The 56,807-nt window shown below is 54.6% G+C and carries 56 protein-coding genes (2 of these 56 running past the window's edge); 34 read left to right on the forward strand and 22 right to left on the reverse strand.

Features of this window, described 5'->3' with window-relative positions; translation table 11 throughout:
• The 3 genes in view from QWJ10_RS18765 to QWJ10_RS18775 are tightly spaced (at most 59 nt apart) and all read left to right on the forward strand, a layout consistent with a single transcriptional unit that may run on beyond the window.
• Positions 1-306: the 3' end of a PLP-dependent aminotransferase family protein gene (locus QWJ10_RS18765; RefSeq protein WP_010797750.1), read on the forward strand. The gene continues 1,134 nt to the left of window position 1, outside the view; the window shows 306 of its 1,440 coding nt (coding positions 1,135-1,440); its start codon lies beyond the left edge, outside the window; its stop codon occupies positions 304-306.
• A gap of 59 nt (positions 307-365) precedes the next feature.
• The gene (locus QWJ10_RS18770) at positions 366-722 is read left to right on the forward strand and encodes a hypothetical protein (protein WP_289928926.1); all 357 of its coding nucleotides are present in this window, start codon (positions 366-368) and stop codon (positions 720-722) included.
• Positions 723-731: 9 nt separating this feature from the next.
• The gene (locus QWJ10_RS18775) at positions 732-1,301 is read left to right on the forward strand and encodes a hypothetical protein (protein WP_289928929.1); all 570 of its coding nucleotides are present in this window, start codon (positions 732-734) and stop codon (positions 1,299-1,301) included.
• A 17-nt stretch (positions 1,302-1,318) separates the two neighbouring features.
• On the opposite strand, the gene QWJ10_RS18780 is transcribed toward QWJ10_RS18775, so the two are convergent.
• Genes QWJ10_RS18780 through eat form a run of 4 tightly spaced genes read right to left on the reverse strand, consistent with a single transcriptional unit; the run spans position 1,319 to position 5,135 of the window.
• Positions 1,319-1,486 carry a DUF2897 family protein gene (locus tag QWJ10_RS18780; protein ID WP_010797753.1) on the reverse strand — a complete coding sequence of 56 codons (168 nt, stop codon included), beginning with the start codon at positions 1,484-1,486 and terminating at the stop codon, positions 1,319-1,321.
• Positions 1,487-1,534: 48 nt separating this feature from the next.
• Positions 1,535-2,311, reverse strand: a complete 777-nt coding sequence (gene eutC / locus QWJ10_RS18785) for an ethanolamine ammonia-lyase subunit EutC (protein WP_010797754.1) — start codon at positions 2,309-2,311, stop codon at positions 1,535-1,537.
• Positions 2,311-3,705, reverse strand: coding sequence for an ethanolamine ammonia-lyase subunit EutB (locus tag QWJ10_RS18790; RefSeq protein WP_289928931.1), 1,395 nt, complete (start codon positions 3,703-3,705; stop codon positions 2,311-2,313). The genes eutC and QWJ10_RS18790 overlap by 1 nt, the downstream gene beginning before the upstream one ends.
• A 59-nt stretch (positions 3,706-3,764) precedes the next feature.
• Complete coding sequence (gene eat, locus QWJ10_RS18795; RefSeq protein ID WP_125888936.1) at positions 3,765-5,135, reverse strand: ethanolamine permease; 1,371 nt, start codon at positions 5,133-5,135, stop codon at positions 3,765-3,767.
• Between the two features lie 226 nt (positions 5,136-5,361).
• On the opposite strand from eat, the gene pyrF reads away from it, so the two are divergent.
• The 4 genes from pyrF (at position 5,362) to QWJ10_RS18815 (ending at position 10,066) form a co-directional block, all read left to right on the forward strand.
• The gene (gene pyrF / locus QWJ10_RS18800) at positions 5,362-6,060 is read left to right on the forward strand and encodes an orotidine-5'-phosphate decarboxylase (protein WP_197873097.1); all 699 of its coding nucleotides are present in this window, start codon (positions 5,362-5,364) and stop codon (positions 6,058-6,060) included.
• A gap of 126 nt (positions 6,061-6,186) precedes the next feature.
• Positions 6,187-7,104, forward strand: coding sequence for a MoxR family ATPase (locus tag QWJ10_RS18805; RefSeq protein ID WP_010797758.1), 918 nt, complete (start codon positions 6,187-6,189; stop codon positions 7,102-7,104).
• 5 nt (positions 7,105-7,109) lie between these two features.
• Complete coding sequence (locus QWJ10_RS18810) at positions 7,110-8,066, forward strand: DUF58 domain-containing protein (RefSeq protein ID WP_289928935.1); 957 nt, start codon at positions 7,110-7,112, stop codon at positions 8,064-8,066.
• Positions 8,063-10,066 (forward strand): DUF3488 and transglutaminase-like domain-containing protein, encoded by a 2,004-nt coding sequence (locus QWJ10_RS18815; protein WP_289928937.1) that lies wholly within the window; start codon positions 8,063-8,065, stop codon positions 10,064-10,066. The genes QWJ10_RS18810 and QWJ10_RS18815 overlap by 4 nt, the downstream gene beginning before the upstream one ends.
• A 13-nt stretch (positions 10,067-10,079) precedes the next feature.
• On the opposite strand, the gene QWJ10_RS18820 is transcribed toward QWJ10_RS18815, so the two are convergent.
• From QWJ10_RS18820 to QWJ10_RS18830, 3 genes are all read right to left on the reverse strand, one after another.
• Positions 10,080-10,289: a hypothetical protein gene (locus tag QWJ10_RS18820; RefSeq protein WP_125888931.1), complete on the reverse strand. Its 210-nt coding sequence runs from the start codon at positions 10,287-10,289 to the stop codon at positions 10,080-10,082.
• Positions 10,290-10,384: 95 nt separating this feature from the next.
• The gene (locus tag QWJ10_RS18825) at positions 10,385-11,848 is read right to left on the reverse strand and encodes a methyl-accepting chemotaxis protein (RefSeq protein ID WP_219653019.1); all 1,464 of its coding nucleotides are present in this window, start codon (positions 11,846-11,848) and stop codon (positions 10,385-10,387) included.
• A 118-nt stretch (positions 11,849-11,966) separates the two neighbouring features.
• Positions 11,967-12,791, reverse strand: a complete 825-nt coding sequence (locus tag QWJ10_RS18830) for a TatD family hydrolase (RefSeq protein WP_289928944.1) — start codon at positions 12,789-12,791, stop codon at positions 11,967-11,969.
• A 174-nt stretch (positions 12,792-12,965) separates the two neighbouring features.
• On the opposite strand from QWJ10_RS18830, the gene QWJ10_RS18835 reads away from it, so the two are divergent.
• Positions 12,966-14,387, forward strand: a complete 1,422-nt coding sequence (locus tag QWJ10_RS18835) for a transglycosylase SLT domain-containing protein (RefSeq protein ID WP_289928945.1) — start codon at positions 12,966-12,968, stop codon at positions 14,385-14,387.
• A gap of 182 nt (positions 14,388-14,569) precedes the next feature.
• Entirely contained in the window at positions 14,570-14,884 is a 315-nt protein-coding gene (locus tag QWJ10_RS18840; protein WP_122044815.1) for a hypothetical protein, read from the forward strand.
• Here the strand turns inward: QWJ10_RS18840 and greB are convergent.
• Genes greB through QWJ10_RS18855 form a run of 3 tightly spaced genes read right to left on the reverse strand, consistent with a single transcriptional unit; the run spans position 14,875 to position 18,586 of the window.
• The gene (gene greB / locus QWJ10_RS18845) at positions 14,875-15,372 is read right to left on the reverse strand and encodes a transcription elongation factor GreB (RefSeq protein ID WP_289928947.1); all 498 of its coding nucleotides are present in this window, start codon (positions 15,370-15,372) and stop codon (positions 14,875-14,877) included. The two genes, QWJ10_RS18840 and greB, sit on opposite strands and share 10 nt — an antisense overlap.
• A 25-nt stretch (positions 15,373-15,397) precedes the next feature.
• The gene (locus QWJ10_RS18850) at positions 15,398-17,905 is read right to left on the reverse strand and encodes an ABC transporter permease (RefSeq protein WP_289928950.1); all 2,508 of its coding nucleotides are present in this window, start codon (positions 17,903-17,905) and stop codon (positions 15,398-15,400) included.
• A complete protein-coding gene (locus tag QWJ10_RS18855; RefSeq protein WP_010797768.1) occupies positions 17,906-18,586 on the reverse strand; it encodes an ABC transporter ATP-binding protein in 681 nt (226 codons plus the stop codon). It abuts the gene before it with no gap.
• Between the two features lie 11 nt (positions 18,587-18,597).
• Between QWJ10_RS18855 and QWJ10_RS18860 the strand changes: the two genes are divergently transcribed.
• The 3 genes from QWJ10_RS18860 (at position 18,598) to QWJ10_RS18870 (ending at position 20,662) form a co-directional block, all read left to right on the forward strand.
• Positions 18,598-19,227, forward strand: a complete 630-nt coding sequence (locus QWJ10_RS18860) for an arylesterase (RefSeq protein ID WP_289928952.1) — start codon at positions 18,598-18,600, stop codon at positions 19,225-19,227.
• A gap of 102 nt (positions 19,228-19,329) precedes the next feature.
• Positions 19,330-19,611, forward strand: a complete 282-nt coding sequence (locus tag QWJ10_RS18865; protein ID WP_010797770.1) for a hypothetical protein — start codon at positions 19,330-19,332, stop codon at positions 19,609-19,611.
• Positions 19,612-19,681: 70 nt separating this feature from the next.
• Positions 19,682-20,662, forward strand: coding sequence for a L,D-transpeptidase family protein (locus tag QWJ10_RS18870; RefSeq protein ID WP_150347707.1), 981 nt, complete (start codon positions 19,682-19,684; stop codon positions 20,660-20,662).
• 93 nt (positions 20,663-20,755) lie between these two features.
• Here QWJ10_RS18870 and QWJ10_RS18875 read toward each other — a convergent pair whose 3' ends face one another.
• Positions 20,756-21,007, reverse strand: coding sequence for an Lpp/OprI family alanine-zipper lipoprotein (locus QWJ10_RS18875; RefSeq protein WP_026003970.1), 252 nt, complete (start codon positions 21,005-21,007; stop codon positions 20,756-20,758).
• A 458-nt stretch (positions 21,008-21,465) separates the two neighbouring features.
• On the opposite strand from QWJ10_RS18875, the gene QWJ10_RS18880 reads away from it, so the two are divergent.
• A complete protein-coding gene (locus QWJ10_RS18880) occupies positions 21,466-21,750 on the forward strand; it encodes a GNAT family N-acetyltransferase (RefSeq protein ID WP_010797773.1) in 285 nt (94 codons plus the stop codon).
• 53 nt (positions 21,751-21,803) lie between these two features.
• Here the strand turns inward: QWJ10_RS18880 and QWJ10_RS18885 are convergent, their stop codons facing one another.
• Positions 21,804-22,880 carry a 3-deoxy-7-phosphoheptulonate synthase gene (locus QWJ10_RS18885; RefSeq protein WP_122044814.1) on the reverse strand — a complete coding sequence of 359 codons (1,077 nt, stop codon included), beginning with the start codon at positions 22,878-22,880 and terminating at the stop codon, positions 21,804-21,806.
• A gap of 184 nt (positions 22,881-23,064) precedes the next feature.
• On the opposite strand from QWJ10_RS18885, the gene QWJ10_RS18890 reads away from it, so the two are divergent.
• From QWJ10_RS18890 to QWJ10_RS18905, 4 genes are all read left to right on the forward strand, one after another.
• Positions 23,065-23,391, forward strand: a complete 327-nt coding sequence (locus QWJ10_RS18890; RefSeq protein WP_197873103.1) for a thioredoxin family protein — start codon at positions 23,065-23,067, stop codon at positions 23,389-23,391.
• Positions 23,392-23,548: 157 nt separating this feature from the next.
• Positions 23,549-24,040, forward strand: a complete 492-nt coding sequence (locus QWJ10_RS18895) for a universal stress protein (protein ID WP_289928959.1) — start codon at positions 23,549-23,551, stop codon at positions 24,038-24,040.
• An 84-nt stretch (positions 24,041-24,124) separates the two neighbouring features.
• On the forward strand, positions 24,125-25,099 hold the full coding sequence (cysB, locus tag QWJ10_RS18900; protein ID WP_019365964.1) for an HTH-type transcriptional regulator CysB: 975 nt from the start codon (positions 24,125-24,127) through the stop codon (positions 25,097-25,099).
• Between the two features lie 125 nt (positions 25,100-25,224).
• Entirely contained in the window at positions 25,225-26,382 is a 1,158-nt protein-coding gene (locus QWJ10_RS18905) for an aldose epimerase family protein (RefSeq protein ID WP_026003972.1), read from the forward strand.
• On the opposite strand, the gene QWJ10_RS18910 is transcribed toward QWJ10_RS18905, so the two are convergent.
• The gene (locus tag QWJ10_RS18910; RefSeq protein WP_010797779.1) at positions 26,372-27,334 is read right to left on the reverse strand and encodes a LysR family transcriptional regulator; all 963 of its coding nucleotides are present in this window, start codon (positions 27,332-27,334) and stop codon (positions 26,372-26,374) included. The genes QWJ10_RS18905 and QWJ10_RS18910 overlap by 11 nt on opposite strands.
• A gap of 110 nt (positions 27,335-27,444) precedes the next feature.
• Between QWJ10_RS18910 and araD1 the strand changes: the two genes are divergently transcribed.
• Together araD1 and QWJ10_RS18920 are read left to right on the forward strand one after the other, a co-directional pair.
• Entirely contained in the window at positions 27,445-28,440 is a 996-nt protein-coding gene (araD1, locus tag QWJ10_RS18915; RefSeq protein WP_289928963.1) for an AraD1 family protein, read from the forward strand.
• Between the two features lie 212 nt (positions 28,441-28,652).
• Positions 28,653-30,239, forward strand: a complete 1,587-nt coding sequence (locus QWJ10_RS18920) for an aldehyde dehydrogenase (NADP(+)) (protein ID WP_074827404.1) — start codon at positions 28,653-28,655, stop codon at positions 30,237-30,239.
• Between the two features lie 46 nt (positions 30,240-30,285).
• On the opposite strand, the gene QWJ10_RS18925 is transcribed toward QWJ10_RS18920, so the two are convergent.
• Entirely contained in the window at positions 30,286-30,999 is a 714-nt protein-coding gene (locus tag QWJ10_RS18925) for a FadR/GntR family transcriptional regulator (protein ID WP_010797782.1), read from the reverse strand.
• A gap of 86 nt (positions 31,000-31,085) precedes the next feature.
• On the reverse strand, positions 31,086-32,825 hold the full coding sequence (locus tag QWJ10_RS18930) for an IlvD/Edd family dehydratase (RefSeq protein WP_289928968.1): 1,740 nt from the start codon (positions 32,823-32,825) through the stop codon (positions 31,086-31,088).
• A gap of 169 nt (positions 32,826-32,994) precedes the next feature.
• On the opposite strand from QWJ10_RS18930, the gene QWJ10_RS18935 reads away from it, so the two are divergent.
• Positions 32,995-34,290 carry an MFS transporter gene (locus QWJ10_RS18935; protein WP_010797784.1) on the forward strand — a complete coding sequence of 432 codons (1,296 nt, stop codon included), beginning with the start codon at positions 32,995-32,997 and terminating at the stop codon, positions 34,288-34,290.
• A 51-nt stretch (positions 34,291-34,341) separates the two neighbouring features.
• Here QWJ10_RS18935 and QWJ10_RS18940 read toward each other — a convergent pair whose 3' ends face one another.
• The 6 genes from QWJ10_RS18940 to QWJ10_RS18965 all read right to left on the reverse strand — a co-directional run bounded on the left by QWJ10_RS18940 (position 34,342) and on the right by QWJ10_RS18965 (position 40,399).
• Positions 34,342-34,962, reverse strand: coding sequence for a phosphoadenosine phosphosulfate reductase family protein (locus QWJ10_RS18940; RefSeq protein ID WP_010797785.1), 621 nt, complete (start codon positions 34,960-34,962; stop codon positions 34,342-34,344).
• Between the two features lie 23 nt (positions 34,963-34,985).
• Positions 34,986-36,389: an aminodeoxychorismate synthase component I gene (gene pabB, locus QWJ10_RS18945; RefSeq protein WP_289928972.1), complete on the reverse strand. Its 1,404-nt coding sequence runs from the start codon at positions 36,387-36,389 to the stop codon at positions 34,986-34,988.
• A gap of 4 nt (positions 36,390-36,393) precedes the next feature.
• Entirely contained in the window at positions 36,394-37,386 is a 993-nt protein-coding gene (locus QWJ10_RS18950; RefSeq protein ID WP_239380403.1) for an alpha-L-glutamate ligase-like protein, read from the reverse strand.
• A gap of 1 nt (position 37,387) precedes the next feature.
• The gene (locus QWJ10_RS18955; RefSeq protein ID WP_074827389.1) at positions 37,388-38,923 is read right to left on the reverse strand and encodes an inactive transglutaminase family protein; all 1,536 of its coding nucleotides are present in this window, start codon (positions 38,921-38,923) and stop codon (positions 37,388-37,390) included.
• Positions 38,924-38,939: 16 nt separating this feature from the next.
• Positions 38,940-39,461 carry an ATP-dependent zinc protease gene (locus QWJ10_RS18960; protein ID WP_289928980.1) on the reverse strand — a complete coding sequence of 174 codons (522 nt, stop codon included), beginning with the start codon at positions 39,459-39,461 and terminating at the stop codon, positions 38,940-38,942.
• A gap of 119 nt (positions 39,462-39,580) precedes the next feature.
• Positions 39,581-40,399, reverse strand: coding sequence for a pyruvate, water dikinase regulatory protein (locus tag QWJ10_RS18965; protein ID WP_010797790.1), 819 nt, complete (start codon positions 40,397-40,399; stop codon positions 39,581-39,583).
• A gap of 206 nt (positions 40,400-40,605) precedes the next feature.
• On the opposite strand from QWJ10_RS18965, the gene ppsA reads away from it, so the two are divergent.
• The 9 genes from ppsA (at position 40,606) to QWJ10_RS19010 (ending at position 48,847) form a co-directional block, all read left to right on the forward strand.
• Complete coding sequence (ppsA, locus tag QWJ10_RS18970; RefSeq protein ID WP_289928982.1) at positions 40,606-42,975, forward strand: phosphoenolpyruvate synthase; 2,370 nt, start codon at positions 40,606-40,608, stop codon at positions 42,973-42,975.
• Positions 42,976-43,103: 128 nt separating this feature from the next.
• Positions 43,104-44,000: an alpha/beta fold hydrolase gene (locus tag QWJ10_RS18975; RefSeq protein WP_289928984.1), complete on the forward strand. Its 897-nt coding sequence runs from the start codon at positions 43,104-43,106 to the stop codon at positions 43,998-44,000.
• Between the two features lie 58 nt (positions 44,001-44,058).
• The gene (locus tag QWJ10_RS18980) at positions 44,059-44,358 is read left to right on the forward strand and encodes a Rieske (2Fe-2S) protein (RefSeq protein WP_150347696.1); all 300 of its coding nucleotides are present in this window, start codon (positions 44,059-44,061) and stop codon (positions 44,356-44,358) included.
• A gap of 20 nt (positions 44,359-44,378) precedes the next feature.
• Positions 44,379-44,870: a ribonuclease E activity regulator RraA gene (gene rraA / locus QWJ10_RS18985; RefSeq protein WP_289928990.1), complete on the forward strand. Its 492-nt coding sequence runs from the start codon at positions 44,379-44,381 to the stop codon at positions 44,868-44,870.
• Positions 44,871-44,890: 20 nt separating this feature from the next.
• A complete protein-coding gene (locus QWJ10_RS18990; RefSeq protein ID WP_125887833.1) occupies positions 44,891-45,892 on the forward strand; it encodes a zinc transporter ZntB in 1,002 nt (333 codons plus the stop codon).
• Positions 45,893-45,947: 55 nt separating this feature from the next.
• Positions 45,948-46,196 (forward strand): hypothetical protein, encoded by a 249-nt coding sequence (locus QWJ10_RS18995; protein ID WP_010797796.1) that lies wholly within the window; start codon positions 45,948-45,950, stop codon positions 46,194-46,196.
• A gap of 2 nt (positions 46,197-46,198) precedes the next feature.
• A complete protein-coding gene (locus tag QWJ10_RS19000) occupies positions 46,199-47,023 on the forward strand; it encodes a mechanosensitive ion channel domain-containing protein (protein WP_286788200.1) in 825 nt (274 codons plus the stop codon).
• A 79-nt stretch (positions 47,024-47,102) separates the two neighbouring features.
• Positions 47,103-47,687: an RNA polymerase sigma factor SigX gene (gene sigX, locus QWJ10_RS19005; protein WP_019365377.1), complete on the forward strand. Its 585-nt coding sequence runs from the start codon at positions 47,103-47,105 to the stop codon at positions 47,685-47,687.
• A gap of 104 nt (positions 47,688-47,791) precedes the next feature.
• Positions 47,792-48,847 carry an OmpA family protein gene (locus QWJ10_RS19010; protein ID WP_019365378.1) on the forward strand — a complete coding sequence of 352 codons (1,056 nt, stop codon included), beginning with the start codon at positions 47,792-47,794 and terminating at the stop codon, positions 48,845-48,847.
• A gap of 97 nt (positions 48,848-48,944) precedes the next feature.
• Here the strand turns inward: QWJ10_RS19010 and gltA are convergent, their stop codons facing one another.
• Positions 48,945-50,228: a citrate synthase gene (gene gltA, locus QWJ10_RS19015; RefSeq protein WP_019365379.1), complete on the reverse strand. Its 1,284-nt coding sequence runs from the start codon at positions 50,226-50,228 to the stop codon at positions 48,945-48,947.
• A 340-nt stretch (positions 50,229-50,568) separates the two neighbouring features.
• Here gltA and sdhC point away from each other — a divergent pair, with 340 nt between their 5' ends.
• The 5 genes from sdhC to QWJ10_RS19040 all read left to right on the forward strand — a co-directional run.
• Positions 50,569-50,955: a succinate dehydrogenase, cytochrome b556 subunit gene (gene sdhC, locus QWJ10_RS19020; RefSeq protein WP_010797801.1), complete on the forward strand. Its 387-nt coding sequence runs from the start codon at positions 50,569-50,571 to the stop codon at positions 50,953-50,955.
• Positions 50,949-51,317, forward strand: coding sequence for a succinate dehydrogenase, hydrophobic membrane anchor protein (gene sdhD / locus QWJ10_RS19025; RefSeq protein ID WP_010797802.1), 369 nt, complete (start codon positions 50,949-50,951; stop codon positions 51,315-51,317). Before sdhC ends, sdhD begins: the two co-directional genes overlap by 7 nt.
• A gap of 3 nt (positions 51,318-51,320) precedes the next feature.
• On the forward strand, positions 51,321-53,093 hold the full coding sequence (gene sdhA, locus QWJ10_RS19030; RefSeq protein ID WP_074827374.1) for a succinate dehydrogenase flavoprotein subunit: 1,773 nt from the start codon (positions 51,321-51,323) through the stop codon (positions 53,091-53,093).
• Positions 53,094-53,104: 11 nt separating this feature from the next.
• Positions 53,105-53,809 carry a succinate dehydrogenase iron-sulfur subunit gene (locus tag QWJ10_RS19035; protein WP_010797804.1) on the forward strand — a complete coding sequence of 235 codons (705 nt, stop codon included), beginning with the start codon at positions 53,105-53,107 and terminating at the stop codon, positions 53,807-53,809.
• 196 nt (positions 53,810-54,005) lie between these two features.
• On the forward strand, positions 54,006-56,807 hold the 5' portion of the coding sequence (locus tag QWJ10_RS19040) for a 2-oxoglutarate dehydrogenase E1 component (RefSeq protein ID WP_026003888.1). Its footprint extends 30 nt past the window's final position; 2,802 of the gene's 2,832 nt are visible here — the first part of the coding sequence; the start codon lies at positions 54,006-54,008; its stop codon lies off the right edge, out of view.

The raw sequence follows: 56,807 nt of genomic DNA on the forward strand, positions 1-56,807 counted from the left end.
ATGACGGCGTGGCAGCTAGCCGTTCAACAGTACTTCCCTGAGGGAACCCAAATGAGCCGACCTATCGGCGGCTTCATTCTATGGGTGAGCCTTCCAGCCAGGGTCAATACGAAGGATCTCCACCTCCGAGCGTTGCAGGAGGGCATCAGCATTGCGCCAGGCATTATTTTCAGCAATACGGATCAATTCAACAATTGTATTCGGCTCAATTGCGGGATGGCGTGGAATCGACAAACCGAGCGCGCTTTGATGACGATTGGAATACTGGCCAATCAGCTCTGCCAAGAGGCTCAGGTAGCTGCTTAACGGTGTGAACTCGTTCGCCATTTTGTGAGTCTGTTTACATTAGGCGTGAAGAGGTAAAGGTGTCGATGGGCTCGACCGAGGCCGCAAGCTGGCTGCCGATGATTGGAGTGCTAGGCAATGTACCGCTGGTGCTTGTTTGGCTGACAGGGCTGCTGGTGGCTTGCCTGAAATGGCGAACGCACCGCAAGGCGAGCCTGTTATGCCTGTTGAGTATGGTCATCCTGCTTGTCTGGCTTGCAGCCTATAGCGTGCTTACGCTGGCATTGCCCGTTTTACTGCCGCTCTGGCAGATCCCATTGGCGCCAGGGTGGGCGTATGCGTTACTCAACGCCGTCGGCAACCTAGTCACCGCAGTGTGCTATGCGCTATTGCTGTGGGCCATCTTCACAGGAAGGAGTTCACGACGTTCTGCCTGAGGCTTTCTTATGGGGACTCTACGTTGGATGGTGAGTGGTCATAAGCTGTGCTGGCTGGCGCTGGTGTTGATACTCGGTGGGTGTGATAAGCCGGAAAAGGAACCGCCCAAAAAGCCAGCCGAACCGCAGGCGGCCTCTGTAGAGCAGACCGCGCCAAAGCCAGTATCGCCAGCAGCTTCCCATGCCAAGCCAGTACCGGACACTTCGGCCCGGCAGGAACCCATCCTCACCTCCCGTGTCCCTGAAAGCTTTGATGAGGAGCCTGTGCCGGCTCCTCAGCCGGACAAAAAGCCTGAGCTGGTTATTGAAAAACCAAAGCCCAAACCGGTGCCCAAGACTGTAAAACAGAAGCTTCCCGAACCGGAGGAGCCACTCAAGGTTGACCTGAGTATTCCCAAAGAACTTATCGAGAGCGCAGTGCCTGTTACAGCAGAGCAAAAGGAGCCGACGGGCATGCTTCCTCCGCTGTTCGACAAGCATGAGGAGGATGATCGATTCAACCTGAGCGGTCGAATACTAAATCGCGAACGCTCAGATGATTTCGAAGGTGCTGAGTTGCAGTTTGAGTTCAGGCGCTAAGTCACAACTTAGGATACCTAGCGATTCCGGGCATCCTTGGCGTCCATCTCCGCGTTTCGCTGACGGATCCGCTGACGCTGCTCATCGGTGAGCTCTACCTTGTTGGCCGAGCTGCGAAGCATCAACAGGCTACCTACAATCGAGCCCACCGCAATAATCAAGAAAAGCCAAGCATACCACGGCATGGTGCAGTCCTCCGTGCAAATGAAACAGTCTATGCTGCTTAGACCCGTCTAGGCAGTAGGAGTGCTTTTAAGCAAGGGTAAAACGCTATCGTCTTTCAAGTTGACCCCGGTCAGTTTTAGCTTTAAGGCCTGCTTGATCAGGTAGTCGAGTTTATGAACCGCCAAGCGGTACGGTAGCCCCTCGGGCCGTACATTGGAAATACAGTTACGCTCGCTATCCATACGTCCGCGGCGGGGCTGGTAGGTAACGTATAATCCGAGGCTGTCAGGCGATGTAAGACCAGGTCGCTCTCCGATCATCACGATTACCAGCTGGGCATTGAGCCGCTCTCCAATCTCGTCACCCAAGGCCACGCGGGCTTGCTCGGCAATGACCACGGGTATTTGGGACCAGTCGGTATCGAAACGCTCCTTTAGTAGCTCAAGTATGGGAACTGCATGGCTACTGGCCGCAAAGGACGACAGCCCGTCGGCAATGACGATAGCGATGTCTGGGGCAGGCGCTTCAGCCATTAACTGCTCACGGCTGGCGATATCCAGCATTCGGCCATGATCCGGGCGTAATAGATACTGCTGCCGATCCGCAGCCTGGCTGTGTACATGAATCGTGCGAAAACCTTTTGACTGGAGTTGCTCGCTCAGCATATGGACATCCAGCGGATGGTGTACGGCATCTCTTGCTTGCGCATGAGCCAGGCCGAATCGAAGTACTTCCGCCGTGGGGAGGCTTGAGCCAACTCGGCCCAATGCTATACGTGCCGACGTATGGGTGCGCAGTTCGTCCCAGGGGTTTGTCTGGACCAGCGTAGGTTTGGCGGTCGTCATCATGCGGCTCCCGGCAGGTGGGGCAGGGCACGTAGCAGCTGGTGCTCGCGGTTGATGTCTCGTAGCTGTCCGGAGGGCTCTGTAATTGACATGCGGGTCAGCCAGGCTTCAAATTCGGGAGCACGCCTTAAATCCAGTACGCTCCGCAGATAAAGTCCGTCATGAAAGGAAGTGCTCTGGTAGTTGAGCATAATGTCGTCAGCGCCTGGAATGCCCATGATGTAGGTCAACCCGGCGACACCCAAAAGCGTCATGAGTGTGTCCATGTCATCCTGATCCGCTTCGGCATGGTTGGTGTAGCACACGTCGCAGCCCATCGGGACGCCCAGCAGCTTGGCGCAGAAATGGTCTTCAAGGCCGGCCCGGATGATCTGCTTTCCATCGTAGAGGTACTCGGGACCGATAAAGCCAACCACCGTATTGGTCAGCAGCGGTTTGAACGTCCGCGCGACCGCGTAAGCACGTGCTTCGCAGGTCTGCTGGTCAACACCATGGTGTGCGCTGGCAGAGAGGGCACTGCCTTGACCTGTCTCGAAATACATGACGTTATCGCCCAGCGTGCCCCGCTTGAGTGAACGGGCCGCATCATGCGCTTCCTGTAACAGGCTCAGCGTTACACCAAAGCTATCGTTGGTCTTTTGCGTGCCGGCAATGGATTGAAAGACCAGATCAACCGGGGCGCCTTTTTCGATCGCTTTGATTTGGGTGGTGATGTGGGTCAGTACACACGTCTGCATGGGAATATCAAAGTGCTGACGCAGCTCATCCATCATCTCCCACAGCGGCGTCAACGTTGAAAGCGAGTCACTGGCCGGATTGATACCGACAACGGCATCGCCTGCACCGTAGAGCAAGCCATCCAGCATGCTGGCCGCAATGCCTTGCAAATCGTCAGTAGGGTGATTGGGCTGCAGGCGCACCGAAAGATGGCCAGGTAAGCCTATCGTATTGCGGAAGCGGGTTATGACCTGGCATTTTTTGGCTACCAGGATCAGATCCTGATTGCGCATCAGTTTGCTGACAGCGGCGGCCATTTCAGGCGTGATGCCTGGCGAGACCGCTGTCAGGGTTTTGCTGTCCGTACTGTCGAGTAGGAGCCAGTCACGAAAATCGCCTACGGTGAGATGACTGATAGGGGCAAATGCAAACGCGTCGTGACTGTCGATGATCAGGCGTGTTACGTCGTCTTGCTCGTAGGGAATCAAGGCCTCCTCAAGAAAGCGTTTGAGCGGGACATCCGCCAACGCGATCCTGGCAGCCATACGCTCCTCTGCCGAGCCGGCCGCAAGCCCGGCCAGTTCGTCACCCGAGCGCGCCGGACTGGCCTTGGCCAGAAGTGTCTTGAGGTCTTCGAAGCGATAGGCCTGATGGCCGATGATGGTCTGGTAGATCATACACACTCCGGTTCTGTGACTGTCTCAGAGGGCCATCCCGAGGACACGTGCTATCAGGCTCATATGGCGTTGACCTTCAGCAGGCTATCCGCGGGCGCCTGGGCACGCTGGCGTGCGGTAAAAAGAAAGTAGACGAAGCCGACGCCCATGAAGGTTAGAAAGACGAGGCCTATGACTGGGTTGAACCATGCCATGGCGACCAGGCAGACCAGTGCAATTGCCAATGCCAACGCGGGTACGAAAGGGTAGCCGGGCGCACGGTAACTGCGCGGCAGGTTAGGTTCGGTGCGGCGCAGCCTGAACAGGCTCAGCATACTCATGATGTACATGACGATGGCACCAAATACCGACATGGTAATCATGGCGGCAGTTAACGACATGCCTTGGAGATTGATGAGCCCGTCGCTATAGATAGCCGCAACGCCCACGACCCCACCTGCAATGATGGCACGATGGGGCGTCTGGAAGCGTGACAGTTTGGCGAGCCCGACGGGCAGGTAGCCTGCTCGCGCCAAGGCAAAGAACTGGCGGGAGTATCCCAGAATGATTCCGTGGAAGCTGGCTACCAGACCAAACAGGCCGATCCATACGAGCATGTGTAGCCAACCGGAATTTTCGCCTACCACCATCTTCATGGCCTGCGGTAAGGGATCATTGATGTTGGAAAGCGTACGCCAGTCTCCAACGCCGCCTGCGAAAAGCATGACGCCAATGGCCAGTACCACCAGTGTCAGAATGCCCGTCGTGTAGGCTTTGGGAATGGTGCGCTTGGGATCCTTGGCTTCTTCGGCCGCCATTGCAGCGCCTTCGATGGCAAGAAAGAACCAGATTGCGAAAGGGATGGCAGCAAAAATGCCAGTAATGGCGGGCATACCGAAGGTATCCGAGCCTGCCCAGCCATTAAGGGCAAAATTGCTGAAGCTGAAACCGGGTGCTACTACGCCCATGAAGACCAGCAGCTCCAGAACGGCCAGTACGGTCACGACCAGCTCAAAGGTGGCTGCCAGCTTTACGCCCAGAATATTGAGTGTCATGAACGTGATGTAGGCGCCTACGGCTGCAAGTTTGGGATCAAGCGCAGGGTACTGAACATTCAGGTAGGCACCGATGGCCATGGCGATGGCAGGCGGTGCAAAGACAAACTCGATCAGCGTGGCAAGGCCGGCAATCAGACCGCCTTTCTCGCCAAAGGCACGGCTGCTGTAGGCAAAAGGGCCTCCTGCATGGGGAATGGCTGTGGTGAGTTCGGTAAAGCTGAAAATAAATGCGGTATACATGGCGGCGATAATAAGCGCCGTTACCAGAAAGCCGAGCGTTCCGGCTACGCCCCAGCCGTAACTCCAGCCGAAATACTCCCCCGAAATGACCAGGCCTACAGCGATACCCCAGAGATGCAAGGTGCCCAAGGCGGGTTTTAATTGTGTAGTCATCTTGTCTTCTCACCGAGTGGGTTCACGGGTAACCATTGCAGCGAGCATGCCAGCCTGTTATTGGCTTTTTGGCGGCTTTCTAACACCATAGCTGCCCAAACGTAGGGCGCCAGCCAAAAAGTGACTCTTTGTTTTGGTGCATGGGTGTAGCAGACAAGCAATCCTTTTGCCGGGAAATGGCTTTCTGCGACAATAGGGCTTCCCTGGATTCATATGTGAGAGTGCCATGCCTGCTTGCCAGACACCGATTATTGTCGCCCTGGATTTTCCTACTGCCGAGGGCGCCCTGGCGTTGGCGGATCAGCTCGATCCGGCGCAGTGCCGCGTCAAAGTGGGCAAAGAGCTGTTTACTTCCCACGGTAGACCTGTCATCGAAGCGCTGCATGCCAAGGGCTTCGAGGTCTTTCTGGATCTCAAATTTCATGACATTCCCAATACCACAGCCATGGCCGTCAAGGCTGCTGCCGAGCAGGGCGTCTGGATGGTGAACGTCCATTGCTCGGGCGGTTTGCGTATGATGACAGCCTGCCGGGAGACGCTCGACACCCTTTCCGGTCCCAAGCCACTGCTTATTGGCGTGACGGTGCTGACCAGCATGGAGCGCGAAGACCTGGCAGGTATCGGTCTGGACATCGACCCCAAGGAGCAGGTCCTGCGTCTGGCCGGATTGGCTGAGCGCGCTGGCATGGACGGGCTGGTATGTTCGGCTCAGGAAGCCTCTTCGCTCAAGGCTGCTCACCCCAGCCTGCAGCTGGTCACTCCGGGTATTCGCCCGGCAGGCAGTGCGTTGGATGATCAGCGTCGTATTCTTACGCCTCGTGAGGCGCTGGAGGCCGGATCCGATTATCTGGTGATCGGCCGCCCCATCAGTCGCGCCAGTGATCCTGCTGCGGCATTGACGGCAATCCTGGCTGATCTACGCTGAAATCAGGAGATGCTCGCATGGCTCGCTCTAGCATGAGCGTTGCCTGCGAGCGTCACAAAAGATTTCAAGCCCTGTTCTTCGCTTGTACGGTTCAAGTAGCATCGGGCTGTTCAAAAGGAGAACGTAATGCACGCGCAACTGGAAACCTGTCTCCAAGCAGTCGACAGGGTCCTGCTCGGCAAGGACAAGCAAGTCCGCCTGGCCATGACCTGCCTGCTCGCCAAAGGTCACTTACTGATTGAAGACTTGCCCGGTATGGGCAAGACCACGCTGAGCCATGCCCTGGCCAAGGTGCTTGGCCTTTCGTTTCAACGTATTCAGTTCACCTCCGATCTGTTGCCTGGCGACATTCTGGGTACCTCTGTCTTTGACAAGGACACCGGGCAGTTCGTCTTTCACCAGGGCCCGGTTTTTACCGAGTTGCTATTGGCTGACGAAATAAACCGGGCAACGCCAAAGAGCCAGAGTGCACTACTGGAGGCGATGGAGGAGGGGCAGGTCACTATTGAGGGTGCGACTCGCCCACTACCGGAGCCGTTCTTTGTCATCGCGACCCAGAATCCTGTTTCCCAGGGGGGAACGTTTGCACTGCCCGAGTCCCAGCTGGATCGATTTTTGATGCGGCTTTCGCTGGGCTATCCAGGCCGCGCAGCCGAGCGAGCATTGCTGTTGGGTGGGTCGGGTAGAGACCAGCTTCCCAGGCTGGAGCCCTTGCTGGATCATCGGCAGCTGGCTGCTATCCAGAACGAAGTGCCCAATATCCATGCCAGCGATGCGGTGGTGGACTATGTGCTGCGTCTGGTCGAAGCAACCCGTACGCAACCTAACTTTGCCCTGGGTCTCTCACCAAGAGGCAGTCTGGCGCTGCTGGGTGCCGCCCGCGCCTGGGCGCTGTTGGACGGTCGTGACTATGTGATCCCTGAGGATGTTCAAGTTGTCTTGCCTGCCGTAGCCGGACATCGTCTGCGGGATCAGGCTGATCCTGCCGGTCATGGGGGCGGGGCGCTGGTCCAATGGCTGCTCCGTGAAGTCCCGGCACTCTGACGCTTATGAAGGCAGGTTCTTTCCGTCGTCAGTGGAGCGCCTGGCTCGATCGACGCATACCCGCTGCGCCATCCATGATATTGCACCAGAAGCGCATTTTTATCCTTCCCACCCGCCAGGGCACAGCGTTTGGCGTTGCGTTGATTTTGATGCTGCTTGCAGCCATCAACTACCAGAACAGCTTGGCGTACGGCCTGACGTTTCTGCTGTTTTCGGTTGGGATCGTCACCATCCTGCATACCTATCGAAATCTGGCGGGGCTGCGGTTGACGGCAGCTGGGTCAGCGCCAGCGTTCGTCGACGAACCCGTGCGATTTCGGGTGCGTCTGGACGATGAGGGGCGCGCCCACCAGGCCATTGCAATCGGGTGGGGTAAGGACACACTTCAATACACCGATGTCGAGGCAGGTAGCGCCAGTGAGTTGGACCTCTTCCTGACACCCGTGAGTCGGGGATGGTTGAGGCCCGGCAGGCTGCGGGTAGAAAGCCGATTTCCGCTGGGGCTGATAGTGGCATGGAGCTGGCTTGATCTGGAGCAGAAAGCCTTGATCTACCCAAAACCGATACCGGGTGATTTGCTGTTGCCGGCGGGTCTTGACGCAGACGCTGACGAAGGTGCCCGCACTCAAGGGCAGGGTGCTGATGATTTTCTGGGGCTCAGACCTTATCAGCCCGGGGACTCACGTCGCCGGCTGGACTGGAAAGCGTACTCGCGTGGACAGGGCCTATTGGTCCGGGATTTCGCCATGCTGACAGGCAGTGATTTATGGCTCGACTTTTCTGTATTGGACGGAGATGTCGAAGCACGACTATCCCAACTGTGCCACTGGGTTCTGGTTTGCTCCGCCAAGCAGCAACGGTTTGGACTGCGCTTACCAGGAACCGTGCTGGGCCCTGATACCGGTGAGGCACATCAGTCGGCATCGCTCAAGGCACTGGCTCTGTTCGGACAGCCCTCATGACAGCCGTTCAACCTATCCCCCGTATCGCGCTGACCTGGTTGCTGGTTGCCCAGGCATTAGTCATTGCGCCTCACTTGCTCCATCTGCCGTTCTGGATCGTCGGGCTGTGGCTGGGGTGCGCGTTCTGGCGTGTTCAGCAGTTCAGGATGAGGGCTCGGGCGCCTACCCGGATTGAAAAAGCCGGCTTGCTGATTGTAGCTGCCGCTAGTGTCTGGTTCGCTCAGGGTACGGTGATCGGGCTGGATGGCGGAACCGCGCTGCTCATCTCAATGTTTGTGCTCAAACTGGTCGAAATGAACACAAGGCGGGATGCCTTGGTAGTGATCTTTCTGGGCTTTTTTGCGGTTGTCATTGCTTACCTGTTTGATGACAGCTTTCTTGCCGCCTTGTATAGCCTGTTGCCCATCTCTACGCTGCTGGCGGCGCTCATTGGCCTCCAACAGAGCGGCATGGCGCATCGGCCATGGCCTACCTACAGGTTGGCCGGAAGCCTGGTGCTTCAGGCACTACCACTCATGCTCGTGTTGTTTCTCTTCTTTCCACGCGTGGGACCGTTGTGGTCAATGCCACAATCGGGTGACAAGGCCGTAACGGGGCTTTCGGACAATATCGCTCCCGGCGAGATTGCCGAACTTTCCCAATCTGCCGAGCGGGCATTTCGAGTCAGCTTCGAAGGGACGCCTCCGCTACGCAATACGCTTTACTGGAGAGCAGTAACTTTCGAGCGCTTCGATGGCCAGCGCTGGTCGGTCAGCCAGGAAACTGCCTACAGCACCGTTCCACAATGGCAACCGGCTGGCGTTGCTATTCACTACACGGTGGTTATGGAGCCAAGCCAGAAGCCTTGGCTGTTTGCGCTAGACGTGCCGCAAACCAATCAGAGTGACGTCAGGCTGGTCGGAGATTTCCACCTGCAACGCCGAAGACCCGTTGATACGCCTTTGATGTACGAGGCGACATCATGGCCGCAAGTGATACGCGAGGAAGCTATAAATCCGGCCAACTCACGGCGCGCACTGCAACTACCTACCAACAACGACCTGCAAGCGCGTGCCTGGATTAAAGATCTGCAGCAGCGCTATCCCGAGCCTCAGGCATTGGCAGAGGCGATACTGCGCTATTTTCGTGAGGAGCCTTTTATTTACACCCTCAAACCGCCAGTCGGGGGGACGAATGCTATCGATGCCTTTCTCTTTGAGCATCGTCGTGGCTTTTGCGCCCATTATGCTGGTGCGATGACATTTCTCCTGCGTGTCGCCGGTATCCCTGCACGTATGGTGGCGGGTTATCAGGGAGGGGAATACAACCAGGCAGGCAATTACTTGACGGTCCATCAATTTGATGCACACGCCTGGGTAGAGTACTGGGTTTCCGGAAAAGGCTGGGTAAGCGCCGACCCTACGGCCCAAGTCGCGCCCGAGCGGGTAGAGCGTGGCCTTGAGGATGCGTTGTCAAGTGCACGAGGTGAAGGTGCTTTTCTAGAGTCGTCACCCTTCTCACCGATGCGCTATCGACAACTCGCCTGGCTTAACGAAGCCCGGATGGCGTGGGACAGGCTCAACTATGGCTGGCAACGCTGGGTTCTAAATTATCAGGCTGAGACGCAAGGCGACCTGCTGCGGAATTGGTTTGGCAAGGTCGATAGTGCCACGTTTGTTGCGACGCTTGTTGGCGGTGGGGGATTGTTGATGGGGCTATTGGCGGTATGGCTGCTCAAACCCTGGAAACAGGCAACTGACCCACAAACACGGCTATTCAATCAGTTCGAGCGAGTGGTAAGGCGCTACGGACTGATTCGTGAGAAAGCTGAAACCGTCCGTCATTTCATGCAGCGTACTATTCAACGACTCCCTCACCAGCAAGGCGAAATTGAAGCGTTCTGCCTGACCTTCGAACGTCAGCGCTACAGCCGCGAAACTGTGGATGAACATCTTCTTAAAGCGCAGCTAAAGGCTTTGAAAAACGCTCTAAGAACATCAAAAAGTACTGATCAGGACTAGAGAGAGCGCTCGATCAGCTGACGAAAAGCGAGTGGGACTTCTTGCTCGGCTCGTGAAACTGGATCGCCATTGCCGCTACGATACCTACGACGCCCACTGCAACACTGGTAAGACTATGGCACAGCAGGCCGCTGGTAACAGTCAGCGCAGACAGGCTGACAAGCGGGACCGACAGCATCAGTGCCGTATCGCGTGAGGAGGCCCGATTCATCATATGGCGCATGATTGCACTCCTGTTAATTGATACACTTACTGTAAGGGCTTTGATAATGTGGTCGCGAATCGTTCCTCACTATCAAAGCCATAGATTGCTTGTGCTTATAGCTTGAGCTGTTGGATGGCCCTGTTCAGGTCGCCCGCCAATGCGGCCAGCTCCTGACTGGTCGCCGATGCATCGGATGTCTGCCGTACAGTATGCTCGGTAACGTCTCGTATACCGACCACTGAGCGGCTCATTTCCTCTGCTACGTGAGACTGCTGCTCGGCGGCAACCGCAATCTGCGTGTTGCTGTCGCGCATCTGCGCCACGGCTCCAGCAATCGCCGCCAAGGCCTGTCCGGCTTCGGCAGCTTCTTCAACACATCCATCTGCTTTGATCGAACTTTCGTTCATGAATTCAACCGCATCGCGCGTTCCTGCCTGAAGCGTTGCAATCATCTGAGTGATTTCGTTGGTTGAATCCTGTACACGCTGTGCCAGATTACGGACCTCGTCAGCCACGACGGCAAACCCGCGACCCATTTCGCCCGCGCGAGCTGCTTCAATGGCGGCATTGAGTGCCAGCAGGTTTGTCTGTTCGGCAATACCATGAATGACGCTGACGACGCTGCTGATTTTCTGGCTGTTGTCAGCCAGATGCTGGATCATTTCAGCCGTCTGCTGAACGCCTTGGGAAAGCCCGGAGATCGACTGGCTGACGCGCTCGACTACGGCCTGTCCGGCACCGGCTAAACGATCGGCTTCCTTAGATTGATCCCGAGTGTCGGCGGTGTGCTGGGCGATGTGATGGACCGTTGCAGACATCTCATTGATGGCTGTTGCCGTCTGATCCGTTTCGCTCTGCTGATTCAACATGCCGCGCTGTACTTCCCGCATCGTGCTGGCCAGACGTGCTGCGCCCTCATCCAGTCGAGTGGCGGTCTCGGTCACCGTCATGACAATACGTTGATAGCCCCCCTGCATTGCATTGAACGCGTTGGCCATCTGGCCGACTTCGTCACGGCTGTTGAGCGGTACTCGTGCCGACAGGTCACCACTGCGCTCTACGTGCAGCATGACATCCTTGAGTGTATGCAGGTTGGTCAGAATGAAACGGATCAGGAGCTGAGAGGCGCACAGTAGTACCAGCATTAGCACGAAAACGGCCACACCGTATTCGAAGGCGCGATGCATAAAGACCTCGCCAAAGCTCACCCGCTCCACGGTTATGGCAAACGGCTGACCATCGGAGGTCTGGGCAACCCAGGCTCCTGCCAGCGCTTCGCTGCGCTCCAGTTCCACCCAGTCCCGCTTTCCACTCAGCGAGACTGCATCGACTCCAAGACGCGCTAGCGCAGCGGTATCGTTGAGTTTCACCGCTGTGTCTGTAACCGGGAATTGAGCAGCCGCTAACGTCGATAGATGGCTGGCTTCCAGTCTGGCAGCGTTCTGGCCGGCATCAAGGCGGGCATTCTGCTCAAGATGCATGGCAAACAAGACCAGTAACAACGTCGTAAAGAAAGCAACGGCGTTGACGGCCCAGAATTTGTATTTCAGGGAAATGTCTCGAATCCAACCACTCATGGAATGTTGTGTCCGTAACGGGAGTTTTTCCGGCATAGGGCCGGAACAAAATGTCGAAGCGGTCTATAGACACGACCGCTTCTTTCCGCTCAGGTTAACGGCACAATAAAGAGCAGCTTTAGGCCGGATCTTCAAAACTCGCTTCAATCACCGGCAGGTTGAAAAACTGCCGGGCTGTGACTGTGGTATGTGCGGCGAGGGCCTGAGGCGACTCGTGACGATGACGAGCCACTTCATGCAGCACTTCAGTCAGGAATGCTGGTTCGTTATGCCCACTCTTGGGTTTGGGGCGTAGCGTGCGCGGTAGCAGATAAGGCGCGTCGCTTTCCAGCATCAGGCGGCCTATGGGAATGTCATTCATCAGCGGATGAAGGTGTGTACCGCGACGCTCGTCACAAATCCAGCCGGTAATACCGATGTGCAGGTCCAGATCCAAGTATTGATAGAGGGCCTGTTTTTCGCCGGTAAAGCAGTGCACGACAGCCGCGGGAAGCTTGTCGCGAAAATCGCGTATAATGGCCAGCAGACGTTCGCTGGCGTCTCGTTCATGTAGGAAGACCGGAAGTTGTAGTTCAACGGCTATGGCCAGTTGTTCTTCAAGCGTTTTCTCTTGCACGGAGCGGGGAGCAATGTCGCGGTTGAAGTCCAGTCCGCATTCGCCAAGAGCACATACTTTCTGCTCTTTTGCCAGCGCCTTGAGGCTGTTACCTGTCGTGGCGGTCCAGTTTGCTGCTTCGTGTGGATGAATGCCGGCTGTTGTAAACAGCGTGTTCGAGTCATCCAGCGTGCGGCAAAGTTCGAGCGCAGCCTCGCTTTCAGCAAGGCTTGTGCCGGTCAGTACCATTTGAACGACACCCGCTGTGTGCGCTCGCTCAATAACGGCTTCGGCTTCTCGCGCCAGGCTGGGATGAGTCAGATTGACGCCGATGTCGATCAGTTGCATGAGAAATACCTAATAAACGGTGGCCAGCTGAGTATCAGTCTGTCCATTTAATAAAAAAGTCGATCATGAACAGGATTATGTCGGTGTTCATGGGTAGTTCGGCTTCCATTGCCTCCTGGAAAGGGAGGGCGTCGTTGCGCCTTGTCTTGCGCTTGGCCAACCATGGAGAACCGGATGGCGCGTCATCTTATTGTTGTGTGTTGTCTGCTGTTGTTGTCACCTTTTCCTGCCCAGGCACGGGTCGGAAGTACAGAGCACTGGAAGCAGGAGAAGACCGTACGTGACCTGTCTGCGATTCGAACGGCAGGCGTGTTGCGTGTCCTGGTCAATCAGAACCGTAACAGCTCCGGCGAACTGGACGGCAAGCCCATCGGCATAGAGTACCGTCGTCTTGATGCCTTCGAGCAGTATCTCAACGCCAAGGGCAAAAAGGCTCAGCCGCTCAAGGTTGTTTTCATCCCAAAGCCTAAAGAGGAATTACTGGCTGCGCTAGAGCGGGGTGAGGGTGATATTGCTGCTCCGGGTGAGCTGTTTTCGGGGCCTATCGGGACCAAGATCGTACGCAGCCATCCACTAATGACCAATACGCCACTTGTAGTCGTCAGCCGATCAGGGCAGCGTCGCTATACTCGTCTGGATCAGCTGTCGGGTCGCCAGCTCACTCTGCCAGCCGGTAGCGCAGCCGAACCCGCGTTGCGCGAGCTGAATGCGCAACTGGCTAAGCGTAAGCTCAAGCCCATCGAGCTTGAGCGGGTTGATTCCAGCCTGGGTGTTGAGGATGTGCTGGAAATGGTTTCCGCTGGAATCTTCTCCCTTACGGTTGTTGAACAGCCTATTGCAGACCGCTGGGCCAAGGTCTTGCCCAAGCTTCATGTAGAGCGGCGGCTAGTAGTGGCCAAGCAGCAGGACATGACTTGGTTTGTCCGGCGCGATACCCCTGAACTGCGTAAAGCGGTGAATGGCTTTCTGGCTGAGCATCGTATGCCGACCGGCAGCGATGTGGCGTTTCAAAAGGCCTACAAAGGCAGTTCCAAGGTCCGGAATCCGTTAGGTGCAGACGATCATCAGCGGCTTACCGAAGTTCGTCCGGTCCTGAAGCGATACGCGAACACTTACAATCTGGATTGGCTAACCCTGGCGGCTATGGCTTACAAGGAATCAGGTCTGGATGGCGCTGCCAAGGGTAGCGGTGGCGCAACAGGGCTGATGCAGATCACACCATCGGCGGCCCGAAGCGTTGGAGTCAAGAATATTCGCACGGTTGACGGCAATGTGCAGGCTGCTGCTCGCTACATGGTAAAGCTGCGCCGCCAATTCTTTTCAAGCCGCACGCTGGATGAGCGTGAGCGTAGGGCTTTTGTTCTCGCAGCTTACAACCTGGGACCAGAGCGGGTTCAGCGGCTGCGGACCGAAGCGAAGCGACAGGGGCTTAACCCTAACAAGTGGTTCTTTCAGGTCGAGCGAATTGCCTCTGAAAAATATGGGATGGGCGTCGTCAATTACGTCAGCAGCGTCAATAAATACTATCTGGCGTATGCCCGCGAGCGTGACCGGCTGGAAGAGGGCAAGCGCAGCATCCGTATTACCAGTCGTTAATCCGGTTGGCAAACCGCCGTGCTTGACAGCATGAGTACCGCTTGCCTAGCATTCGAATGCGCCGATTTAAACAGCAACTTGCGGGGCGCGAGTCTATCGAGACTCAAAAAATACCGCTAAAGCGCTGGCCGGTGATTGCCTCACCGCTGACCAGCGGGACTTATGAGGCGGATACTATCACCATGACCATTTCCCACTGCCAATTGCGCCTGACCCCCATTACTCACGGATCGCTCAGCTCGCATCCTTCTATTTTACTTGGCGGACTGCATCAGCCCACACTACTCCGGTATCTGGAAGGCTGGCCAAGGCGTTGGCCTGCTTCTCGCTCCTTCCAGATCCGTTTTGCCCAACAACCGCAGGAGTTGAGCCAATTTGCCAAGGACATGTTTGACTTCGCCGTCATCGAAGCGCCTTCCAGGGAGCAGGTGGCTGCGGTCGTGCATGAATTGACACGGATCGCCCGGCAAGGCGTGATTACCCGGCGTCAGGGATAATCAATTTCTACGATGTACCAGCGCTTCTCGCCGGTTGGTGTCTGCACGGTAATTTCCGCATCCAGCGGTTTACCGACCATGGCGCGAGCCAGCGGGGCGTCGATGCTGATCTGGTTGAGTTTTATGTCGAACTCATCCGGTCCTACGATTCGATAGCGAGCCTGTTCACCCTCGTCATCTTCCAGGGTTACCCAGGCGCCAAAATACACCTTGTTGGGATCTGCCGGCCGCTCGCTGATAACCTTGAGGTTCGCCAATCGCTTACGCAAAAAACGTACACGGCTATCGATTTCACGCAGCATTTTCTTGCCATAGGTGTACTCGGCATTCTCTGAACGATCACCCTGGGCCGCCGCTTCGCTCACGGACTGCGTGACTTGTGGTCGACGGACATTCCAGAGCTCATGCAGCTCGGCGCGCAGGCGCGCTTCGCCTTCGGGCGTAATCAAAGGGGTGCCTGCACTACGAGGCGGTCGGTATCGACTCATACATCCATTCCATATAAAAACCTGATTAACCTTCCCGCAGAATGCGTAGCGGACTGACCGTCAATGCCCGTCTCGTTCCCAAAAGACCTGCTGCAGCAATCATTGCTGCGCCTATCAGGGGAAGCAGCAAAAGCCATGGGTGCGGTTGCCATGGCATATCGAACACAAGGCGATACAGCAAAGCTGTAATGATCTCACACCCTAATGCTGCCAAAAGTCCACTGGTTGCGCCAAGCAAGGCAAATTCAACCCGGCGGGTGCGTATCAGGAGTCGTCGCTCCGATCCCAGTGCCCGCAAAAGTGCACCCTGACGTATGCGCTCATCCAACGTGGATTGAAGACCGGCAAACAAGACCGTCATTCCAGCGGCCAATACAAAGAGCAAGACGAATTCTACCGCAATGGTTACTTGGCCCAGGATGCTGCGTAGTTGCGCAAGGATCGCATCGATAGGCAATAACGTCGCGGCTGGAAACTGACGTGCCAACTCAACCATGGCCCGGTCATGGCCAGGCGGAATGTAAAAGCTGGTGAGATAGGTGACGGGAACATTGGTAAACGTTCCCGTCTGAAAGATCATGAAGAAATTGGGCTGAAAATTATTCCAGTCCACGGTTCGCAGACTACTCACCTGCGCCTCTATGATCTTGCCGGCAATATTGAAGCTGAGATGATCGCCTATCCCTACCTTGAGGCTCTTGGCTAGTTCTGCCTCTACGGATACGCCCGGCAGATCACGTGTTGGTGGTGTGTCGTCCCACCACCGTCCGGCAGTGATGACATTGCCTGAGGGCAGCGTGTCAGCCCAGGTAAGACTAAGGTCGCGACGCGTGGCGCGGTCTCCGCGTGACTCGCTTTCTACGACCTCGCTGGCAGGCTCGCCATTGATCAACACCAAACGACCCTGCACGATGGGATATAACGGTTTCGGATTGGGCGACAGCTGGCCGATTTGTGCCGCAAAGGCGTCCTTCTCAGTAGGCAGGATGTTGAGTGCAAAGTAATTGGGAGAGTCCGCTGGCAGCTGGTCCTGCCAGCGGTCCAGTATTTCTCCGCGCAACAAGGCAATAAGCGCCATCGCCAACAAAATCAGGCCAAATGCCAGGGACTGTCCGGCAGCAGCGACTGGATGACGAAGCAATTGGCCCAGCCCCAAACGCCAGGCAAGCGGTGCCGAGGCCAGCATGCGGCGTAATCCTTTCAAGCCCAGCAGCATTAATCCGCCAAGCACCACTGTGGCAATCAGTCCGCCACCTAGCAGTGCCAGGGTTAGCCTGAGGTCCAGCGATAACCGCCACATAATCAGCCCTAAGGCCAGCAGGGCAGTACCATAGACGATCCAGCTTCTAGGAGGGACAGGAAGAAGGTCGCTGCGCAGAACGCGTAGGGGCGGGACTCGGCCGAGTGCAGCCAGGGGCGGCAACGCGAAACCAGCAAGCGCGATCAGGCCCGTCCCCATACCCGCAAGTGCCGGGAATAGTCCTGCGCTGGGAATCGTTGCGGGCAGCAACCCTGCCATCAGGTGGAAGAGCAGAAATTGGGCAAGCCAGCCCAGCACAGCACCCAGTACGCTGGCCGCCAGTCCGAGCATGGCCAGCTGCAGGCTATACAGAATCAAGGCTTCCCGGCGCGAAAGCCCAAGGCAGCGGAGCAGAGCGCTCGCATCGAAGCGCCTGACTGCGAAGCGATTGGCCGACATGGCAACTGCTACGCCAGCCAATAATACGGCGGCGAGGCTCGCTAATCCCAGGTAGCGTTGAGCTCGGTCCAGGGCGCTGCCGAGCTGACGATTACCGTCGCGTGGGTCCTCGATTCGCTGATTAACATCGAGACTACGTTCGAGCGTTGCCCGGTAACGCTCCAGCTGATCGGTCGCTCCACTCCAGAGGTCTCGGTAGCGAACCCGGCTGCCCGGCTGGATGACTTCAGTGGCCGGCAGGTCTGCACTGTTCATCAGGACACGTGGCGTCAAACTGTAAAAGTCCCCAGCGCGATCGGGTTCGTAGGTCAGGATGCGAGAGATACGTAGTGTTTTACGACCAACATCTATCGTGTCACCTATCTTCAGTTCAAGTGCCGGTAACAGACGAGCCTCGACCCAGGCCTCCCCAGGATCTGGAAGGCCTCCAACAGTTTCCTGACCTTGTGGAGTGAGCGTGCTCTTGAGCTGTCCCCTGAGCGGATAGGAGCCGCTGACGGCTTTGACGCTGGACAGTTGAATGGCCTGTTCACCGGCAATGACGCTGGAAAACTCTATGGTTTGAGCATGTTTCAGCCCTTGGGCAAGGCCGGCATCGATCTGCTCCTGACGAGCTGCCGAGGTACCTCGCAGTGCCAGGTCACCGCCTAGAAACTCCGTGGCCCTCAACACCATGGCTTCATTCAGGCGAGCCGTGAAATAACCGATCGCACAGCTTGAGGCAACCGCAATCACCAGTGCAAAGAAGAGCACTCGCAGCTCTCCGGCTCGAACTTCTCGCATAAGCTGCCGGCTGGCTTGACGCAATAATCGGAAGAAGGGGAGGCGAGTCATTTAGGCCTCCAATGTGACTAGGCGGCCGCTTTCCAGACGTATCAGACGATTACATCGCTGCGCGAGTCGCTCATCATGGGTCACCAGCACTAGGGTGGTTCCAAGCTCTGTGTTCAGTTCGAACAGCAGGTCACTGATACGGGCGCCAGTAGTGGTATCCAGGTTCCCGGTAGGCTCGTCGGCAAACAACACTTTGGGGTTAGCAGCGAACGCCCGTGCGATGGCGACTCGTTGCTGCTCACCTCCAGAAAGCTGGCGCGGATAATGACTCAGGCGATGCCCCAGATTGACTCGTTCCAGAAGAGACTCGGCGCGATCACGCGCATTTTTGTAACCTTCAAGCTCCATGGGCAGCATGACATTTTCTAAAGCGGTCAGGCTGTCGAGCAGTTGAAACGACTGAAAAACGAATCCGACATGCTCGGCACGTATTCGCGCACGCTCATCCTCTGACAATGCGGCCAAAGCATGCCCCGCCAAAACAACATCCCCCTCACTCGGCTGATCTAACCCGGCCAACAGGCCTAGCAGAGTGGATTTGCCGGAGCCTGAGCTGCCTACGATGGCCAGGCTGTCGCCCTTTGCCAATTCAAGGTCGAGGCCATGAAGGATGGTGAGTTCACCTTCCGCGCTGGGTACAACCTTGCTAAGGTTCTGGGCAACTAGAATGCTGGCGCTCATGAGGATTCCGCATGCGTAAATGGTTATCGGGCGGCTGTCTCGCGCTGTTTCTAATCGCGCAACACGCCGCAGCACAGACACTTTTGATCGTTGGAGATAGTATCAGTGCCGGTTTGGGGATAGAAACGGGCCAAGGATGGGCTTCGCTGCTTGAAAAACGGCTGGACGAACAGAAGGGCAGCTACAAAGTCATCAATGCCTCGATCAGCGGTGACACCAGTGCCGGCGGGCTTTCCCGGCTATCGCCGTTACTTAATGAGCATAAGCCTGATGTTGTGCTGATTGAGCTGGGCGGCAATGATGGTTTGCGAGGCCAGCCCCCTGCGCAATTGCAACAGAATCTTGCATCAATGATTGACCAGTCCAAGCAGGCAGGTGCCAAGGTACTGCTTCTAGGAATGCGGTTGCCGCCCAACTATGGCATTCAGTATACCGAGCGTTTCGCTGCGGTTTATTCCAGTCTGGCTGAAGAAAAAAAGGTCGCACTGGTGCCCTTCTTTCTGGAGGGGGTTGGAGGAATAGAGCAGTACATGCAGGCAGACGGAATTCATCCCAATGCAGCCGGACAGCCAAGACTACTGGAAAATGCCTGGCAAGCCTTACAGCCCTTGCTTGAACAGCCGCAGAATGCAAAGCACTGAAGTTTTGTAAGATTTTACAGTTTGGGGCGGTTAAATCCGGTTCACCTGCTTTTCAGGTCAACGCCTTTCCGTTAAGGTTGCGCCCCCCTTCTGGAGCCTCAAATGTCGCGTCACGCCTGGTCCTTGTTTGGCTTTCAACTTATCGTGCCTGATTCACAGCTCGATCTGTTCGCCTGCCGGACAACACGGCTGCACATCGTTGCACGCCAGCTTGAGCTAGGCGGACATGCTGATCGTACATTGTGCGGCAGCCTTCTCCCGGCCGAGCCCAAGTTTCAGCCATTAGCTCGGCATTGGCTGAGACACTCGCAGTTATGCCCCCAATGCATGGAACGTCTGGAAGCAGATAAACGGGGTGAAGTGGGTACTGTTTCGTTCCTCTGAGGTCTCACGACCTTATAGGCGCAGTGTTACACTGACACTATTTACAGCATTCTTTTCAAAGGATTTTTCGATGTTGTCTCGCGCATCATCTATCGCCTGTTTATCGCTTGCCGTTAGTCTAACTGCCGGTACGGCTTGCGCCCTGGAATTGCCGCTTCCACCACCTGGTGAAGATATCGTGGGCGAGGTGCAGGTCATCAAGGCTGCTTACGAGGACACGTTTGCAGACCTGGGTGAGAAGTACGATCTTGGCTATTCGGAGATGGTGGCAGCGAACCCGGGCGTTGATGCCTGGTTGCCAGGGGCGGGCACCGAAGTGGTTTTGCCTACACGGTTCATCCTGCCGCCTGGGCCGCGTGAGGGGGTTGTCATTAATCTGGCTGAGTACCGTATGTACTACTACCCCAAAGGGGGTAATACGGTTTTCACCTACCCATTGGGAATTGGACGTGAAGGATGGGGGTCGCCTGTTGGGACTACCCGAATCACCGCCAAGACCAAGGACCCCAGCTGGTATCCGCCTGCATCGATTCGTGCCGAGCACGCCGCCGATGGTGATCCGCTTCCAGCCGTGGTTCCGCCTGGGCCGGACAATCCGCTTGGACCCTACAAGTTGAACCTTGCGCTACCAGGTTATCTGATCCACGGTTCCAACAAGAAATTTGGTATCGGCATGCAGGTCAGTCACGGCTGTTTCCGGATGCTGAATGAGGATCTCAAGGAGTTCGTTGGAATGATTCCGGTGAACACCCCTGTACGCATCATCAACGAGCCTTATAAGTTTGGTATCAGCCAAGGCAAGCTGTATCTGGAGGCGCATGAGCCGCTCTCGAGCGAAAATGGCAAGCCGGCCATGATCGACCAGCACACGGCTGTGGTGAATGCCATGATCCGTCGTGAGGACTTGAGTGGTCACGCTGAGCTGAACTGGGAATTGGTAAAGGATATCGTCACAGCGCAGGATGGTCTGCCCGTAGAGGTGGCTGCTACCATCAATCAGGCTTCGCAAACGGCTGCGACTGCCGCTGATCAGCCTGCTGCAGCGCTATAAAACAGTGTGGCAACAAAAAGCCCGCCAAAATGGCGGGCTTTTTGTTGCTCGCAAAAGCCGACCCGAGAGTCGGCTTAACAGGTCAGAGACCTATTATTTGCGGCTGGCTTTTTCCAGCATACGCAGAGCGCGCTCGTTAGCTTCGTCAGCAGTCTGCTGAGCTTTCTGAGCAGCAGCCAGAGCGTCGTCAGCATGACGATAAGCTTCGTCAGCACGAGCCTGAGCGCGAGCAGCAGCGTCTTCAGTAGCGGTCAGACGGGCTTCGCTTTCTTTGGAAGCGTGGCTGCAACCAGTAGCCAGGGCAGCTGCCAGAGCCAGAGCGGCAAATTTCAGAGCGTTGTTCATCATTATCCCCTTGAGGTGGACTTCCATATAGAGTGCAAATTTCCCAGCGGAAAATTGCGCGCTACATACTACTCATAACGTGTAGTAAGTAAACTGAGCGAATGCAAGGTTCGCGAGTTTTTTTCACTTTCCCTTTCATAAGCTCGATAAATTGACATTGCGTTGCTTAAAAAGTGTCCAAGGGTGACTGATGACAGGTTTTCTGACGGTATAAGGAGCGCGACTAAGGCAAACAGTTACAAGGCTAATGGGTTGTATTAATGCAAACTTCAACGCACTATTAAGCTCTTAGTCTTGCGCCAGATGCTCGTTGTATTAAGCCTAAGGTCATGATTGTTGTGCGATGGCCGGCCCGAACGGGGCAGCCATTTCTGTAGTCTGAAAATAGGCTCGGCAGCAATGTCGCTTCCCAATAAGAGAGATAAGGCGGGTAATCGGTTTTCCGCCAAGGAGCAGATATGAACGAGTCGTTTTCAATCGACCACGACCTCTCATCTCACCAGTTTGTCATCCACGTCGATGGGCAGCGAGCGTATCTTGCCTATATGGATCTTGGTAAGCAGACCATGGATTTTTACAGAACCTTTGTGCCCGATAATCTGCGGGGCAGGGGAATAGCCGCAGCGTTAGCCGAACACGCACTGACGTACGCGGAGTCACGTGGCTACAGCGTCATTCCATCCTGCTCCTATGTCGAGCGTTATATCGAGCGGCGTCAGCAGAAGCTAACGGCTCCTCACTAATCGACAGGCATAAAAAAGCCGGGTAAAGAACCCGGCTATAAGAAGACTGGCAATCAATCGCGCTTGCGCTTGGGCAGTACATCCTTGAGCTTGTTATGCATGCTCATGATGCTCTGTTCCGTCATTTCCCAATCGATGCAAGCGTCTGTAACCGAAACGCCATATTTCAGTTCGTTGAGATCCTTAGGAATCGGCTGGTTGCCATAGCCCAGATGGCTCTCCACCATCAATCCGATAATGGACTGGTTGCCTTCGATAATCTGGTTGGCAACGTTATCCATTACCAGCGGCTGCAGTGAGGCATCCTTGTTAGAGTTTGCATGGCTGCAATCCACCATGATATTAGCCTTGACCTTGGCTTTGCTTAATTCACGTTCGCATACCGCAACGCTGACCGAGTCGTAGTTCGGTTTGCCGTTACCGCCGCGCAGAACCACATGACCGTAGGGGTTACCTTTGGTCTGCACGATCGAGACCTGTCCCTGCTGGTTGATGCCGAGAAAACGATGTGGGTTTGAGACCGATTGCAAGGCGTTGATAGCAACGGTCAGGCTGCCATCGGTGCCGTTCTTGAAGCCAACGGCCGATGAAAGACCGGAAGCCATTTCACGGTGCGTTTGGGACTCCGTGGTCCGGGCGCCAATTGCAGACCAGCTGATCAGGTCCTGAAGATACTGTGGTGAGATGGGATCTAGTGCTTCGGTGGCAGTAGGCAAGCCTTTCTCAGCCAGCTCCAGCAGCAATTGGCGACCAATGTGCAAACCATCCTGAATCTTGAAGGAGTCGTCCAGGTAGGGATCGTTGATAAGCCCTTTCCAGCCGACTGTCGTCCGCGGCTTCTCAAAATACACCCGCATGACAAGGAAGAGGGTATCGGAAACCTTTTCGGCCAGAACCTTCAGGCGGTCGGCGTACTCGTGGGCTGCCTTGATGTCATGAATGGAGCAGGGGCCAATCACGACAAAAATCCGATGATCCTTGCCATCAAGGATATCACGCACCACCTGGCGACCCTGAGCGACTGTCTTGGAGGCGCTCTCGGTCAAAGGAATCTCTAGCTTGAGTTGCTCAGGCGTTATCAGGGGGTCGTTTGATACGACGTTTAGGTCATTTATAGGTAAATCGGCCATAGTGTTCTCGGAGGCCACGGTGCCTGCTTGGGCATAACCGGCTGGCGTTACGCGGTAAAAGGTGGACAAGAGGCTAACCATAACGTGTCTTCATAGGAGGCGACAATGACCTTTTCCGATTCGAGAGACGAAGCGGCCTGTTGCGTCCTTGAATGTCTTAATCAGTACGAAATAGCGAGGCTTTGTGGAATTAAGCGATCTTGATGCGGATCAGGCGTTGTTGGCGCTTTCGGGAGTAACGTTGCTTATCTTCACCAGTGAAGGGTGCTCAAGTTGCCGGTGGGCGCGAGAGCGCTTGCCGGAGATGAGCTTGCCATGCGATCGAATCGCCTGGGTCGATGCGGAGCGAAACGGAGGAATGGTGCAGCGCTATGAGGTATTTCACTTGCCTGCTCTGTTCGTAGTACGTCAGGGGCTATTTTATGGCGGGCTGAAAACGCGGATGACCGAGTCTGAGTTGAATCAGGGAATTCTGGCTTGTCTGAGCCGTGATGCTGATGATTTACCTTGATGAGAGAAGTGTGGTGTTAACTAACCAAGTCGCAAATTAAGGCATTTACCAGCATTTTGCACGGCGAAGTGGCAATACGCTGCTACGCTTTCCTATGATGAATAAGCATTCGGCATGTCGTATGACGGCCATCCACGTCAGTAGTTGAGGGGGCCAATTGATCCAATCGATTCTTTATGCAACTGATCTGGGCATCTACTCATCCTCTGTCTTGCAGCATGCGCTTGCCTTGGCGCGAGCGCATGCTGCTAAGTTGTATGTCGTACATGCGGTTGAACCCTTGGGGTTGTTCGCTGACTCGATTTTGCAAACCTATATGGATGCCTCCACGTTGGCACAATTGAACAAGCAGGGTTTCAATACCGTTTTAGCCAATATTGAGCAGCGCGTGATCGAGTGTCTGCGCGATGAAATGGGGGAGACTGCGCAGGAGTTTGACCGTATCCGTTTGGTGCGGGTCGTTCAGGGAGATCCCGCTCAGGTCATTCTTGATCAGTCCCATGATCTGGCTGTCGATTTGATTGTGTTGGGCAGTCATAGTCATGGCAGTACTTGGGATACACCGCTGGGACGTACTGCAGGCAAAGTTCTGCAAATGGCGGATGTGCCTGTCTATCTTGTACCCATGTTGCAGCATCGCAGCCATTGATAATTACCAATGGCTATAAATATTTTCGTAGTACGTTAATATAGGTTATAACAACGGTGCTGTTAGCTATAGCAAGGAGCCATCATGAAGCTTCAGCAATTGAGGTACATATGGGAAGTGGCGCATCACGATCTCAATGTTTCTGCAACAGCGCAAAGCCTGTATACCTCCCAGCCAGGCATCAGTAAGCAGATCCGGTTGCTTGAGGATGAGTTGGGGGTAGAGGTGTTTGCTCGAAGCGGCAAGCACCTGACACGCATTACGCCAGCGGGTGAGCGGATTATCCAGACCGCTGGTGAGATCCTGCGTAAGTGCGAAAGCATCAAGCAGATCGCCCAAGAGTTCTCCAACGAGAAGAAAGGCACGCTTTCAATCTCCACGACGCACACCCAGGCCCGCTATGCCTTGCCGGATGTGATCAGTGATTTCATGAAGCAGTATCCGGATGTCGCCCTGCACATGCAGCAGGGTACACCTATGCAGATTGCTGAAATGGCAGCAGATGGCACAGTTGATTTTGCCATTGCAACGGAAGGCCTTGAGCATTTTGGTGATCTGATCATGCTGCCCTGCTATCGATGGAATCGATGTGTCATCGTGCCCCATGGTCACCCCTTGGCCAAAGTGCCCAAGCTCACCCTGGAAGCCCTGGCTGAGCATCCCATCGTCACCTACGTATTCGGTTTTACAGGGCGTTCCAAGCTGGATGAGGCCTTTAGTCGGAGAGGATTGGAGCCAAAAGTCGTTTTCACCGCAGCCGATGCCGACGTTATCAAGACCTATGTAAGGCTCGGTCTGGGGGTGGGAATCGTGGCGGATATGGCGGTTGACCATAAGCTCGACAGTGACCTTGTTGCGCTGGACGCCAGTGAATTGTTCGAGGCCAGCATTACCAAGATCGGCTTGCGTCGGGGGACCTTCCTGCGTGGATATATGTGTGACTTCATCAGTCGTTTCGCCCCGCATCTGACGCGTGAAGTCCTGGTGCAGGCGATGCAGTGCCATAGCCGCCAGGAAGTTGAAGACCTATTTACTGATGTCACATTGCCGACCTACTAGATTCGCTTAATCATCGTATGAAAGAAAGGGAGTCACTTCGTCTCATTTTGTGTCAGAGTGACAAGGTGAGCTTTCCAGCGGCTCACAGGTGTCCCTTACAAGAAAAACAATACGAGGTTCATACGATGAAAGTGTCCCGAAAGTCTGCTGTTCTGCTAGGTATAGGTTTCGCTCTTATGTCCGGACTCTCCCAAGCCAGCTCGTTGCATGTTGATCGTGCCCCGTTCGGGTCACTTCCTGATGGCCGTGCCATCGAGCGCTATACGCTACAAAATAGCAACGGAATGCGAGTTGGCATCATTACTTATGGCGGTATCGTCCAGTCCATTGAGGTGCCCGATGCAAAAGGGCATGTGGAAGATGTCGTTCTAGGTTTTGATGATGTGAAAGGCTATCTGGATAACGGAACCGTTTACTTTGGTGCGCTGATCGGCCGATTCGGCAATCGCCTGGCCAAAGGCAGGTTCGAGCTTGATGGCAAGACGTATCAGGTGCCGATCAATAATGATCCAAATGCTCTGCATGGCGGACCGGAAGGCTTCAATACCAAGGTATGGCAGGCCAAGCCTATCGAGGGCAAGGATTGGAAGGGCGTATCGCTTAGCTATGTTTCGTCTGATGGTGAGATGGGCTTTCCAGGCACGCTCACTACTACTGTGCGTTATACCCTCAACGAGCATAACGAGTTGCAGATCGAATATACCGCAACGACGGATAAGCCTACGGTAGTCAACCTGACTAATCACAGTTATTTCAATCTGGCGGGCGCTGGCAACGGGACCATTCTCGACCAGAAGGTGACTATCCATGCGTCCAAGTTCACCCCGATTGATTCAACGCTGATTCCGACCGGGGAACTGGCTGAGGTGAAGGGTACGCCCATGGACTTTGTCCATCCGACTGCTATCGGTGCGCACATTCGTGACAACGACCAACAGCTGAAATATGCCGAGCCCAAACAGGGTGGCTTTGATTTCAACTGGGCATTTGATAAGCCGGGGCAGCTCGATGCCGTAGCGGTTACGGCTTTTGATCCATCATCCGGGCGGCGTCTGGAGATGTATACAACCGAGCCGGGCGTGCAGTTTTATACCAGCAACTTTCTGGATGGCACCATCAAGGGCAAGCAGGGCAAGGTTTATCCGCACTGGGGAGCGTTTACGCTGGAGGCTCAGCACTTCCCCGATGCACCAAACCAGCCCAACTTTGCCAGCACTCGCTTGAATCCCGGCGAGACATACAAGCAGACTACCATCTACAAATTCTCGACCCTCAAGCAGTAATCTCCTGCCTATGGGGCTGCACCGTCAGCCCCATATCCTGCCTTAATTCTTCAATCAGCATTTTGGCCGGTGCGGTGACGTCCATGCCCTGGCGAATGACAACGCTATAGGGCTCGCTGTTGATTTGCAGGTCAATGGAAAAGCGCTTGAGCAAGCCAAAGCGTTCACTGAAGAGCGCTACATCGCTAGGCATCACAGCCAGAAGATGCGGATCCTCCTGCAACAGGCTAAGCATCGTGAACGTAGAGGCCGTTTCGATGGGATAGCGCGGAAAGTCGAGCCCTGCAAGGCGAAACTGCTGCTCCAGCGCGAGGCGCATGGGCATGTTGGACGGATAGACAACCCAGCGATAGCCTGTCAGCTCGTCCAGACTGGAAAGTGATGCGTTGGCCAGCGGATGGTTGGGATGAGCCACCAGCGCCAGGCTTTCTGGATGTTCGATCAGCTTTTCATATGCATCAGGCCGGGTGCTTACGCTGGTTCGGCAAATCACTACGTCTACCCGCCCTTGGTCGAGAAGGGCAAGCAGTCGCGCGCTGGTGTCCTCCGCGATATGAATCGACAGTTCCGGCTGTTTCTGGCGAAGCCGATTGAGCGACTGCATGAGCAGCGGCACCGCACCCATGATAACGCCAATGGACAACCGGCCACCCTGACCATGCAGGATGCCAATCATTTCTTCCCTGAGGTGGGCAATGTCAGACTGAATGAGGCGCGCATATCGAGTCACGCAGCGTCCCAGATCGTTAGGTACCAGTCCCTGACTGGTACGTGTAAAAAGGGTGGCGCCTAGTGTCGCTTCAATTTCATGGAGGGCTTTCGTTGCACCCGGTTGAGTAATAGCAACCTGCTCGGCAGCCTTGTGCAGTGAGCCATGCTCCTCAAGGGCAATGAGAAGCTTGAGCTGACGTACGCGTAGGCGCGATGAAATGGAATTCAAAGATGGAATCATGGGAATAACCAAAGGTTATCGCTTAATCAGTACCTCTCATTAGGCAGCGTTCTGCGCGCGCCGTAAAGTATGCGCTATCCATTCAGCCCATAACGATAAGAGCAAACCCCATGAGACTGATTCAATTTGAGACTTCAGAAGGCCAGCGCCATGTAGGAGTGGTTGAAGGCGAGAATCTCCAGATTGTACGTAATGTTCGCACGACACGTGAGCTGGCACTGAATGCAATCCGAAATGGACGTGATCTGGTTGCTGAGGTCCAGGCGCAGGGTACCGAGCCAGGACCGAGTTATGACAGTGTGCTCGAAGCCCGTCGCGTATTGCCTCCGTTGGATCATGACGACACGGCCCACTGCCTGGTTACCGGAACTGGGCTTACGCATCTGGGCAGTGCTTCTACGCGAGACAAGATGCATCAGCACAACAATCAGGACGAAGCCAAGTTGACCGACAGCATGCGTATGTTCAACTGGGGACTTGAAGGCGGACGACCTTCGGCCGGTGAAGTGGGGGCGCAGCCAGAATGGTTCTACAAGGGTGACGGCAGCATTGTTGTCCGTCCGGGCGAGGATTTTTCCCTTCCCGAGTTTGCCGAAGATGCCGGTGAAGAGCCTGAATTGACTGGCCTGTATGTCATCGGTGATGACGGGCAACCTTATCGGGTAGGTTTTGCGCTGGGAAATGAGTTTTCCGATCATGTCATGGAACGGAAAAACTATCTTTATCTGGCGCACTCCAAACTGCGCTGTTGCGCATTTGGGCCTGAATTACGAGTAGGTGAGCTGCCTCGCCACCTTTCAGGTATGAGCCGGATTCGCCGTAACGGTGAGGTCCTTTGGGAAAAGGAATTTCTTTCAGGCGAAGAGAATATGTGTCACAGCCTGGCGAATCTTGAATACCACCATTTCAAGTACAACCAGTTTTTGCGTCCGGGCGACGTACATGTACATTTTTTCGGAACGGCTACACTGTCCTTCGCTGACGGTATCAAGGCGCAGCTGGGAGATCGGTTCGAAATCAGCATGCCTGAATTCGGTAAACCTCTGATCAATGGCATCGCTTCCCATGAGCCGGATTTCGTAATAGGCAACATCAAAGCGCTATAACTTTCTGAACATCAAGTGCTTTAAACGTGGATTGTCAGCTAAATCTGCCTTCATAAGAGGCCGGTTAAATCACTAAATTGCTATGTTGTATGATGACTTAAAGTCCGACAGGATGTACCTTTAGTGCCTGACACCGATGTTCTTCTCATTTTATCTGCGTGAGCATTGGCTCGCGCAGTGTCCTGAAACCCTTTACGGTCAAGGAGTTAAGCATGCAGATCACAGGGCATAACTATGTTGGCGGAGCGCGTAGTGCTAAAGGCGAAACTATCGTCTATAGCGTGGATGCGACCTCTGGAGAACAGTTATCGTATAAGTTCTATCAGGCTACGCCTGAAGAAGTTGATGCTGCTGCACGTGCTGCGCAAGAGGCTTATCCCATCTATCGCAGCCTGAGCGCTGAAAAGCGTGCCAGCTTTTTGGAAGCCATTGCAGACGAACTGGACGCACTGGGTGACGATTTCGTGCAGCTGGTTTGCCGCGAAACCGCATTGCCTGCTGGCCGTATCCAAGGCGAGCGTGGACGCACCAGTGGACAGATGCGTCTATTCGCTCAGGTCCTGCGTCGTGGTGATTTCTACGGGGCGCGCATCGACCGTGCCTTGCCTGACCGCAAGCCGCTGCCTCGTCCAGACCTGCGCCAATACCGTATCGGTCTTGGTCCAGTAGCCGTATTCGGTGCAAGCAACTTCCCGCTGGCATTCTCTACCGCAGGCGGCGACACCGCTTCGGCACTGGCTGCCGGTTGCCCGGTTGTGTTCAAGGCCCATAGTGGTCACATGGGAACAGCTGAATATGTGGCTGAAGCCATTGTTCGTGCGGCTGAGCGTACTGGCATGCCGGCTGGCGTTTTCAATATGATCTACGGCGCTGGCGTCGGCGAGCAGCTCGTCAAGCATCCAGCCATCCAGGCGGTCGGTTTCACGGGCTCGCTGCGAGGTGGCCGCGCACTGTGTGATATGGCTGCTGCACGTCCTCAGCCGATCCCGGTTTTTGCTGAAATGTCCAGTATCAACCCGGTTCTGCTGATGCCTGAAGCACTCAAGCAGCGCGGCGATAATGTGGCTAACGAGCTGGCCGCTTCGGTCGTGTTGGGGTGTGGTCAGTTCTGTACCAACCCGGGCCTGATCATTGGCATTCGCTCGCCGGAGTTCTCTGCATTCCTAGAGCGTTTCGCCGCGACTATGAATGACCAGCCGGCGCAGACCATGCTCAATGCAGGCACCCTGAAGAGCTATGTCAAAGGTCTCGAGCATTTGAATGCTCACTCCGGTATTACTCATCTTGCCGGTGCAACCCAGCAAAATAACAATCAGGCTCAGCCACAGTTGTTCAAGGCTGATGTCAGCTTGCTGCTGGAAGGTGATGAGTTGTTACAGGAAGAGGTTTTTGGCCCAACTAGCATTGTGGTAGAAGTTGCCGATAAGGCCGAGCTGATTCGCGCATTGCATGGCCTGCATGGCCAGCTGACCGCGACGCTGATTGCCGAGTCGGGTGACTTGGAAACCTACGGTGCTGAGCTGACAGCTGTGCTTGAGCAAAAAGCAGGGCGTCTATTGATCAATGGTTATCCAACCGGCGTAGAAGTCTGTGACTCCATGGTTCATGGTGGCCCTTACCCGGCAACGTCCGATGCTCGCGGAACCTCCGTAGGTACGCTGGCCATCGATCGCTTTCTGCGCCCGGTCTGCTACCAGAACTACCCGGATGCACTGCTGCCTGAGCCACTCAAGAACGCTAACCCGCTGGGTATTGCCCGTCTGGTTAACGGCGTTACGACACGCGATGCGCTGAGCTGATCGCTCCGTTAATGAAAAGCCCCGGCGCGCCGGGGCTTTTTTATGGCTATTCGCCCTCTAATACCAATGTAAGAGCCTTACGTGCGTCTTCTAGTTGTACCAGGGTGGCATGTTTGGCGCCCAGGGCATCGCCATGTTGAATAGCCGTCAGGATCGCTTTATGGCGGGGAAGGGCGAACTCATGAAGGTTGGGACGCCTGTTTGACTGCTTGAGCGATTCGCGCAATGCCAGCGATAACATGTTGCAGAGGTTAGCCAAGAGGTCATTGTGAGTGGCTTCGGCAATCTGACTGTGGAAATCCAAGTCCGGTTGTAACCACTCTTCCGGCGTCTTGGCTGCTTCCATGCGCTGATAAGCGTTCTCAATGGCCGCTACGTCATCAGGTGTGGCATGCGTAGCAGCAAGCGCGGCGGCAGCGGGCTCTATAATGCAGCGCACGCTTGAAAGCATGTTGAAGAAATCGTTTTGTGGCGTCGTTTCCATCAGCCAGTGCAGTACGTCGGGATCAAGCATATGCCATTCGCGACGAGGCCTGACAACCGTGCCCACCTTGGGTTTGGAGTAGACAAGCCCTTTGGCTACCAAGACTCGGGTTGCTTCGCGCAGCACCGGGCGGCTGACAGCATACTCCTCGCACAGTGACGCTTCAGGTGGAAGCTTGGAGTCTGCAGGAAAATGGCCAGAAACGATATGCCGGCCCAACTCCTGAACGATTCGGGCATGCATGCTTTTGCGAAGTGAAGGTTTGCGATATTCCATGAGGCGCGACGTGGCGATCCTGTTTCGAGGCCGCGCATCATAACATTCGCCCCTCGCCAATGCGGAAAGGGGCGTTGAGAACTCACTCAATGTGAATGTCTCGGCACCTCGGAGCCACGGCAGCCAACGAGGAAGTCGAAATCGCAGCCCTCATCGGCCTGCAGCACGTGATCCACGTACAGCTTGCGGTAACCGCCACCGAGCAGGTTGGCGTTCGGGTCCTGCCAGTCCGCCAGGCGGGCCTGCAGCTCTTCATCGCTGATATCCAGGTGCAGACGACCGTTCTCGCAGTCCAGCTCGATCATGTCACCGTCACGTACAACCGCCAGCGGACCACCTGCCGAAGCCTCCGGCGCTACGTGCAGCACCACCGTCCCGTAGGCCGTCCCACTCATGCGCGCATCGGAAATACGCACCATGTCGGTAATGCCCTTGGCCAGCAGCTTGGGCGGCAGACCCATGTTGCCCACCTCAGCCATGCCCGGATATCCCTTCGGTCCGCAGTTCTTGAGCACCATGACACAGGTCTCGTCGATATCCAGGTCCGGGTCGAGCACACGCTCCTTGTAATGCTCCAGGTTCTCGAACACCACAGCACGGCCCCGGTGCTGCATCAGCTCCGGTGTGGCAGCAGAGGGTTTGAGCACTGCTCCCTTGGGTGCTAGGTTGCCCCGTAACACGCAGATGCCGCCGTCCTTGCGGATGGGATTATCCAGCGTACGAATAACCTCATCCTTGCCATAGATAGGTGCCTCGGCACAGTTCTGCCAGATCGACTGGCCATTGGCAGTCAGGGCATCAGGGTGCGGCAGCAGGTTTGCCTCGCCCATCCGGCGAATCACTGCCGGCAGGCCACCGGAGTAGTAGAACTCTTCCATTAGGAAGCGACCGGACGGCTGCAGGTCGACGATGGTGGGCGTACCGCGACCGACCCGCGTCCAGTCGTCCAGCTCAAGGTCTACTCCCATACGTCCGGCGATGGCCTTGAGGTGAATCACGGCATTGGTCGAACCGCCGATGGCAGCGTTAACCCGGATGGCATTCTCGAAGGCCTGCTTGGTCAGGATCTTCGACAGGCGCAGGTCTTCATGCACCATGTCCACGATGCGCATGCCAGAGAGGTGCGCCAGTACATAGCGACGCGAATCCACGGCCGGAATCGCTGCGTTGTGCGGGAGCGAGGTGCCCAGCGCTTCCGCCATGCAGGCCATGGTGGAGGCAGTACCCATGGTGTTACAGGTACCGGCCGAACGGGACATGCCGGCTTCAGCAGAGAGGAACTCGTTCAGGTCGATCAGCCCACCCTTATAGGCCTCGTGCATCTGCCAGACGATGGTACCGGCACCGATGTCGCGACCGTGGTGCTTGCCGTTGAGCATCGGGCCACCGGTCACCACGATGGCAGGTACGTCGCAGCTGGCAGCGCCCATCAGTAGCGCAGGAGTGGTCTTGTCGCAGCCGGTCAGCAGCACCACGGCATCGACCGGGTTGCCGCGGATGGCTTCCTCCACGTCCATGCTGGCCAGGTTACGGGTCAGCATGGCGGTGGGGCGCAGGTTGGACTCGCCATTGGAGAAGACGGGAAACTCGACGGGAAAGCCGCCGGCTTCGTAGACGCCGCGCTTGACGTGCTCGGCAATCTTGCGGAAGTGGGCGTTGCAGGGGGTAAGTTCGGACCAGGTGTTGCAGATCCCGATGATGGGTTTGCCCTGGAACTCGTGGTCCGGGATGCCCTGGTTCTTCATCCAGCTGCGATACATGAAGCCGTTCTTGTCGGCATTGCCAAACCACTGGGCCGAGCGCAACTGGTTTTTTTTCTCAGACATGTTGTTAACTCTTATTTGTCATACTAAACGGAAGTATTGATCCGAATTTAGACTTAATAAGCTTTCATGTGAAGTGTTGTTGAATAAAAAGTATTACTTTATAGTCCATATCACCAGTGCGGCTGCTATGCTCAAGCCGTACATAACAAAAACAATCGGAGACTTGGCTATGAGCCCAGAAATGCGGCTGATCCGCCTCATCACACTCAAACTTATTCCCTTCCTTATCCTGCTGTACCTTGTAGCCTACGTGGACCGTTCCGCTGTCGGGTTTGCCAAGTTGCATATGGGGGCAGATATCGGCATCAGCGATGCGGCTTATGGGATGGGGGCAGGACTGTTCTTTATCGGATATTTCCTGTTCGAAGTGCCAAGCAATCTGTTCCTGACTCGCTTTGGAGCGCGCCGCTGGTTTGCACGGATCCTCATTACCTGGGGTGCCATTACGATTGGCATGGCCTTCATCCAGGGGCCAACCAGCTTCTATGTAATGCGGTTTCTACTTGGTATTGCGGAGGCGGGATTCTTTCCTGGGGTGCTGTACTACATCACGCAATGGTATCCCATACGTCACCGCGGCAAGATCCTGGGATTTTTCATCCTGTCGCAACCCATTGCCATGATGGTAACTGGTCCGCTCTCGGGCGCCTTGCTAGGCATGGAAGGCATAATGGGTCTGCATGGCTGGCAGTGGCTGTTCATTCTTATCGGTACGCCTGCAGTATTGCTCGCATGGCCAACCTTGCGTTTTCTGCCAGATGGTCCGGCAAAGGTGAAATGGCTATCGGCTGATGAGAAACGCTGGTTGGCAAACGAACTTGAAAAGGATTTGCAGGAATATGGCCAGACACGTCATGGCAATCCACTGCATGCACTCAAGGACAAGCGCGTCCTGCTACTGGCACTTTTCTATCTGCCGGTGACCTTGAGTATTTACGGCCTGGGCTTGTGGCTGCCGACGCTGATTCATCAGTTTGGCGGAAGTGACATCATGACCGGCTTTGTCTCGTCCGTTCCTTATCTCTTTGGCATTATTGGTCTTTTGCTTATTCCTCGCAGTTCAGATCGCCTGAATGATCGTTATGGTCATCTGGCGGTCCTGTATGCGCTAGGTGCCATAGGTTTCTTCTTCAGTGCTTACCTAAGTGCACCAGCACTGCAATTGGGGGCTTTGTGTCTGGCTGCCTTCAGCCTGTTTTCCTGCACTGCAATCTTCTGGGCGCTACCAGGTCGCTTTTTCTCGGGTGCCAGTGCCGCCGCTGCCATTGCGCTGATCAATTCGGTGGGGAATCTAGGAGGTTATATCGGGCCATTTGGTATTGGCGCACTTAAAACCTATACCGGGACATTATCGTCCGGTTTGTACTTCCTGGCAGGAGTACTTTGCATAGGTCTTTTGATGACATGGGTCGTGTATAACCAGCTGGAGCGGCGCCTTGCGCTCAAGACTGCCCCATCTTCCTGAGCGGCAGGCTGCATAAAAAAAGCCACTCTTGATGAGTGGCTTTCTGCTTTATCAGTGCTGGATATGCAAGCCGCACTCACGGTTTTCTTCGCCCTTGGTGGGGTCAAAGTAATCGAAGTTGTTTGGCAGATTGTGCTCCACCAGATATTGATACAGGTCTTTAGAGGTCCAGTTCAGCAGGGGGGCAACCTTGATCAGGCCATCCTGGTTGATGCTGACCGGCTGCATTTGGGCACGTACTGCAGTATCGCTTGCACGCAATGCGGTAAACCACACGCTGGGTGCCATTTCCCGCAGTGCGCGGGTAAACGGCTCAAGTTTGACTTCTTCGGTAAAGGCCTCATGGCGTGGATCGTCTAATCCAGGCACAGGACCTTCAATAGCTTCGCGATGGGCCCGCGAGCGCTTGGGTAGATAAGTGATCAAGTTGAGATTAAGTGCGCGGGCGACCTCATCGGCGAAGCGATAAGTCGCCTCGGTATTATAGCCATTGTCCATCCATACCACAGGGATGTCGGGCTTTACGCGCGTTACCATGTGAAGAATGACCGCTTCAAACGGACGAAAATTGGTCGTGCAGATAGCCGGCTTGCCAAGACCCAATGCCCAGGCAACAAGCTGCTCAGGCTGATTGGCGAATTCGGCATTGATGCGGTCCAGATCAAGTGACATGGCAAGGCTCCAACGCTAATAAGTCAAGACGAACATGGTAACAAAGCCCCGTCTGGGCTGCACGACGTAGCGGCATCCGTCAGGCTATGCATCTCAAGGGTGTTCAATAACACTCGTACCTTGGCAATAGATTCCTCATACTCGTCTTGCCATTCCGAGTCCCTGACGATTGCACCGCCGCCCCAGCAGCTGGCCATCCCATCCTTGATCAATACACTGCGAATAGCGATGGAACTGTCCATCTCGCCCCGCACGTCGATATAGAGCAGGGAGCCACAGTAGATGGAGCGGCGAGTCGGCTCCAGCTCATCGATGATTTCCATTGCCCGAATCTTGGGGGCTCCGGTGATTGAGCCGCCTGGAAAGCTTCCGGCCAGCAGATCGAATACATCGCAACCGGATGCAAGCTCACCCGTTACACTGCTCACCAAGTGATGCACGTTTGGATAGCTCTCCAATGTAAATAGCTCAGGGACTTTGACCGAGCCTATTTGGCAGCTGCGTCCCAGGTCATTACGCAAAAGATCAACGATCATTACATTTTCGGCACGATCTTTTGGACTGGCCAGCAGTTCATCCGCTAAGGCGGCGTCTCGTACGGGGTCCAGGCTGCGTGGTCGCGTCCCTTTAATGGGGCGTGTTTCCACCCGACCGTCATGCACCTGAATGAAACGTTCAGGTGAATGACTGAGGATGGCACCGCCCTGGATGGGCAGATAACCGGAAAAAGGCGTAGGGCAGGCGGCTCGCAAGGTGCGGTAGGCTTGCCAGTCCGATCCAGAGCAGGGCGCCTGAAAACGCTGTGTGAAGTTGATCTGATAACAGTCCCCGGCGTTTATATAAGCCTGGGTTCGCTCGATTTGTTCGCGATAGCGCTCTTTAGTCACATTCGCCTGGAATGGGGTTTTCAGGCAAAAAATTTGATCCTGGCTTGGAGTAACCGGGCTCGTGAAGAGATCAATCAGACGCGAGCGTTCAGCGGCATTCAGTACCGGATGAAATACTAGCTGGCTGGTCTGTCGCTCATGATCGCTAATCAATGCCCAGCCATACAGGCCCAGTCTGGCCTCAGGCAACATCAGATCATCTTGGGCCTGAGCTGGTAGACGCTCCAGCTGGCGACCAAAATCATAGCTCAGATAGCCCATCACGCCACCTGCAAAGGGCAGATCTACTTCGGTGGGAAGCTGCGCCGCTCCGAGCTTGCCGAGTGCTTGACGAAGCCGAGCGAAAAACGAATGCCCTGATTCCTCCGGTAAAGGGGCGAGCTGCTCCAGCGGCCAGGCACTAAGCAGGTCATATCGTCCACGTGTGGCCGTTGGTCTGCCAGAGTCCAGCAGAATAGCACCCTCCGCATTACGGATGCGCTCGAAGAAATCACCGGGATCTGCTTGGTAGTCAAGCGGATAAAGTGTGCAGGTGAGCATGTGTTCAGCGCGTTACGGTAGATGAGGAGACGTGACCGAATAACCGTTGAGAAAAGGCTACACGCTCTTCCGCTGTTTCAACGATACCCTGGGCCTGCATTTCGGCGAGACGAGCCTCTACTGCCTGAGCTCGCAAGGTAAGTCCGCTGTCATTGGCAATCTGAATATTCAGGCCAGGCCGTGCATTGAGTTCAAGAATCAGAGGTCCTTTATCTTTGTCGAGCACCATGTCAACACCAATGTAACCCAGCCCGGATAATTCATAACAGGAAGCCGCCAGGCGCATGAATCCGTCCCAGTCCGGCAGCTGTACGCCGTCTACAGGATGGGCGGTATCCGGGTGCTTTTCGATCTTGGCGTTAAGCCAGGTGCCACGTAGCGTAAGTCCGGTTGCCAGGTCCACTCCGACACCAATCGCACCCTGGTGCAGGTTAGCCTTGCCTCCGGATTGACGTGTAGGCAGGCGTAACATGGCCATTACGGGGTAGCCCATCAAGACGATAATTCGAATGTCCGGAACACCTTCATAGCTGATATTGCGAAACAGCTCATCAGGGATGACCCGGTACTCGATGAGTACTCGATCTCTATGGCCACCGAGTGAATAGAGACCCGAGAGGATGCTGGAGATGTGATATTCCATGTCCGAACGGCTAACCATCTTGCCGGAGACTGTTTTCAATCGCCCCTCAAAGCGGTCGGCAATGACCAGAATGCCATCGCCACCAGCCCCCTGTGCGGGTTTAACGACGAAATCCTGATGGTTCTCAATAATCGTATCGATCTTCCCGATGTCGTGCTCTGTCGAGATGATCCCGTATAAATCCGGCACATGGATGCCTGCCTCGATTGCTCGCTGCTTGGTCAGGATTTTGTCATCCACGACCGGGTACAGGCTGCGCTTGTTGTACTTGAGTACATAATCGGCATTACGCCGGTTGATACCCATGATCCCTCGAGCCGAAAGGGCCTTCCATGTTTTGATCAAACCGAACATGTCAGTCTTCCTTCAGCAGGGCCTTGAAGCGAACCAGTTCCGTCAGGCGATAACCGCGATAACGACCCATTGCCAGCATGAAGCCCACCAGAATCAACAGGACGGCCGGGAACGTAAATACGAAATACACCAGCGGTGGGATTTTCATCAGAAGATAAGCCAGCGAGCCGGCGAACAACGTGCCGATGGCGACCTTGAGAGCATGGTTGGCGCCACGCTCCTCCCAGGTTATCGAGAGTCGCTCAATGGTCATGGTCAGAATAACCATTGGGAAGAGCGCAACCGAAAGGCCGTTTTCAAATCCCAATTTGTGACTGAACAGGCTGATGGCGGCAATCATGAGTACGACGAACGTCAGTACAACCGACAGTCGAGGCAGCATCTGCAAGCGGAGGTGTTCCAGGTAGGAACGCAGGGAAAGGCCCAGTGCAGTGATCACGGTGAACAGACCGATGCCCCACTGCAGGCCGGTTTCCCGGAAAGCCAGTGCAATCAGAACCGGTGTAAAGGTTCCCAATGTCTGCAGGCCTATAAGATTTCGCAGTATGAGAATCACGAGCACGCCAAGCGGGATCATGATCATCGTCTGGTAGGTCTGCTGGGTCTGGAGGGGTAGGCCGTACAGGGAATAATCCATGAAGGCCGTCTCCACACTCGAATTGGTGAGCTGAGCCAGGCGAATGGCATTCATCTGGCTGCTGTCCAGCGTGAACGTCACATTCGCTTTACGACCGCCATCGAGGTTCAGCAGTTGACCGTCACCGCTCCACCAGATCATGCGATCGGACGGTAGACCGCGCTCGCCTGTTTCAGGATTGAAATAGATCCAGTCCTTGCCGTTATAGCTACGCAGCCATAGTTCCGGATTTTGCTGAATGTGGGCGACAAGGCGCAGGGTGTGAACCTTTTCCAGGGGTACACGTGCCAGCGACACCAGCAGATCGACGGTCTGTGCACGCTTAGTGATACTGGTGTCACCATTGAGTAACAGCTTTACGTTGTCGTCATTGACGTTATTGACGCGCCTGATGGCTTCGCTGATGAATGTTTCCACATCCGCTGAGTGCTGGCGGATAGGCGCGATCAAGGCTTCAGCGGCCAGGCGCTCAGGACCTTCCGGCAGAACAATAGGGTCTCGAGTAACCGGGCCTTTTTCTTCTCGTGGCTTGTCACTTCCAAAACGCTTGGTCATAACCAGACGGTAATACAGGGTCTGGTCGCCTTTGGCGCGTCGTGCAGACCAGGTCAGCTGTCGGTTACCCTCTATACGGCTGACGTTAACGCCGTAGTTATTGGAGACAAAGCTCTCGTTAAGGCTGACGTAGCCTTGCGTCAAGGGGGGAACGAACAGTTGTACTTTGACGGGCACGTGGGGTGTGGCAGTAAACGTAACCTTGGCATCGATGCTCCATAACTCATCCGTTTCATCCTGAGTGATCGGAATGCCCAGCCCAAAGATCTGGTAGGCGGTAATGGATACGCCAAGTAGAACCAGAACGGTGATAAGAATCTTCAGATGCAAATTAATGGAGCGCATGCAGGTTACTCGACTTTCAAATAGGGCATGCCGGAGTACCGGCCAGATAAGAGCGGGAGACGTCAACCAAGGCGTCATAGCGCCTGAGTGCCTTGCTGCCAATCAGCAAGGGAAAGTCAAAGTGGCTACGGTTCGTAAGATTGACCTCAATCGTATGCCTCTCATTTCCCATGCAGATAACCATTGGAATAACGGGACGACTGGTATGCATCTTGGGTTCGGCCCCTGGTGTGTGGTCTGCATGCCGCCGCTTGATATGGCTTACACGAAGCAGAGGGCGCTCCAGCGTAATGTCATGGGCCTGATCAATAGCCAGAGAAAAGCGCACCCAGCGCTCCCCGCTACGGGTAAATAGATGGATGCGGTGTGCACTCAAGGAGGCGGTTTCTGCACCCGTATCAAGCTTTGCTTTAAGGTGTAAATTCAGCTCCGGCAGATACACATTTTCATGCAGGCCATACGTTCGCTTCTCGCTTGAAAAGCACAGGGTGCTCCATAGCAGGGGCACGCTAAACAGTAGATAAATTAAAGATTTCATCAAGCTAGTACAGGCCAGGCATGTGCCAGCGGAGGATGGCTTCCGGCACAGTGCGTCAGTCAAAAGGGCGCATTCTAGCATGGGCCCCTTTCTAAACCAGTGAAGCCTGCCGCGACGTATCACTTCAGGCGGCGCTCAACACCTTTCTCTACCAGAATCTTGGCGGCGATCTCTTCAACGGAAAAGTGGGTTGAATTGATAGAGGGAAGATTTTCACGTCGGAACAGGCTTTCTACTTCCCGGACCTCAAACTCGCACTGGGCAAAACTGGCATATCGGCTATTGGGCCGGCGCTCGTGCCGAATCGCCGATAGGCGGTCAGGGTCGATTGTCAGACCAAACAGTTTGTTCTTTTGTGCCTTGAGCGAGGCAGGCAGTTGCAAGCGCTCCATGTCCTCCTCGGTTAAAGGATAGTTCGCTGCTCGAATTCCAAATTGGAGCGCCATATAAAGGCAGGTGGGCGTTTTGCCGCACCGGGAGACACCGACCAAAATCAAATCAGCCTTGTCGTAGTGTTGCGTACGCGCGCCGTCGTCGTTTTCCAGAGCAAAATTCACGGCCTCGATACGTTGCATATAATTGGCGTTATGCATCATGGAGTGTGATTTACCGACCGAATATGACGATTCAGCACACAACTCCTGCTCAAGCGGGGATAAAAAAGTGGAAAAGATGTCAATCATGAACCCATTCGACTGGTCGAGAATCGCGCGTATTTCCCGATTGACGATGGTGTCGAAAATAATGGGGCGCGCACCGTCTGACACGGCGGCGTTGTTGATTTGCTGTACCATGGCCCGGGCTTTTTCCACGGTGTCGATATAGGGCCGGGTCAGTTTTGTAAAGCTGATGTTCTCGAATTGAGCGAGTAAGCTTTGGCCGAGGGTTTCGGCAGTAATGCCGGTACCGTCGGAAATAAAGAAGGCGGTTCGTTTCATCAGGGTGAAACTCCCGAGACAGTGGTTTTTGATTTTATCGTAAGGTGCTTCGTAAAGGCTGCTGGAAGACTGGCACTTTTTTAAAAGTACTTGGCGCCTGTAGCCAGTCGATAAAACGAATTTTACTGATTCTGGAATAAAGACCCAGTGTGAACGTGCCAGTTGCGTACGAGCTTTCCCACAAATACAAATATGGAGAGATCACCTTGGACGAGTACGTAGTTTCCCTGGATAAACTCGGGGTGCACGATGTTGAGCAAGTGGGCGGCAAAAACGCATCCCTTGGCGAAATGATCAGCAACCTGGCGGGCGCAGGTGTTTCGGTTCCTGGCGGTTTTGCTACTACTGCACAGGCCTATCGGGACTTCCTTGAGCAAAGCGGGCTTAATGACCGTATCCATGCCGCTCTGGACGCGTTAGATGTCGACGATGTTACCGCGTTGGCTAAAACAGGCGCCGAAATCCGGCAGTGGATCATGGACGCCGAATTTCCGGCTCGTCTGGATACTGAGATCAGAACGGCCTTCGCACAGCTGTCGGCAGGAAATGACAATCTGGCGGTTGCCGTGCGGTCTTCCGCTACGGCAGAAGACCTGCCGGATGCCTCCTTTGCCGGTCAGCAGGAAACGTTCCTGAATATACGCGGTGTAGACAACGTCATCCGAGCGGCCAAAGAGGTCTTTGCATCGCTGTTCAACGACCGGGCCATTGCTTACCGCGTACACCAGGGCTTCGATCACAAGCTCGTCGCGCTATCGGCTGGGGTGCAGCGCATGGTTCGCTCCGAAACAGGGGCGGCAGGCGTGATGTTTACACTGGACACCGAGTCGGGTTTCCGGGATGTGGTCTTTATCACAGGTGCTTATGGCCTGGGTGAAACCGTTGTCCAGGGTGCCGTCAACCCTGATGAGTTCTATGTACACAAGTCCACACTAGAGGCGGGGCGGCCCGCAATCCTTCGCCGTAATCTGGGTAGCAAGGCTATCAAGATGATCTATGGCGAGGAAGCCAAGGCGGGGCGCTCTGTCAAAACCGTCGATGTTGAGGTTGCCGAGCGTGCACGCTTCAGCATTACCGATGATGAGGTCACCGAGCTTGCCAAGCAGGCACTCATCATTGAAAAGCATTATGGTCGCCCGATGGATATCGAGTGGGCCAAGGATGGAGATGATGGCAAGCTCTATATCGTTCAGGCGCGTCCCGAGACCGTCAAGAGCCGTGCCAGTGCAACAGTAATGGAGCGCTACCTGCTCAAGGAAAAGGGGCAGGTCATTGTTGAAGGGCGTGCGATCGGCCAGCGTATCGGTGCAGGCCCGGTCAAGGTCATCCGTGATGTTTCCGAAATGGATCGCGTCATGCCGGGCGATGTGCTGGTTTCCGATATGACCGATCCCGACTGGGAGCCAGTCATGAAGCGCGCCAGCGCTATCGTCACCAACCGCGGCGGCCGGACGTGTCACGCAGCAATCATCGCTCGTGAGCTGGGTATTCCGGCTGTAGTGGGGTGTGGCAATGCAACCGAGCGCCTTAGTGATGGGCAGGTCGTAACCGTCTCATGCGCAGAGGGTGACGCGGGCCTGATCTACGAAGGTGAATTGAGCTTCGATGTCCGTCAAAGCTCGGTAGATGCTATGCCTGATTTGCCATTCAAAATCATGATGAACGTAGGAAATCCAGATCGAGCATTCGACTTCGCCCAATTGCCCAATGCAGGCGTTGGACTGGCGCGCCTTGAGTTCATCATCAATCGCATGATCGGCGTGCATCCCAAGGCGCTACTCAATTACGACAGTCTGCCGCTGGATATCAAGGAAAACGTCGACAAGCGTACGGCTGGCTATAGCGATCCGGTAGGCTTTTACGTCGAAAAGCTGGTCGAGGGCGTTAGCACGCTGGCTGCAGCGTTCTGGCCCAAAAAGGTCATTGTCCGCCTGTCCGACTTCAAATCCAACGAGTACGCCAACCTCATTGGTGGCAAACTTTACGAGCCTGAAGAAGAAAACCCGATGCTCGGGTTCCGTGGTGCTTCTCGCTATATCAGCGAGTCTTTCCGCGACTGCTTCGAGCTTGAATGCCGTGCCATGAAAAAAGTGCGTAACGAAATGGGTCTGACCAATGTCGAGCTTATGGTTCCTTTCGTTCGTACTCTTGAAGAGGCCTCCCAGGTAGTTGATCTGTTGGGGACCTACGGGCTCAAGCGTGGCGAAAATGGCCTGCGCGTGATCATGATGTGCGAGCTGCCTTCCAATGCGCTTCTGGCTGAAGAGTTCCTTGAGTATTTCGATGGTTTCTCCATCGGCTCTAATGACATGACTCAATTGACGCTGGGCCTGGATCGTGATTCTGGCATCATTGCTCATCTTTTCGATGAGCGTAATCCAGCCGTCAAGAAGCTCCTGGCTCAGGCCATCGCGGCTTGTAACAAGGCCGGTAAATACATTGGTATTTGCGGTCAGGGCCCGTCCGATCATCCTGACCTGGCCAAGTGGCTGATGGATCAGGGAATCGAAAGCGTATCACTCAATCCGGATTCCGTGCTTGATACATGGTTCTTCTTGGCCGAGGGACAGGCTTAAAATAGCGCGTCATTCACAGGCGGGGGGTAACCCCGCCTTTTTATGTAACGGTAATTATGCAAAGCAGTAGCCAGCTTTTCCCTGTTGCGCTCGTGCGCGCCGAGTTATACGGGGACTTAACCGAAGATGTGTACCTTCTCAAGCCCAACAATAGCTCAGACCTTAGTGTTGAACTGTCTCTGACACGCCTTGGGCGGCTGAACCGGCAAGCGCCCTACAGACCTCCCGTTATCCTCGTTCATGGTGCCTTTGGTAATCGTTTTACGTGGTATTCCGCGAGCGGTACTGGGCTGGGTGTCGAACTTGTCGATGCCGGATTCGACGTCTGGATTGCCGAGATGCGCGGTCATGGCTGCTCACCACGCAACCTGGAGTATGTGAGCAATCAATTATCTGACTATGCAAGCTACGACCTTCCAGCAATTGCAGCCTTTGTAGAGGAGCAATCGGGGTTGCCGGGTCACTGGATAGGGCACGGGCAGGGCGGGCTTGCGGTTATTTTGGGCGTGCTCAACGAATGGCTGACCGAGCGCTCAGTCAAGTCGCTGGGCTTGTTGGGCGTTGCCACGTCCGACCGTCTGTGGGGGCTGCTATCGTGGCGGGAAAAAATGCGCTCGACTATTTCCGGCCATGGAGTAGGCGTTGGTCCTGAGGATGAGCCAAAGGTGCTGCTAAAGGCACTTCAGGATGAGCGTGCACTGGGCAGTAGTCGCTCCGAGCGGGACCGGCTGCTAACGCGATTGTCTTCGCTCTCAATACCTGTACTGGGACTGGCAGCTGCCAATGACCCACTGGTGAGCGCTGAGGCGTGCCGAATACTGTTTGACCGTTTCGGAGGGCAGCATAAGGATTTCATCTCTCTAGGTCAGCTTCTTTCCCGCGAAAACGGTATGAATCATTCCTCGCCTTTCATGGCGCGGGAAGCACATCGGCACTTTAGCGGGCTAATTTCAGAATGGCTGACCAGTATCGAAAAAGCTTCACAAAAGCAGGATGTTGCACCTAGTATCGAACTGACTGAATAGTAGCCTTGGATTCACTCAGGAGCCCAATGCGCAGCGGGCGATATCGTTAGGAGAGCCCATGTTCGTGCCGCTTGAAAGGTTATTGAATCTTGAGGAAGGATATCGTCAGCGCTTCCTGATCAAGGGGTTGCCAGTCGTACTGATGGTCATCGAGGGCAAACATATCCTTTTTGAAGACAGGTGTCCCCATCAGGGCGCTTCACTGTTTCAGGGCGCCTTAACCTCGGACTCGATACGATGTCCCAGGCATGGCTTTGAGTTCGATGTGCACACAGGCAAGGCAGTCAACGCCAACTGTCCTGAGCTGAAATTGCTCAATCCTGCCTATGAGCGGGATCGTATCGGTATCGACCTTTAACGTCTCGAGAGAGGCTTCCTATGCGCTATGTCACACCTGATCTCTGTGATGCCTATCCCGACCTGATACAAGTGGTAGAGCCATTGTTTAGTAATTTTGGTGGCTGCGACTCGTTTGGTGGGCAAATTGTCACCATCAAATGTTTTGAAGATAATTCGTATGTAAAGGAGCGGGTCGAGGAAGACGGATCGGGAAAGGTCATGGTCGTGGATGGCGGTGGGTCCATGCGCTGTGCGCTTCTGGGCGATATGCTGGCTGAAAAAGCAGCAGCCAATGGATGGGCTGGTATCGTGATTTACGGATGCGTCCGGGATGTGGATGTACTGGCTGAGACCAACCTGGGTATCCAGGCACTGGCTTCGCATCCCAGAAAATCCGAAAAGCGTGGAGTAGGGCAGTGCGATATACCCCTTGTGTTTGGCGGAGTCACTTTTGAAGTTGGCCATTATCTATATGCTGATAACAACGGTATTATCGTCTCCTCGCAGCGGCTTGAGATGCCAGGCGAATGAAAGAGTAACGAGAATCTGGAATGCAGGATTACGAAAGCGGTAACGAACGCGGCCTCGTATATGGCTATGTATTGAATGGACGAGGTGGTGCCCGCCGGATTCAGCGCAACGAGCTCGATATTCTTGACCTGCAGCCCGACGAAACCCTGTGGTTGCATTGGGACCGAAGTGTACCTGAGGCCCAGCAGTGGCTTCGTCAGTCCAGCGGACTCAATGAGTTTGCCTGTGATCTTCTTCTGGAAGAGGCCACCCGTCCTCGTATCGTTCCCTTGATCGGCGAGAGCCTTCTCCTGTTTCTACGCGGCGTGAACCTGAACCCCAACGCTGTTCCCGAGGATATGGTATCGCTGCGTGTTTATGTGGATGCCCAGCGCGTTATTTCTCTTCGCTTGCGTCCCCTCAAGGCGGCAGCTGAAATCCAAGAGGATCTCGAGGAGGGAATAGGGGCTGAAAACACGAGGTCGCTTATCCTTCAACTGGCTACTTACATGACAAGCCGGGTCGATACGCTGGTCGTTGAGCTTGCTGAACAGCTCGATGAAATGGAGGAACGGGTAGAAGAAGATGAAACAAACCTGCCCGAGCACAGCCTGATCCTGGGTCTGCGCAAGCGCGTCGCTAGCCTCAAGCGTTATCTGGCTCCTCAGCGCGACATTTACTTCGATCTGTCGCGCCAGAAACCAGCCTGGCTGGTAGCCGGAGGAGAGGCCGAGTACTGGAGTGAGCTTCATAATAGCCTGACGCGGAATCTGGAGGAGCTTGAGCTTATGCGAGAGCGAGTCAGCTTCTTGCAGGAGGTCGAGCAGCGCAGTGTGGCTGAGCGGACCAATCGGACCATGTATCTGCTTGCCATCATTACCGGATTCTTCCTGCCCATGAGCTTTGTGACGGGTCTGCTTGGTATGAATGTGGGCGGCATTCCCGGGTCGACATTCTCGATGGGCTTTGTTGTGGCATGCGGTGCCATCCTGCTTATTGCTGTCTTTCAGTGGTGGCTCTTCAGGCGGTTGCGGTGGTTGTAAGTGTGACTTGCTGTTTTGGACGACCGTCTAGCATGAAAGTGGCGAGGGGTGCGCTATGCCAGATCCTTTCGAAGAATCATTAAAAGATATGCTCAAGTCGGGAGCCGAGGCTCCGACGGATTACGACAGACTGGATCGCGTCCTGAAGACTGCCAATCGGCAGGTGGGTGCAGGTGATCTGTTCGGGCTGATGGGGCGTTGGGGATCCGCCGTCCTCATGGCTATCAATAATGGCTCGGGGCACGTCAAGCCTGTACGTGGCTCTTCTCGTAGCTCCCGTTCTTCTAACAAACAAGCCGAGTAATCATGGAATTTGATATCTGGACGCAAAGCCTCCTGTCCGCGATGACAACCCTATGGAGCAAGGTGGCAGGCTTCATTCCCAATCTTCTGGGTGCTTTGCTGGTTGTTATTCTCGGATTCTTTTTTGCGAAGCTGCTTGATCATCTTCTTTCCAAGCTCTTGGCCAAGCTAGGCCTGGACAGATTGATGACCGGGACTGGTCTTACCAAGATGTTGGCCCGGGTTGGGATCAAGATTCCTGTCAGTACATTGATCGGTCGCATCGTCTACTGGTTCATTCTGCTGGTTTTTCTGGTATCGGCTGCAGAGTCGCTTGGCCTGCAGCGCGTTTCGTCTACGCTTGATGTCATGGCCTTGTACTTGCCCAAAGTGTTTGGCGCTGCTCTGGTTCTAGTCATAGGCGTGCTGCTGGCGCAGCTGGTCAATGGAATCGTGCATGGCGCGGCTGAAGGTGTTGGGCTGGATTATTCCGCAGGCCTTGGGCGCGTTGCCCAGGCGCTGGTCATTATCATCAGCATTTCTGTAGCCATCGGGCAGCTTGAAATAAAGACTGAGCTACTCAATACCGTTATTGCAATCGTGTTGGCATCACTTGGTCTGGCAGCCGCATTGGCGTTGGGGTTGGGCAGTCGCGACCTGGTCGCTCAGATCCTGGCTGGAATCTATGTGCGAGAAATTTTCGAGGTCGGGCAATTCGTACAAATTGATGAGGTTGAAGGCGTTATCGAAGAGATCGGTACGGTGAAAACGTTGCTGCTTACCGCGGACGATGAATTGATATCGGTTTCAAACAAGCGCCTTCTTGATCAGCGTGTAAAGGCTCGCTAACAAGTGAAAAAGTTGCCGACAGCGAGCTGTGAGACGGATATCATGCCGCCCACTGAACGGCAGTCCGGCACCGTCCGCTTTGAACGAAACCTTGTCTACAGCCTATGACCCCCGCCAGCTCACTGATGAGGAGCTGGTGCAGCGCGCACATACCGAGTTGTTCCATGTGACGCGTGCCTACGAAGAACTGATGCGGCGGTATCAACGTACGCTGTTCAATGTATGCGCACGCTATCTGGGGAACGACCGAGATGCAGATGATGTCTGTCAGGAGGTCATGCTGAAGGTGCTGTATGGACTTAAGAACTTTGAGGGCAAGTCAAAGTTTAAGACCTGGCTCTATAGCATTACGTACAACGAGTGCATTACCCAATACCGGAAGGAGCGTCGTAAGCGTCGTCTGGTAGATGCTTTGAGTCTGGAGCCGATCGAAGAAGCTTCGGATGAAAAGGCGCCAAAGTTGGAAGAGCGGGGTGGTCTGGATCGCTGGCTAGCCCATGTGAATCAGATTGATCGAGAAATTCTGGTGTTACGCTTTGTGGCGGAGCTCGAGTTCCAGGAAATTGCAGACATCATGCACATGGGGCTCAGTGCGACCAAGATGCGTTATAAGCGGGCACTGGATAAGCTGCGTGACAAGTTCGCAGCAGAAGTTGAGGGCTAGGTAACACCATAGTCCACTGTTTTTTATGAACTTCTGAATAACTTGTTGTCAAAGCCTCCGGAGATTGCCGGAACACTAATATCATTAAGATGGGGATACATAGGATGAAATTGAAGAGCACCTTAGGCGTCGTCATTGGCTCCCTGGTCGCCGCTTCTTCTCTGAGCGCCATGGCTCAGGGTCAAGGCGCAGTAGAGGGCGAGCTGTTTGGCAAGCGCTACTTCACCGACAGCCAGCGTGACATGAGCAATGCCAACCTGTATGGCGGTTCGGTGGGTTACTTCCTGACTGACGACGTCGAGCTGGCGCTGTCCTATGGTGAGTACCACGACGTACGTGGCGAACACGATGAAGGTCACAAGAAGATTCACGGTAGCCTGGCTGCCCTTGATGCCTACTACCATTGGGGTACTCCTGGTGTAGGTCTGCGTCCTTACGTTTCTGGTGGTTTCGCTCACCAGTCCCTGACTGATGCGCATGCTGACCATCACGGCCGCAACCACACTACGTTCGCAAACGTAGGTGCGGGCCTGAAGTACTACTTCACCGAGAACCTGTACGCTCGCGGTGGCCTGGAAGGCAACTACAACATCGATGATGACCAGAGTGAATGGTCTGCTGTCGTAGGTGTGGGCGTGAACTTCGGTGGTTCCTCCCGTCGTCAGGAAGCTGCACCAGCACCGGAGCCGGTTGCTGATGTGTGCACCGATTCTGACAACGATGGCGTTTGCGATAACGTCGATCAGTGCCCGAACACTCCGGCTAACGTAACTGTTGATGCCAACGGTTGCCCGGCTGTTGCGGAAGTTGTTCGCGTTGAGCTGGACGTGAAGTTCGACTTTGACAAGGCTGTTGTGAAGCCGGAAAGCTATGGCGACATCAAGAACCTGGCTGACTTCATGCAGCAGTATCCACAGACTTCTACTACTGTAGAAGGTCACACTGACTCTGTTGGTACTGATGCTTACAACCAGCGTCTGTCTGAGCGTCGCGCAAACGCAGTTCGTAACGTTCTGGTTAACCAGTATGGTGTTTCTGGCAATCGTGTGAATGCTGTAGGTTACGGTGAGAGCCGTCCTGTAGCTGACAACTCCACTGAAGCTGGCCGTGCCGTTAACCGTCGCGTAGAAGCTGAAGTTGAAGCTCAAGCTAAGCAGTAATTAGTTACTGTCTAGTAAAAAGCCCGCATCGTAAGATGTGGGCTTTTTAATTTATGCTTGCTAAAGCAATAAAAAAGCCCCTTTCGGGGCTTTTTTATTAACGACTATTAATCGGATTAATATCGCGCTTGGTTGGGCCAGTATAGAGTTGGCGAGGACGACCAATCTTATAGGGTCCGGAAAGCATTTCTTGCCAGTGAGAAATCCAACCTACTGTTCTGGCCAGGGCGAAGATCACAGTAAACATACTGGTGGGTATGCCGATTGCTTTTAGGATAATGCCTGAATAGAAGTCGACGTTGGGGTAAAGATTTCTTTCAATGAAGTAAGGATCTTTGCGCGCAAGTTCTTCCAATTGCATGGCAAGTTCAAGCTGAGGATCATTAATGCCAAGTTCAGCAAGAACTTCATCGCATGTCTGTTTCATAACTTTGGCGCGAGGGTCAAAGTTCTTGTAAACACGATGGCCAAAGCCCATTAGCTTGAATGGATCGTTCTTATCCTTGGCCTTGGCGACAAACTTATCAATATTGCTGACATCGCCAATCTCATCCAGCATTCGCAATACTGCTTCGTTTGCTCCGCCGTGAGCGGGGCCCCAAAGCGCTGCAATGCCGGCTGCGATACAGGCGAATGGGTTTGCACCCGAGGAGCCTGCCAGCCGAACTGTCGAGGTGGAGGCGTTTTGCTCGTGGTCGGCATGCAAAATAAAGATTTTGTCCATTGCCTTTGCGAGAACCGGGCTGATCGGCTTAATTTCGCAAGGTGTATTGAACATCATGTGAAGGAAATTTTCTGCGTATCCCAGGCGATTATCGGGATACATCATTGGCTGGCCCATGGAGTACTTGTAAACCATGGCGGCCAGGGTTGGCATCTTGGCAATCAGGCGCATGGCCGAAATTTCACGATGATGCGGGTCCTGGATATCCAGGGAGTCATGATAGAAGGCGGAAAGTGCACCCACTACGCCACACATGATGGCCATTGGGTGAGCGTCACGACGAAAGCCATTGAAGAACGTCTTGAGTTGCTCATGAACCATAGTGTGGTTCTTGATGATGCTTACAAAGTTCTGCTTTTGTTCTTCGTTAGGCAATTCACCTTTTAGTAAAAGGTAACAAGTCTCAAGGTAATCGGACTTTTCTGCCAGTTGTTCGATGGGATAGCCGCGGTGCAAGAGGATCCCATTATCACCATCGATGTAGGTGATTTTCGATTCACAGGAGGCCGTCGACATAAAGCCTGGATCGAACGTGAAAACGCCAGCATTCGTAAGATTACGAACATCGACCACATCAGGTCCGAGGGTTCCAGACATTACGGGCAGCTGTACCGGGTCTGCGCCCTCAATGATTAGCTGCGCTTTCTTGTCAGCCATTAAGGCCTCCTTATTTATGCTTGAAATCATTTATACAACCCCCACGCAGGGCCAGGGCCACTATAGAGGCAATCATTTGAAAGTCAATTTACGAACATATTGCGCCAATTATTACTTAGGTTTCAAACGTGCTCATAACTTACACTATTGAGCACCGTTTAGGGCAGCGACATTAGTCTATTTGTATGGAATTGGTGCGTTGTCATGAGCAGCCTAACTGTCTATACTTCATGGCCGACCGCCTCAGGCTGTGTGCCTCTCCAGCGCGGTTGTCAATCCAGTAATGGATGTCTATTAAAGCAATTCCCAATAACTAGCCCGGCAACTTTGGGCTCTCAGTGTGAAAGAAGCCGTGAATAGTAAACGACCTGTAAATCTAGACCTCAGGACCATAAAACTCCCTATCACAGCTTACACCTCGATCCTTCACCGAATTTCCGGCGTTATCCTCTTCATCGGCCTTGCTGCGCTGCTTTATGGGCTCGACCTGTCGCTGAGTTCTGAGGATGGATTTGCTCGTGTGAAAGCGTTCTTGGCGTATCCGTTGGTCAAGCTCGTGATCTGGGCCGTGTTGTCCGCATTGCTGTACCACCTAGTAGCAGGCGTGCGCCATTTGATTATGGACATGGGTGCCGGTGAAACATTGCAAGGCGGCAAGTTGGGCTCTCAGATCGTGTTGATTGTATCTGCGGTGCTGATCGTTCTGGTGGGGGTCTGGATATGGTAACTAGCGTCACTAACTTCTCGCGCTCAGGTCTCTATGACTGGATGGCTCAGCGCGTATCCGCAGTAATTCTTGCGATTTATACGCTTTTCTTACTTGGATATGTCGTGCTTCACCCCGATATGTCGTTTGAGCAATGGCATGGGCTGTATAGCAACGGCTGGATGCGAATCTTCAGCTTGCTCGCCTTAGTTTCGGTTGGGGTTCATGCCTGGGTAGGCATGTGGACCATCTCTACCGATTATCTGACCCCTATGGCCTTGGGTAAGGGCGCCACGACGGTGCGTTTCCTGTTCCAGGCTGTGTGTGGTGTTGCCATGTTCGCCTTCTTTGTGTGGGGCGTACAGATTCTTTGGGGTGTGTGAGTCATGTCCAGTATTCGTACTCTTTCTTTTGACGCCATCATCGTAGGTGGCGGCGGCGCAGGTATGCGTGCAGCGCTGCAGTTGGCCCAGTCAGGTCACAAGACAGCTGTTGTTACTAAGGTTTTCCCTACTCGTTCCCATACCGTATCCGCTCAGGGCGGTATTACCTGTGCCATCGCATCGGCTGACCCGAATGACGATTGGCGCTGGCACATGTACGACACTGTAAAGGGGTCGGACTACATTGGCGACCAGGATGCCATCGAGTACATGTGCTCTGTGGGTCCCGAAGCGGTTTTCGAACTGGAGCACATGGGCCTCCCGTTCTCCCGTACTGAAACAGGCCGTATCTATCAGCGCCCGTTCGGTGGGCAGTCCAAGGACTATGGTAAGGGCGGCCAGGCGGCGCGTACGTGTGCTGCGGCTGACCGTACCGGTCATGCGCTGTTGCATACCCTTTATCAAAACAACCTGAAGAACAATACAGTCTTCTTGAATGAGTGGTATGCAGTCGATCTGGTAAAAAACCAGGATGGCTCCATTGTTGGGATCATTGCGGTCTGCATCGAAACGGGTGAGACCGTTTACATTCGTTCGAAAGCCACTGTTCTGGCCACCGGCGGTGCTGGACGTATTTACGCCTCTACTACCAACGCGCTGATCAATACCGGCGATGGTATCGGTATGGCATTGCGTGCAGGTGTGCCTGTTCAAGACATTGAAATGTGGCAGTTCCACCCAACCGGTATTGCCGGTGCGGGCGTGCTGGTAACCGAAGGTTGCCGTGGTGAGGGTGGTTACCTCATCAACAAGCATGGCGAGCGCTTCATGGAGCGTTATGCGCCTAATGCCAAAGACCTGGCTGGACGAGACGTTGTTGCTCGGTCCATGATCAAGGAGATCATTGCAGGTAATGGCTGTGGCCCAGACGCCGATCATGTATTGTTGAAGCTGGATCACCTGGGTGAAGAAGTGCTTCACGGCCGTTTGCCAGGCATTTGCGAGTTGTCCAAAACATTCGCGCATGTTGATCCGGTCAAGGCACCTATTCCTGTTATTCCGACCTGCCATTACATGATGGGTGGTATCGCTACCAATATTCATGGGCAAGCGATCACTCAGGATACCGACGGCAATGATAAGATCATTGAAGGGCTTTTCGCCGTGGGCGAGGTGGCCTGTGTGTCGGTTCATGGTGCAAACCGTCTGGGTGGCAACTCTCTGCTTGACCTTGTTGTCTTTGGTCGCGCAGCGGGTCTGCATTTGGAAAAAGCATTGAAGGAAGGTGTTGAGCATCGCGACGCCAGCGCCAGTGATATCGAGCACTCCCTGGCTCGCATTTCTGGTGTCAACGAACGCAGTACTGGAGAAGACGTAGCGCCTCTGCGCAAAGAGCTTCAGAGCTGCATGCAGAACTACTTCGGTGTATTCCGTACGGGCGAGTACATGCAGAAGGGTATCGCACAGCTTTCCGAGCTGCGCGAGCGAATCGCCAACGTGAAGATTGCAGACAAGAGCCAGGCATTCAACACGGCCCGTATCGAGGCACTCGAGCTACAGAACCTTTTGGAAGTTGCTGAAGCCACTGCTATTGCAGCGGAAACCCGCAAGGAAAGTCGTGGAGCGCATGCTCGCGAAGATTTTGAAGAGCGGGACGACGAGAACTGGCTCTGCCATACCTTGTACTTCCCAGAAGACAAGCGTGTTACCAAGCGCGCTGTCAATTTCTCTCCGAAGACAGTTCCTACGTTCGAACCTAAAGTTCGTACATACTGAGGTTTGCCGTTATGTTGCAAGTCAGTGTTTACCGCTACAACCCTGAAAAGGATGAACTTCCTTTCATGCAGGAATTTCAGATCGAGACCGGTGGTAAGGATCTGATGGTTCTTGACATCCTAGCCTTGATCAAAGAACAGGATGTTACGTTCTCTTACCGTCGCTCTTGCCGCGAGGGTGTTTGCGGCTCCGATGGTATGAACATCAATGGCCAGAATGGCTTGGCGTGTATTACACCGCTTTCAAGCGTTGTAAAAGGTAACAAGCTGGTTGTTCGTCCTTTACCGGGTCTGCCTGTCATCCGTGACCTCGTGGTCGATATGAGCATCTTCTATAAGCAGTACGAGAAGGTGCAGCCCTATCTGCAAAACGAGACGCCTGCGCCAGCTATCGAGCGGCTGCAAACACCTGAAGAGCGCGAAAAGCTTGATGGCTTGTACGAGTGCATCCTGTGCGCCTGCTGCTCTACGTCTTGCCCGTCGTTCTGGTGGAACCCTGACAAGTTCCTGGGCCCTGCTGCGCTGCTGCAAGCCTATCGTTTCCTGGCTGACAGCCGTGATACGCATACTCAGGAGCGCCTTGCTGCCATGGACGATCCCTTCAGTGTCTTCCGTTGCCGTTCGATCATGAACTGCGTGACGGTATGTCCGAAGGGGTTGAACCCAACGAAAGCAATTGGTCATGTGCGTAGCATGCTGCTTCAGAGCGGTACTTAATTAGCGATTTGCACCGACAAAGGAACAGAATCCTTTGTCGGTGCTCTAAAGCGACCTGCAAGGCGTAGGCTCTGCCGGTTGATTGAATACATATTAGGGGCAACCGGGCTGGTGCCCGGACATCAATGAATGCTGTATAGCTTTCTGGCGCGCAGTATGACTCGATGGTGTTGTCCCTGACCGAGGGGTGACTTAAATGCACGAAAGCGTTATGCAGCGGATGTGGGAAAGCGCTCACCTATCAGGTGGGAATGCCTCCTATGTCGAAGAGCTCTATGAGCTCTATCTGCACGATCCCAATGCCGTTCCTGAGGAATGGCGCTCTTATTTCCAGAAGCTTCCTGCAGATGGAAATTTCTCCCCTGACGTATCGCACTCAGCGATCCGTGATCACTTCGTTCTCCTGGCAAAAAATCAACGCCGTGCCCAGCCTGTCTCAGCAGGTACAGTTAGCAGTGAGCATGAGAAGAAGCAGGTCGAAGTTCTGCGCCTTATTCAGGCTTATCGTATGCGCGGCCATCAGGCTGCGAGTCTGGATCCGCTGGGGTTGTGGCAGCGTCAAGCGCCTGCCGACCTGTCACTCAATCACTATGGGTTGACTGACGCAGATCTCGATACGACCTTCCGCACCGGCGAGTTGTACTTCGGTAAAGAAGAGGCAACTCTGCGGGAAATACGGGATGCTCTGCAAGAGACATATTGCCGCACTGTCGGTGCGGAGTTCATGCATATTGTCGATTCCGAGGAGCGCCGCTGGTTCCTGCAGCGTCTGGAAAGCGTCCGTGGACGTCCTCAGTATTCCGCCGAAGCCAAGACACACCTGCTCGAACGCCTAACGGCCGCAGAAGGTTTGGAAAAGTATCTGGGTACCAAGTATCCAGGCACCAAGCGCTTTGGCTTGGAAGGTGGAGAAAGCCTCATTCCGCTGATCGACGAAATCATTCAGCGCTCCGGCTCCTATGGCGCCCAAGAGATCGTAATCGGTATGGCCCACCGTGGCCGCTTGAACGTACTGGTTAACACGCTAGGCAAGAATCCTCGTGATCTTTTCGATGAGTTCGAAGGCAAGAAAATCGTTGAGCTGGGCTCCGGTGATGTGAAGTACCACCAGGGTTTCTCCTCCAACGTAATGACTGAAGGTGGAGAAGTTCACCTGGCGCTCGCCTTTAACCCGTCACACCTGGAAATCGTTTCTCCAGTGGTGGAAGGATCGGTACGCGCACGTCAGGATCGTCGTAGCGACAAATCCGGCGACAAGGTCGTTCCGATTTCCATTCATGGTGATGCGGCCTTTGCAGGGCAGGGTGTAGTGATGGAAACCCTGCAGATGTCCCAGACCCGGGCTTACAAGACCGGTGGCACGCTGCATATCATCATCAACAACCAGGTCGGCTTTACCACAAACCGCCAGGAAGATGCCCGTTCCACCGAGTATGCAACTGATGTTGCCAAAATGGTGCAGGCGCCTATCTTCCACGTGAATGGTGATGATCCGGAAGCGGTTCTCTTCGTGACACAGCTGGCGGTCGACTACCGCATGCATTTCAAGCGTGACGTAGTCATTGACCTCGTTTGCTATCGTCGTCGTGGCCATAACGAAGCTGACGAACCCAGTGGTACTCAGCCGCTGATGTATCAGCAAATCACCAAGCAGCGCACCACACGTGACCTTTATGCGGATGCGTTGGTACAGGCCGGTGTGATGAGCGCCGAGCAGGTACAGGCTCAGTTCGAAAACTATCGTAGTGCCTTGGACGAAGGGCGCCATGTGGTGGCGAGCCTAGTCAAGGAGCCGAACAAAGGCTTGTTCGTTGACTGGCGCCCTTACCTAGGACATGCCTGGACCGCACGTCACGACACTCGATTTGACCTGAAGACATTGCAGGAGCTATCCAACAAGTTGCTGCAGCTTCCGGAAGGCCTGGTTGTACAGCGTCAGGTTGGCAAGATCCTCGAAGATCGCCAGAAGATGAGTGCTGGTGGACTCCCGATCAACTGGGGCTACGCGGAAACCATGGCCTATGCCACGTTGCTGCATGAGGGCCATCCGGTTCGTATTACTGGTCAGGATGTTGGCCGTGGTACGTTCTCGCATCGCCATGCTGTGCTTCATAACCAGAAGGATGGTGTGCCTTATGTTCCGCTGCAACATCTGAGCGAAGATCAGCCAAGTTTCGAGATCTACGATTCCTTGCTGTCCGAGGAAGCTGTACTGGCGTTTGAGTACGGCTATGCCACGACGACACCAAATGCTCTGGTGATCTGGGAAGCGCAGTTTGGTGATTTCGCCAACGGCGCGCAGGTTGTCATCGATCAGTTTATTACCAGTGGCGAAATCAAGTGGGGCCGCTTGTGTGGCCTGACTATGCTGCTGCCTCATGGTTATGAAGGACAGGGCCCCGAGCATTCCTCTGCTCGTCTGGAGCGCTACCTGCAACTGTGTGCCGAGCAGAACATCCAGGTATGCGTACCGACCACGCCCGCTCAGATCTACCATCTGTTGCGTCGCCAGGTTATTCGTCCGCTGCGTAAGCCACTTGTGGTTCTAACACCCAAGTCGCTTCTGCGTCACAAGCTTGCCATTTCCACACTGGAAGATTTGGCTGAAGGCTCGTTCCAGACTGTTATACCGGAAATCGATGCGATCGATCCGCAAAAGGTAACCCGTCTGGTCATGTGTAGCGGCAAGGTCTATTACGACCTGCTTGAGAAGCGTCGTACCGAAGGTCGTGAAGATACAGCGATCGTACGCATCGAACAGCTTTATCCGTTCCCTGAGGATGACCTGACAGAAGTCATGTCTGCCTACAGCAATCTGACGGATATTGTTTGGTGTCAGGAAGAGCCTATGAACCAGGGTGCTTGGTACTGCAGTCAGCATCATATGCGTCGCGTCATTTCAGCGCTCAAGCCTGAGATTGGCCTTAAGTACGCAGGACGTGATGCCTCCGCTGCGCCGGCAGTTGGTTACGCTTCGATGCATGCCGAGCAGCAGGAA

Origin of the sequence: Pseudomonas sp. WAC2 (genome assembly GCF_030403525.1) — a bacterium.
Lineage (GTDB): Bacteria > Pseudomonadota > Gammaproteobacteria > Pseudomonadales > Pseudomonadaceae > Chryseomonas > Chryseomonas luteola.

Coding starts and splice junctions, on each gene's coding strand:
- eutC (WP_010797754.1), bottom strand. CDS start 2,311: ATGACGACCGCCAAACCTACGCTGGTCCAGACAAACCCCTGGGACGAA.
- QWJ10_RS19000 (WP_286788200.1), top strand. CDS start 46,199: ATGGAATTTGATATCTGGACGCAAAGCCTCCTGTCCGCGATGACAACC.
- greB (WP_289928947.1), bottom strand. CDS start 15,372: ATGAGTCGATACCGACCGCCTCGTAGTGCAGGCACCCCTTTGATTACG.
- QWJ10_RS18810 (WP_289928935.1), top strand. CDS start 7,110: ATGAAGGCAGGTTCTTTCCGTCGTCAGTGGAGCGCCTGGCTCGATCGA.
- QWJ10_RS18885 (WP_122044814.1), bottom strand. CDS start 22,880: ATGGCCGATTTACCTATAAATGACCTAAACGTCGTATCAAACGACCCC.
- QWJ10_RS18950 (WP_239380403.1), bottom strand. CDS start 37,386: ATGTTCGGTTTGATCAAAACATGGAAGGCCCTTTCGGCTCGAGGGATC.
- QWJ10_RS18935 (WP_010797784.1), top strand. CDS start 32,995: ATGAGCCCAGAAATGCGGCTGATCCGCCTCATCACACTCAAACTTATT.
- QWJ10_RS18955 (WP_074827389.1), bottom strand. CDS start 38,923: ATGCGCTCCATTAATTTGCATCTGAAGATTCTTATCACCGTTCTGGTT.
- QWJ10_RS18875 (WP_026003970.1), bottom strand. CDS start 21,007: ATGAACAACGCTCTGAAATTTGCCGCTCTGGCTCTGGCAGCTGCCCTG.
- QWJ10_RS18930 (WP_289928968.1), bottom strand. CDS start 32,825: ATGTCTGAGAAAAAAAACCAGTTGCGCTCGGCCCAGTGGTTTGGCAAT.
- QWJ10_RS18905 (WP_026003972.1), top strand. CDS start 25,225: ATGAAAGTGTCCCGAAAGTCTGCTGTTCTGCTAGGTATAGGTTTCGCT.
- QWJ10_RS18990 (WP_125887833.1), top strand. CDS start 44,891: ATGCAGGATTACGAAAGCGGTAACGAACGCGGCCTCGTATATGGCTAT.
- QWJ10_RS18840 (WP_122044815.1), top strand. CDS start 14,570: ATGACCATTTCCCACTGCCAATTGCGCCTGACCCCCATTACTCACGGA.
- sdhA (WP_074827374.1), top strand. CDS start 51,321: ATGTCCAGTATTCGTACTCTTTCTTTTGACGCCATCATCGTAGGTGGC.
- QWJ10_RS18870 (WP_150347707.1), top strand. CDS start 19,682: ATGTTGTCTCGCGCATCATCTATCGCCTGTTTATCGCTTGCCGTTAGT.
- QWJ10_RS18790 (WP_289928931.1), bottom strand. CDS start 3,705: ATGATCTACCAGACCATCATCGGCCATCAGGCCTATCGCTTCGAAGAC.
- QWJ10_RS18910 (WP_010797779.1), bottom strand. CDS start 27,334: ATGATTCCATCTTTGAATTCCATTTCATCGCGCCTACGCGTACGTCAG.
- QWJ10_RS18850 (WP_289928950.1), bottom strand. CDS start 17,905: ATGACTCGCCTCCCCTTCTTCCGATTATTGCGTCAAGCCAGCCGGCAG.
- QWJ10_RS18995 (WP_010797796.1), top strand. CDS start 45,948: ATGCCAGATCCTTTCGAAGAATCATTAAAAGATATGCTCAAGTCGGGA.
- QWJ10_RS18965 (WP_010797790.1), bottom strand. CDS start 40,399: ATGAAACGAACCGCCTTCTTTATTTCCGACGGTACCGGCATTACTGCC.
- QWJ10_RS18815 (WP_289928937.1), top strand. CDS start 8,063: ATGACAGCCGTTCAACCTATCCCCCGTATCGCGCTGACCTGGTTGCTG.
- sdhD (WP_010797802.1), top strand. CDS start 50,949: ATGGTAACTAGCGTCACTAACTTCTCGCGCTCAGGTCTCTATGACTGG.
- QWJ10_RS18820 (WP_125888931.1), bottom strand. CDS start 10,289: ATGCGCCATATGATGAATCGGGCCTCCTCACGCGATACGGCACTGATG.
- QWJ10_RS18775 (WP_289928929.1), top strand. CDS start 732: ATGGGGACTCTACGTTGGATGGTGAGTGGTCATAAGCTGTGCTGGCTG.
- QWJ10_RS18830 (WP_289928944.1), bottom strand. CDS start 12,791: ATGCAACTGATCGACATCGGCGTCAATCTGACTCATCCCAGCCTGGCG.
- pyrF (WP_197873097.1), top strand. CDS start 5,362: ATGCCTGCTTGCCAGACACCGATTATTGTCGCCCTGGATTTTCCTACT.
- QWJ10_RS18855 (WP_010797768.1), bottom strand. CDS start 18,586: ATGAGCGCCAGCATTCTAGTTGCCCAGAACCTTAGCAAGGTTGTACCC.
- araD1 (WP_289928963.1), top strand. CDS start 27,445: ATGAGACTGATTCAATTTGAGACTTCAGAAGGCCAGCGCCATGTAGGA.
- eat (WP_125888936.1), bottom strand. CDS start 5,135: ATGACTACACAATTAAAACCCGCCTTGGGCACCTTGCATCTCTGGGGT.
- QWJ10_RS18980 (WP_150347696.1), top strand. CDS start 44,059: ATGTTCGTGCCGCTTGAAAGGTTATTGAATCTTGAGGAAGGATATCGT.
- gltA (WP_019365379.1), bottom strand. CDS start 50,228: ATGGCTGACAAGAAAGCGCAGCTAATCATTGAGGGCGCAGACCCGGTA.
- QWJ10_RS18940 (WP_010797785.1), bottom strand. CDS start 34,962: ATGTCACTTGATCTGGACCGCATCAATGCCGAATTCGCCAATCAGCCT.
- QWJ10_RS18835 (WP_289928945.1), top strand. CDS start 12,966: ATGGCGCGTCATCTTATTGTTGTGTGTTGTCTGCTGTTGTTGTCACCT.
- rraA (WP_289928990.1), top strand. CDS start 44,379: ATGCGCTATGTCACACCTGATCTCTGTGATGCCTATCCCGACCTGATA.
- QWJ10_RS18925 (WP_010797782.1), bottom strand. CDS start 30,999: ATGGAATATCGCAAACCTTCACTTCGCAAAAGCATGCATGCCCGAATC.
- QWJ10_RS18960 (WP_289928980.1), bottom strand. CDS start 39,461: ATGAAATCTTTAATTTATCTACTGTTTAGCGTGCCCCTGCTATGGAGC.
- QWJ10_RS18805 (WP_010797758.1), top strand. CDS start 6,187: ATGCACGCGCAACTGGAAACCTGTCTCCAAGCAGTCGACAGGGTCCTG.
- QWJ10_RS19010 (WP_019365378.1), top strand. CDS start 47,792: ATGAAATTGAAGAGCACCTTAGGCGTCGTCATTGGCTCCCTGGTCGCC.
- QWJ10_RS18860 (WP_289928952.1), top strand. CDS start 18,598: ATGCGTAAATGGTTATCGGGCGGCTGTCTCGCGCTGTTTCTAATCGCG.
- QWJ10_RS18825 (WP_219653019.1), bottom strand. CDS start 11,848: ATGAGTGGTTGGATTCGAGACATTTCCCTGAAATACAAATTCTGGGCC.
- QWJ10_RS18920 (WP_074827404.1), top strand. CDS start 28,653: ATGCAGATCACAGGGCATAACTATGTTGGCGGAGCGCGTAGTGCTAAA.
- QWJ10_RS18865 (WP_010797770.1), top strand. CDS start 19,330: ATGTCGCGTCACGCCTGGTCCTTGTTTGGCTTTCAACTTATCGTGCCT.
- QWJ10_RS18780 (WP_010797753.1), bottom strand. CDS start 1,486: ATGCCGTGGTATGCTTGGCTTTTCTTGATTATTGCGGTGGGCTCGATT.
- cysB (WP_019365964.1), top strand. CDS start 24,125: ATGAAGCTTCAGCAATTGAGGTACATATGGGAAGTGGCGCATCACGAT.
- QWJ10_RS19035 (WP_010797804.1), top strand. CDS start 53,105: ATGTTGCAAGTCAGTGTTTACCGCTACAACCCTGAAAAGGATGAACTT.
- QWJ10_RS18880 (WP_010797773.1), top strand. CDS start 21,466: ATGAACGAGTCGTTTTCAATCGACCACGACCTCTCATCTCACCAGTTT.
- pabB (WP_289928972.1), bottom strand. CDS start 36,389: ATGCTCACCTGCACACTTTATCCGCTTGACTACCAAGCAGATCCCGGT.